39 protein-coding genes are annotated in these 55,518 nt (G+C 71.0%); 15 read left to right on the forward strand and 24 right to left on the reverse strand.

The annotated features are described in order from the left end of the window. Positions 1-30 precede the first annotated feature (30 nt). Positions 31-5,877 (forward strand): MG2 domain-containing protein, encoded by a 5,847-nt coding sequence (locus HG543_RS10970; protein ID WP_169344667.1) that lies wholly within the window; start codon positions 31-33, stop codon positions 5,875-5,877. Beyond that, entirely contained in the window at positions 5,874-8,186 is a 2,313-nt protein-coding gene (pbpC, locus tag HG543_RS10975) for a penicillin-binding protein 1C (protein ID WP_211193853.1), read from the forward strand. Before HG543_RS10970 ends, pbpC begins: the two co-directional genes overlap by 4 nt. A 165-nt stretch (positions 8,187-8,351) precedes the next feature. Here the strand turns inward: pbpC and HG543_RS10980 are convergent, their stop codons facing one another. Together HG543_RS10980 and HG543_RS10985 are read right to left on the reverse strand one after the other, a co-directional pair. Next, complete coding sequence (locus tag HG543_RS10980) at positions 8,352-9,365, reverse strand: SDR family oxidoreductase (protein ID WP_169344668.1); 1,014 nt, start codon at positions 9,363-9,365, stop codon at positions 8,352-8,354. A gap of 29 nt (positions 9,366-9,394) precedes the next feature. Continuing rightward, on the reverse strand, positions 9,395-10,405 hold the full coding sequence (locus HG543_RS10985; protein ID WP_169344669.1) for an SDR family oxidoreductase: 1,011 nt from the start codon (positions 10,403-10,405) through the stop codon (positions 9,395-9,397). 179 nt (positions 10,406-10,584) lie between these two features. Here HG543_RS10985 and HG543_RS10990 point away from each other — a divergent pair, with 179 nt between their 5' ends. Together HG543_RS10990 and HG543_RS10995 are read left to right on the forward strand one after the other, a co-directional pair. Next, on the forward strand, positions 10,585-11,169 hold the full coding sequence (locus HG543_RS10990) for a TetR/AcrR family transcriptional regulator (protein WP_169344670.1): 585 nt from the start codon (positions 10,585-10,587) through the stop codon (positions 11,167-11,169). An 88-nt stretch (positions 11,170-11,257) separates the two neighbouring features. Then, positions 11,258-12,253 (forward strand): hypothetical protein, encoded by a 996-nt coding sequence (locus HG543_RS10995; RefSeq protein WP_169344671.1) that lies wholly within the window; start codon positions 11,258-11,260, stop codon positions 12,251-12,253. Positions 12,254-12,411: 158 nt separating this feature from the next. Here the strand turns inward: HG543_RS10995 and HG543_RS11000 are convergent, their stop codons facing one another. From HG543_RS11000 to HG543_RS11015, 4 genes are all read right to left on the reverse strand, one after another. Further along, entirely contained in the window at positions 12,412-14,556 is a 2,145-nt protein-coding gene (locus HG543_RS11000) for a catalase (RefSeq protein ID WP_169344672.1), read from the reverse strand. A gap of 225 nt (positions 14,557-14,781) precedes the next feature. Further along, positions 14,782-15,447, reverse strand: a complete 666-nt coding sequence (locus tag HG543_RS11005; RefSeq protein ID WP_169344673.1) for an SRPBCC family protein — start codon at positions 15,445-15,447, stop codon at positions 14,782-14,784. A gap of 226 nt (positions 15,448-15,673) precedes the next feature. Further along, positions 15,674-19,069, reverse strand: a complete 3,396-nt coding sequence (locus HG543_RS11010) for a DUF4082 domain-containing protein (RefSeq protein WP_169344674.1) — start codon at positions 19,067-19,069, stop codon at positions 15,674-15,676. A 185-nt stretch (positions 19,070-19,254) separates the two neighbouring features. Further along, positions 19,255-20,667 (reverse strand): L-serine ammonia-lyase, encoded by a 1,413-nt coding sequence (locus HG543_RS11015; RefSeq protein WP_169344675.1) that lies wholly within the window; start codon positions 20,665-20,667, stop codon positions 19,255-19,257. Between the two features lie 175 nt (positions 20,668-20,842). Between HG543_RS11015 and HG543_RS11020 the strand changes: the two genes are divergently transcribed. Next, entirely contained in the window at positions 20,843-22,510 is a 1,668-nt protein-coding gene (locus HG543_RS11020) for a hypothetical protein (RefSeq protein WP_169344676.1), read from the forward strand. Positions 22,511-22,530: 20 nt separating this feature from the next. On the opposite strand, the gene HG543_RS11025 is transcribed toward HG543_RS11020, so the two are convergent. From HG543_RS11025 to HG543_RS11060, 8 genes are all read right to left on the reverse strand, one after another. Next, the gene (locus tag HG543_RS11025; RefSeq protein ID WP_246356914.1) at positions 22,531-23,517 is read right to left on the reverse strand and encodes an SNIPE associated domain-containing protein; all 987 of its coding nucleotides are present in this window, start codon (positions 23,515-23,517) and stop codon (positions 22,531-22,533) included. Positions 23,518-24,041: 524 nt separating this feature from the next. Then, the gene (locus HG543_RS11030) at positions 24,042-26,927 is read right to left on the reverse strand and encodes a heavy metal translocating P-type ATPase (protein WP_281404387.1); all 2,886 of its coding nucleotides are present in this window, start codon (positions 26,925-26,927) and stop codon (positions 24,042-24,044) included. 19 nt (positions 26,928-26,946) lie between these two features. Next, a complete protein-coding gene (locus HG543_RS11035) occupies positions 26,947-27,927 on the reverse strand; it encodes a vWA domain-containing protein (RefSeq protein ID WP_169344677.1) in 981 nt (326 codons plus the stop codon). After that, positions 27,927-28,862 (reverse strand): vWA domain-containing protein, encoded by a 936-nt coding sequence (locus HG543_RS11040; RefSeq protein ID WP_169344678.1) that lies wholly within the window; start codon positions 28,860-28,862, stop codon positions 27,927-27,929. Before HG543_RS11040 ends, HG543_RS11035 begins: the two co-directional genes overlap by 1 nt. Positions 28,863-28,936: 74 nt before the next feature. After that, positions 28,937-30,304, reverse strand: a complete 1,368-nt coding sequence (locus tag HG543_RS11045; RefSeq protein WP_211193854.1) for a hypothetical protein — start codon at positions 30,302-30,304, stop codon at positions 28,937-28,939. Positions 30,305-30,423: 119 nt separating this feature from the next. Further along, positions 30,424-31,254, reverse strand: coding sequence for a hypothetical protein (locus HG543_RS11050; RefSeq protein ID WP_169344679.1), 831 nt, complete (start codon positions 31,252-31,254; stop codon positions 30,424-30,426). A 16-nt stretch (positions 31,255-31,270) separates the two neighbouring features. Then, positions 31,271-32,074, reverse strand: coding sequence for a hypothetical protein (locus HG543_RS11055; protein WP_246356917.1), 804 nt, complete (start codon positions 32,072-32,074; stop codon positions 31,271-31,273). 62 nt (positions 32,075-32,136) lie between these two features. Continuing rightward, positions 32,137-34,185 (reverse strand): serine/threonine-protein kinase, encoded by a 2,049-nt coding sequence (locus tag HG543_RS11060; protein WP_169344681.1) that lies wholly within the window; start codon positions 34,183-34,185, stop codon positions 32,137-32,139. A 250-nt stretch (positions 34,186-34,435) separates the two neighbouring features. Here HG543_RS11060 and HG543_RS11065 point away from each other — a divergent pair, with 250 nt between their 5' ends. Further along, positions 34,436-35,107 (forward strand): GNAT family N-acetyltransferase, encoded by a 672-nt coding sequence (locus HG543_RS11065; protein WP_169344682.1) that lies wholly within the window; start codon positions 34,436-34,438, stop codon positions 35,105-35,107. Between the two features lie 4 nt (positions 35,108-35,111). Here HG543_RS11065 and HG543_RS11070 read toward each other — a convergent pair whose 3' ends face one another. The 4 genes from HG543_RS11070 to HG543_RS11085 form a co-directional block, all read right to left on the reverse strand. Next, positions 35,112-36,113 (reverse strand): alpha/beta hydrolase family protein, encoded by a 1,002-nt coding sequence (locus HG543_RS11070; RefSeq protein WP_169344683.1) that lies wholly within the window; start codon positions 36,111-36,113, stop codon positions 35,112-35,114. Between the two features lie 59 nt (positions 36,114-36,172). Then, the gene (locus HG543_RS11075; RefSeq protein ID WP_169344684.1) at positions 36,173-36,556 is read right to left on the reverse strand and encodes a hypothetical protein; all 384 of its coding nucleotides are present in this window, start codon (positions 36,554-36,556) and stop codon (positions 36,173-36,175) included. A 137-nt stretch (positions 36,557-36,693) separates the two neighbouring features. Further along, a complete protein-coding gene (locus tag HG543_RS11080; RefSeq protein WP_169344685.1) occupies positions 36,694-38,091 on the reverse strand; it encodes an ammonium transporter in 1,398 nt (465 codons plus the stop codon). Between the two features lie 210 nt (positions 38,092-38,301). Further along, on the reverse strand, positions 38,302-38,586 hold the full coding sequence (locus HG543_RS11085) for a hypothetical protein (protein ID WP_169344686.1): 285 nt from the start codon (positions 38,584-38,586) through the stop codon (positions 38,302-38,304). A 157-nt stretch (positions 38,587-38,743) separates the two neighbouring features. Between HG543_RS11085 and HG543_RS11090 the strand changes: the two genes are divergently transcribed. Further along, a complete protein-coding gene (locus tag HG543_RS11090) occupies positions 38,744-39,274 on the forward strand; it encodes a 2'-5' RNA ligase family protein (protein ID WP_169344687.1) in 531 nt (176 codons plus the stop codon). Between the two features lie 12 nt (positions 39,275-39,286). Here the strand turns inward: HG543_RS11090 and HG543_RS11095 are convergent, their stop codons facing one another. Then, positions 39,287-40,378, reverse strand: coding sequence for a UvrB/UvrC motif-containing protein (locus tag HG543_RS11095; protein ID WP_169344688.1), 1,092 nt, complete (start codon positions 40,376-40,378; stop codon positions 39,287-39,289). Between the two features lie 379 nt (positions 40,379-40,757). On the opposite strand from HG543_RS11095, the gene HG543_RS11100 reads away from it, so the two are divergent. Genes HG543_RS11100 through HG543_RS11110 form a run of 3 tightly spaced genes read left to right on the forward strand, consistent with a single transcriptional unit; the run spans position 40,758 to position 45,742 of the window. Beyond that, entirely contained in the window at positions 40,758-41,912 is a 1,155-nt protein-coding gene (locus tag HG543_RS11100) for an efflux RND transporter periplasmic adaptor subunit (protein WP_169344689.1), read from the forward strand. A 39-nt stretch (positions 41,913-41,951) separates the two neighbouring features. Beyond that, a complete protein-coding gene (locus HG543_RS11105) occupies positions 41,952-45,050 on the forward strand; it encodes an efflux RND transporter permease subunit (protein ID WP_169344690.1) in 3,099 nt (1,032 codons plus the stop codon). A gap of 35 nt (positions 45,051-45,085) precedes the next feature. Then, positions 45,086-45,742, forward strand: a complete 657-nt coding sequence (locus HG543_RS11110; protein WP_169344691.1) for a TetR/AcrR family transcriptional regulator — start codon at positions 45,086-45,088, stop codon at positions 45,740-45,742. Here HG543_RS11110 and HG543_RS11115 read toward each other — a convergent pair. Further along, positions 45,726-46,082 (reverse strand): VOC family protein, encoded by a 357-nt coding sequence (locus tag HG543_RS11115; protein WP_169344692.1) that lies wholly within the window; start codon positions 46,080-46,082, stop codon positions 45,726-45,728. The two genes, HG543_RS11110 and HG543_RS11115, sit on opposite strands and share 17 nt — an antisense overlap. Beyond that, the gene (gene gstA, locus HG543_RS11120; protein ID WP_169344693.1) at positions 46,079-46,690 is read right to left on the reverse strand and encodes a glutathione transferase GstA; all 612 of its coding nucleotides are present in this window, start codon (positions 46,688-46,690) and stop codon (positions 46,079-46,081) included. Before gstA ends, HG543_RS11115 begins: the two co-directional genes overlap by 4 nt. A 303-nt stretch (positions 46,691-46,993) precedes the next feature. Between gstA and HG543_RS11125 the strand changes: the two genes are divergently transcribed. Further along, positions 46,994-47,869, forward strand: coding sequence for a hypothetical protein (locus HG543_RS11125; RefSeq protein WP_171818057.1), 876 nt, complete (start codon positions 46,994-46,996; stop codon positions 47,867-47,869). A 129-nt stretch (positions 47,870-47,998) separates the two neighbouring features. Beyond that, the gene (locus HG543_RS11130) at positions 47,999-48,823 is read left to right on the forward strand and encodes a TIGR02452 family protein (protein ID WP_169344694.1); all 825 of its coding nucleotides are present in this window, start codon (positions 47,999-48,001) and stop codon (positions 48,821-48,823) included. 3 nt (positions 48,824-48,826) lie between these two features. Here the strand turns inward: HG543_RS11130 and HG543_RS11135 are convergent, their stop codons facing one another. After that, positions 48,827-49,078 (reverse strand): hypothetical protein, encoded by a 252-nt coding sequence (locus tag HG543_RS11135; protein ID WP_169344695.1) that lies wholly within the window; start codon positions 49,076-49,078, stop codon positions 48,827-48,829. A gap of 183 nt (positions 49,079-49,261) precedes the next feature. On the opposite strand from HG543_RS11135, the gene HG543_RS11140 reads away from it, so the two are divergent. Continuing rightward, entirely contained in the window at positions 49,262-50,116 is an 855-nt protein-coding gene (locus HG543_RS11140; protein ID WP_169344696.1) for a DUF1206 domain-containing protein, read from the forward strand. Positions 50,117-50,182: 66 nt separating this feature from the next. Further along, on the forward strand, positions 50,183-50,668 hold the full coding sequence (locus tag HG543_RS11145) for an OsmC family protein (RefSeq protein WP_169344697.1): 486 nt from the start codon (positions 50,183-50,185) through the stop codon (positions 50,666-50,668). A 9-nt stretch (positions 50,669-50,677) separates the two neighbouring features. Here HG543_RS11145 and HG543_RS11150 read toward each other — a convergent pair whose 3' ends face one another. Further along, on the reverse strand, positions 50,678-51,046 hold the full coding sequence (locus HG543_RS11150) for a hypothetical protein (RefSeq protein ID WP_169344698.1): 369 nt from the start codon (positions 51,044-51,046) through the stop codon (positions 50,678-50,680). A gap of 302 nt (positions 51,047-51,348) precedes the next feature. Between HG543_RS11150 and HG543_RS11155 the strand changes: the two genes are divergently transcribed. Continuing rightward, positions 51,349-53,997, forward strand: coding sequence for an AAA family ATPase (locus HG543_RS11155; RefSeq protein ID WP_169344699.1), 2,649 nt, complete (start codon positions 51,349-51,351; stop codon positions 53,995-53,997). Positions 53,998-54,007: 10 nt separating this feature from the next. Here HG543_RS11155 and HG543_RS11160 read toward each other — a convergent pair whose 3' ends face one another. Then, positions 54,008-55,489, reverse strand: coding sequence for a sensor histidine kinase (locus HG543_RS11160; RefSeq protein WP_246356919.1), 1,482 nt, complete (start codon positions 55,487-55,489; stop codon positions 54,008-54,010). Positions 55,490-55,518 lie beyond the last annotated feature (29 nt).

Below are 55,518 nucleotides of genomic sequence, written 5' to 3' on the forward strand. Positions count from 1 at the left end.
ACCCCGCCCCGACCGCGGCTCCTCACCCGCGTGTTCGGCGAGCTCCGCTGGAACCCGCCCCCCTGGGCCGCCTCGCTGGGACGCGCCATCTCCCGCGCGGCCCGCCGTGGCATCGACTGGGTCCGCCAGCATCCCAAGCAACTGGCGCTCTACGTCGGCGCCCTCGTCCTGCTCGTCGTCGCCGCCGATGCCGGCTACCGCTGGTACGAGAGCCGTCCCAAGCCGGTGACGTACCTGGTCGATTGCGTCAATCCCTCGCTGACGCCCATCGAGGAGGTGCCGCGGCCGGGCCCGGTGTTCGTCCGGTTCGATGGCTCCGTCGCGAAGCTGGAGGCGATTGGCAAGCCCGTCACCGCCGGCATCACCCTGACGCCCGCCATCGCTGGCGACTGGCGCTGGACCGATGACCGGACCCTCACCTTCAACCCCACCGAGGACTGGGCCGTGGGGCAGGAATACAAGGTCGTCCTGGACCGCTCGCTGTTCCCGGACCACATCCTGCTGAAGGGCTACGAGACGACCTTCCGCTCCGCCCCGTTCTCCACCGCCATCACCGACATGCAGTTCTACGAGGACCCGCGCAATCCGAAGGAGAAGCGCGTGGTGGCGACGCTGAACTTCAGCCACCCGGTGGACCCCGCCACCCTCGTGCGCAACCTCTCGCTCTTCATGGGCGAGGAGAAGCGGGGCCTCCTCGGCACCAGCACGGCGGGCACCCCGTTCAACGTCACCTACGACAAGCTGAAGGGGCAGGCCTACATCCAGTCCGACCTCATCTCCATCCCGGACCAGACGCAGCGCATGACGCTGGTGGTGGCGCCCGGAGTCCGCGCGGCGCGAGGCGGGAATGCCACCCAGGAGAAGCTGTCCCGCCAGGTCGACATCCCCGGCATGTACACGTACTTCCACACGGGCGACGTCAACGTGTCGCTCGTGCGCAATGACCGCTACGAGCCGGAGCAGGTGCTGGTGCTCAACTTCTCCACCGGCGTCACCGAGGCGGAGCTGCGCAAGAACCTCCAGGTCTGGTTGCTGCCCAAGGACAAGGCCGCGGCGAACGGCGAGCCCGCGCAGGCCGACTACTCCTGGTCGAGCCAGGGCGCGCAGCACATCGGCGAGGACCTGCTGGCCGTCTCGTCGAAGGTGAAGCTGGACGCCGTGCCGACGGACCGCGAGCACGCCACGCTGCACAGCTTCCGCATCCAGGCGGACGTGGGCCGCCACCTGTACGTGCGCGTCCGCAAGGGCACGAACTCCGCCGGAGGCTACGTGCTGGCCGAGGAGTTCAGCACCGTCATCCAGGTGCCCCGGTTTCCGGAGGAGGTGAGCATCCTGCACGAGGGCGCGCTGCTCAGCCTGACGGGCGAGAAGAAGGTCACCGTGCTGTCGCGCGACGTGAAGGCGCTGCGCTTCAACCTCAGCCGCGTGTTGCCGGACCATATCAACCACCTGGTGACGCAGACCGGGGGCCGCTTCACCCACCCCGAGTTCAACTCGTACGGCTTCAACGCGGACAACATCTCCGAGCACTTCTCCGAGGTGCGCGCGCTGGAGGGCGCCGGCCGTGGCAAGGCGCAGTACGCCGCCTTCGACCTGACGCCCTACCTCACGCCGCAGAACGCTCCGTCCACCCGGCGCGGCCTGTTCCTCTTCAAGGTCCAGAGCTGGAACCCCGAACGCCAGTCGCCGACCGGGCAGGAGGACACCCGGATGCTGCTGGTGACGGACCTGGGCCTGGTGGTGAAGGACAACGCCGACGGCTCGCATGACGTGTTCGTGCAGAGCCTCGGCGCCGGCCAGGCCGCCGAAGGGGTGACGGTGAGCGTGCTGGGCAAGAATGGTGTGCCGGTGGTGAGCGCCACCACGGGCGCGGACGGCCACGTCGCCTTCCCGAAGCTGACGGACTTCGTCCGCGAGCGCGAGCCCGTCGTGTACCTGGCGCGCAAGGGCGACGACTTCGCCTTCCTCCCCGTCGACCGGTACGACCGACGGCTCAACTTCAGCCGCTTCGACGTGGGCGGCGTGGAGAGCGGCTCCACGCCGGACCGGCTCTCCGCCTTCCTCTTCTCCGACCGCGGCCTCTACCGCCCCGGGGACACCTTCCACGTGGGCATGGTGGTGAAGGCGTCCGACTGGAGCCGCCCGCCCACGGGCGTGCCACTGGAGGTGGCCGTCATCGACCCGCGCGGCCTGGAGGTGCACAAGAAGAAGCTGTCCCTCTCCGCCGTGGGGCTGGAGTCGCTCCAGTACACGACGGAGGAGACGTCCCCCACGGGCAACTACCAGGTGAACCTCTACGTGGTGAAGGACGGCCACCGCTCCAGCCTGCTGGGCTCCACCAGCGTGCGCGTGGAGGAGTTCCTGCCGGACCGGATGCGCATCACCACCCGCTTCAACGTGGAGCCCGCCGAGGGCTGGGTGCCCCCCGCGGGCCTCAAGGGGCAGGTGACGCTGAAGAACCTCTTCGGCATCCCCGCCGCGGACCGGCGCGTGACGGCCGAGGTGTCCCTCAGCCCGGCGTACCCGCGCTTCTCCAAGCACTCCGGCTACATCTTCCATGACCCGCTGCGCGCCCCGCGCAGCTTCACCGAGCGGCTGGAGGACACCACCACCAACGAGAACGGCGAGGTGGAGGTGGAGCTGGGGCTGGAGAAGTTCGAGAAGGCGACCTGGCGCGTGTCCTTCCTCGCCGAGGGCTACGAGGCCGAGGGTGGCCGCGGCGTGTCCTCCGAGGCGTCCCTGCTGGTGTCGCCGCTGCCGTACCTCGTGGGCTTCAAGCCGGACGGGGGCCTGAACTACCTGAGCCAGGGCTCCGCGCGCTCGGTGGACTTCATCGCCGTGGACCCGAAGCTGAAGAAGGTGGCGGTGCAGGGCCTCAAGGCGGAGTTGGTGGAGCGGCGCTGGGTGTCCGTGCTCACGCAGCAGTACAACGGTACGTACCGCTACCAGTCCGTGCGCCGTGACATGACGGTGCGCACCCGCGACCTGCCGCTGGGCGAGGGCGGCTTCAAGTACGCGCTGGCCACCGACCAGCCCGGTGACTTCGTGGTGCTGGTGAAGGACGCGGAGGGCACCGAGCTGAGCCGCGTGGAGTACTCCGTGGCGGGCCACGCCAACCTCACGCGCGCGCTGGAGAAGAACGCGGAGCTGGAGGTGAAGCTGGCGCGCGGGGACTACGCGCCGGGCGAGGACATCGAGCTGAGCATCAAGGCGCCGTACACGGGCGCGGGGCTCATCACCATCGAGAGGGATCGCGTCTACGCGTGGAAGTGGTTCAAGACGGACGCCACCAGCTCCGTGCAGACCCTCCGCCTGCCGCCGGGCCTGGAGGGCAACGGCTACGTCAACGTGACCTTCGTCCGCGCCATGGACTCGCAGGAAATCTTCATGAGCCCGCTGAGCTACGGCGTGGTGCCGTTCTCCGTGAGCAAGGACAGCCGCGCGCTGAAGGTGACGCTCACCAGCGCGGAGAAGGCCCGCCCCGGCGAGCCGTACCGCATCCGCTACAGCGGCAACCGCGCGGGCAAGGTGGTGGTGTTCGCGGTGGACGAGGGCATCCTCCAGGTGGCCGGCTACCGCACGCCAGAGCCGCTGGCGCACTTCTTCCAGAAGCGCGCGCTGGAGGTGGGCACCGGGCAGATTCTGGACCTGCTGCTGCCGGAGTTCTCCGTCTCCAAGGCGGTGTCCGCCATGGGCGGCGACGACGAGGGCATGTCCGCCATCGGGAAGAACCTCAACCCCTTCAAGCGCAAGCGCGACAAGCCGGTGGCGTACTGGTCCGGCATCCTCGACATCGACGAGAAGGAGCGGGACCTCGTCTACCAGGTACCGGATTACTTCAATGGCGAGCTGCGGGTGATGGCGGTGGCGGTGGGCACCGAGTCGGTGGGCGCCGCGAGCCGGCGGGCCGTCATCCGCGCTCCCTTCGTCATTACTCCGAGCGTGCCCACCTTCGTCGCGCCCGGGGACGAGTTCAACGTGGGCGTGGCGGTGGCCAACGGCCTGGAGGGCTCCGGCAAGGGCGTGGAGGTGCTGCTGGAGCTGAAGACGTCCGAGCACCTGGAGGTGCTGGACGACGTGAAGCGGCCGCTGAAAATCGACGAGGGCCGCGAGGCGAGCACCACCTACCGCGTGCGGGCGAAGACGGTGCTCGGCTCGGGGACGCTGGCCTTCACGGCGTCCTTGGGCAAGGAGCGTGTGAAGCAGTCGGTGGACCTGAGCGTGCGTCCCCCGGTGCCCTTCCTCACCTCGGTGGCGGGTGGCCACCTCAAGGACGGCAAGGCGGAGCTGGCCGTGCCCCGGAAGCTGCATGGGGCCTACCGGACGCTGGAGGTGAGCGCGTCGCCGCTGCCGCTGGGCCTGGCGCGCGGCCTGTCCACGTACCTGGAGAAGTACCCCTACGGGTGCACGGAGCAGCTCGTCAGCCGCGCGCTCCCGGCGGTGGTGCTGAAGGGTCGCAAGGAACTCTTGGGGCAGGGGCCGCAGGTGGCCGACGAGTCCTTCGCCACCGCGCTCCAGACGCTGCGCACCCGGCAGAACGACGAGGGCGCCTTCGGCCTGTGGGCGGCCAACTCGTACGCGCCCACGCTGCCGAGCATCTACGCGCTGCACTTCCTCACCGAGGCGAAGGAGCGCGGCTTCGCGGTTCCGCAAGACCTGCTGAACCGGGGCCTCACCTGGCTGGGCGTGCTGGCGTTCAACACGCCCTCCAACCTCACCCAGGCGCGCCACATCGCCTATGCGCAGTACGTGCTCACCCGCAACGGCAAGGTGCCCAGCAAGGCGGTGACGGGGTTGCGCCAGTGGCTGGACACGCACGCGGAGGAGCAGTGGCGCAAGGACCTGACGGCCGCGTACCTCGCGGCGTCGTACAAGCTGCTCAAGCAGGACAAGGAGGCGGACGCCGCGCTGAAGGACGTGCGCCTGGGCACGGCCCAGCAGGTGGACTACGCGTCGCTGTATGACGGGCTGGTCTACGACTCGCAGGTGCTCTTCCTGTTGTCGCGCCACTTCCCGGAGCGGCTCAAGTCCGTGTCCGGCGACATGCTGGTGGCCATGGCCCGGCCCATCACCGAGGAGCGCTTCAACACGCTCTCCTCCGCCTACGCCATCCTCGGCCTGGACGCGTACGCGCAGGCGCTGGGCGCGCAGGGCACGCCGTCGCGCGGCGCGGCCGCCGTGCTGGAGAAGGTGGCTGACACGTTCCGTCCGCTCACCCTGCCCGAGGGCCTCTTCCCCCGGGTGGCCTTCTCCCAGGAAGCCAGCGCCGTCCGCGTGGAGGGGTCCACCGACGCGCCGCTCTTCTTCCAGGTGACGCAGGCGGGCTACGACCTGGAGCTGCCCACGCAGCCCATCGTCCAGAAGCTGGAGGTGCAGCGCGAGCTGCGGGCGCTGGACGGCAAGGTCGTCACCGAGGTGCCGCTGGGCGGCGAGGTGGAGGTCCACCTCAAGCTGCGCGCGCTCGAGGGCACCACCTCGCACGTCGCCATCACCGACCTGCTGCCGGGCGGCTTCGAGGTGGTGATGGAGAAGCCCGCCCGGTCCTCCGAGGAGTCCGAGCCGGCCTCCGAGGAGGACCCCTCCGACGAGGGTGAGGGCGCCGAGCGCTACTACCAGGAGCCCGAGCCCGTCGCGGGCGGCTGGGTGTCTCCCGTGGGCGCGGACCGCTCCTCGTTCTCGCCCGAGTACGTGGACATCCGCGAGGACCGGGTGGTGCTCTACGGCCGGGTGGGCTCCAGCGTCACCGAGTACATCTACCGCATCAAGGCCACCAACACGGGCCAGTTCGTGATGCCGCCGGCCTTCGCGGAAGGCATGTACGACCGCGGCGTGCGGGCGCGCTCGGTGGGCTCGAAGGTGACGGTGCTGAAGCCGTGAGCCGCAGGGGGTTGCGCCGATGGCTGATGGCGGTGTTGGGGCTCGCGGTGCTGTACGCCGCGGTGCCCCGGCCACCGGTGCGCGAGGGGCTGGGGTTCTCGCAGGCGGTGTTCGACCGCGAGGGCCGGCTCCTGCGGCTCACCCTGTCGCCGGACGAGAAGTACCGGCTCTGGGTGCCGCTGGAGCGCATCCCCCAGGCGCTCGTGGAGGCCACGCTGCTCCACGAGGACCAGCACTTCCGCCAGCACTTCGGCGTCAACCCCGTGGCGCTCGGCCGCGCCGTGTGGAGCACGTACCTGACGGGCGGGCGTCGCATGGGCGGCTCCACGCTCACCATGCAGCTGGCGCGCATCCGCTATGGCATCGAGTCCCGCACGCCGGCCGGCAAGGTCGTGCAGATGCTGCGGGCGCTCCAACTGGAGTGCACGTACTCCAAGGACGAAATCCTGGAGGCGTACCTCAACCTGGCGCCGTACGGCCGCAACGTGGAGGGCGTGGGCGCGGCGAGCCTCGTCTACTTCGGCCGGGACGTGGAGCAGCTCACGCTGGCCGAGGCGCTCACCCTGGCCGTCGTCCCGCAGAGCCCCGCGCGCAGGGACCCGGGCCGCGACGCGGGAGCGCTGACGGCGGCGCGGCTGCGCCTGTTCGACCGGTGGGTGGTGCTCCATCCGGAGGACGCCGAGCGCCGCGCCGTGCTGGAGCAGCCGCTGCCGGTGCGCGCTCCGGAGGAGCTGCCCTTCCTCGCGCCGCACTTCGTGGGCCGCGCGCTTCGTGCGAGTCCGGCGGGCTCCCGTTTGAGGAGCACGCTCGACCTGCCCCTGCAGAAGCTGCTGGAGCGGCACCTGCGGCAGTACGTGGAGCGGCGGCGCGCGGTGGGCATCCGCAACGCGGCGGCCATGCTGGTGGACTGGCGCTCGCTGGAGGTGCGCGCGGCGGTGGGCTCGGTGGACTTCTTCGACGAGGCCATCGACGGGCAGGTGGACGGTACGCAGGCGAAGCGCTCGCCGGGGTCGGCGCTCAAACCGTTCATCTACGGGCTCGCCTTCGACCAGGGGCTGCTCCACCCGCGCACCATGGTGAAGGACGCGTCCACGGGCTTTCGCGGCTATGACCCGGGGAACTTCGACGGCGAGTTCGTGGGACCCCTGGCCGCCGAGGACGCGCTGGTGCGCAGCCGCAACATCCCGGCGGTGGCGCTGGCGAAGCAGCTGGCCGCGCCCGGCCTGTACGGCTTCCTCAAGCAGGCGGGCATCACCGGGTTGAAGAGCGAGGAGCACTACGGCCTGTCCCTGTCGCTGGGCTCGGCGGGGGTGTCCATGGTGGAACTGGTGGAGCTGTACGCGATGCTCGCCAACGGCGGGCTGCTCCGGCCGCTGCGCGTGGTGACGGACGCGCCCCGCGACGAGGGTGTGCGGCTGTTGAGCGCGGAGGCCAGCTTCATGGTGCTGGACGGGCTGGAGAAGGGGCCCCGGCCCTCGCAGCCCTTCCGGGCGGAGTGGACGCGGGACTCGGTGCCGGTGGCGTGGAAGACGGGCACCTCCACGGGCTTCCGTGACGCGTGGAGCGTGGGCGTGGTGGGGCCGTACGTGGTGGCCGTGTGGGTGGGCAACTTCGACGGGCAGTCCAACCCGGCCTTCGTCGGGCAGACGGCCGCCGCGCCGCTGATGTTCGAGCTGGTGGACTCGGTGCGCTCGCGCGACGGGGACGTGAGCGCGGTGCGACGGACGCCGCCGCCCGGCCTCAGCCGCGTCCACGTGTGCGCGCTGACCGGGGGCATTCCCGGGCCGCACTGCCACCGGAAGACGAGCACGTGGTTCATCCCGGGGACGTCGCCCATCCGCGCGTGCGACGTGCACCGGGAAATCCTCGTGGACACGCGCACGGGCCTGCGGTCCTGCGCGCCGGGGCCCACCACCCGCGCGGAGGTGTTCGAGTTCTGGCCGTCGGACCTGCTGCGCCTGTTCCAGAAGGCGGGCCTGCCCCGGCGCGTGCCGCCGCGAGAGGACGCGAGCTGCGGCCTGGAGCACGGCGCGAGTGAGGGCACGCCTCCGCGAATCACGACGCCGGAGGAGGGCGTGGACTACAACGTGCGCGCGTCCGCCACGGGCCCCCAGACGGTGCCGCTGGTCGTGGTGACGGACGCGGACGTGCGCCGCGTGTTCTGGTTCGTGGACGAGCAGCTCGTGGGCACCGCGCCCCGGGGTGAGCCGCTGCACTGGGCGGCCCGACCCGGGACGTACATCGTGCGCGCCGTGGATGACCGGGGCCGCTCGGACGTGCGAACCCTGCGCGTGCGGCTGGTGGACTGAGCCGCCGCCGGAGAGCGTGTCAGCTGCTTCGGAAGCAGGTGCTCGGCTCCTTCAGGCGTGCCGCCACGAATGCAGAGGCGAGAGCCTCGGGAGCAACCCCGCTCTTCGGCGCGGGACAGGATTGCTTCAGGCGGTCCCGCATGGAGGAGGAGCAGGCGTCGGGGTTCAGCCTCGCCGCTCGACGCGGGTGCCGAACTCCTTCAGGCGCTCCACCACGTAGGCCGGGTCGAGCAGCGACTCGGGGTGGTAGAGTCCGGGCACCGCGGGCGGGCCTCCCGCGAGGCCGAGAATCCGCTCCACCGCGAGCGCCGCGCCCCGGGCGCTCATGCCGGAGTGCACGTCCCCGTCGGTCAGGTCGTAGCGGACGTGTCCCACCGTCCCGTCCTTCCGCTCGCCCTCGAGCTCGATGACGACCTCGTGCGCCGGACCCTGGCCCGGACGGCGGCTCGCGGCGGGCCTCAGCGCGAAGTCGAGCCGGATGTTCTTCGCCGCCGTCGCCGCGGCGAGGCTCACCACGTCGAGGAGCGGGTAGGCCTGTCCCTGCCACTCCGTCCCGTCCGCCCCCTTGAAGGTCCGCTTCGCGTCCTCGCCGCGGGCCCAGAGGAACTTCCCGTCCTTGAGCACCAGCGGGTTCGGCACGGCCCTGGCGACGCGCTCCATGTCACCTTGCGCCGCCGGTCCGCCCACGTCCTCCTCGTCGAAGAGGGCGCTGATGTGGAGGGTGTGGACGCTCCGGAACTCCCGGGCGAAGTGGAGGGCGGCCAGCGTCACCGTGCCCCCCAGGAAGTGGCCGAGCATGAGGATGGGCGCGCTCGTGGGCTCGCGGATGTAGAGCCCCACCGTGGGCGCGATATCGAAGACGAAGTCCGAGAAGGCGATGTAGGGGATGCCCTTCGCCTGCGCGTACTTCTGAGAGTTGAGCGAGGTGTCCTTCAGCAGGGTGAGCACCGCGCTGAACGCCGCGTCCGGAGGCAGGCCGAGGTCCCGCCGCTCCAGGTCGATTCTCGCCGCGTCCGCCCGGCCGAGCTCCCTCGCGAGCGCGTTGGCGCGCTCCTGGTCCCTGGCGCCCAGGGTGATGGGCAGGTCCGGCTGGAGACGGCGAAGGGCGCGGGCCGCGCGGCTGCCGACGACGCCCGTGCCTCCAATGATGAGAACGGATGGCTTCGTGTGCACTGACATGGGAGGTCCTCCTGGAAAATGGGGGTGGTTCACGCGCGCCGGAGCTGGAGGCCCGTCTCTTCCAGTCTCCGGAGCAGGTAGGCGGGGTCGATGAGCACGTCCGGGAGGTAGAGCCCCGGTGCCACGGGAGGCCCGCCCGCGAGGCCCAACAGCCGCTCGGTGGCCACGGCCACGCCCATGGCGGTCGCGGGCGCCTGGCCCGCCGGGTGGACCAACTCATGGCGCACGCGTCCCGTCGTCCCGTCCTGCCTCCGGCCGGTGATTTCGATGATGAGCTCCGTCGAGAAGGGCTCGCCGCGCTTGCGAGAGGCCGACTGGCCCACCGCGAGGTCGAACCGGATGCTCCGGGCGTCGGTCGCCGCCGCGAGGCTCATGACATCGAGCGGGGAGTAGGCCTGGACGCTCAGCTCGCCTCCATCCACGCCTCGGAGCGTGCGCTTCGCCTCGTCTCCATGGGCCCAGAGCCACTTGCCGTCCTTCAGGAGGAGGGTGCCCGCGGCGGACTTCGTCATCCGCTCGAAGTCGGCGTACGCCGCCGGCCCGCCCATGTCCTCCTCGTCGAGGACAGCGGCGATTTCGATGGCGTCGATGGACTGGAACTCCCGGGCGAAGTGGAGGGTCGCCAGGGTGGCCATTCCCACCAGCCAGTGGCTGGCCATGAGGATGGGCGCGCTCGTGGGGTTGTGGATGTAGAGCGCCACCTCGGGGCCCACCTCGAACAGGTTCGTCGAGATGCCGAGGTACGGAATTCCCTTCGCCTGGGCGTACCGCAGGGAGTTGAGGGTGTCGTCCTTCACGAAGATGACGACCGCGCTGTAGGCCGCGCTGGCGGGCAGGCCCAGGTCGGGCCGCTCCAGGTCGATGCGCGCCGTGTCCGCGCCGCCGACTTCCCGGGCGACGGCGTCCGCCCGGGCGAGGTTGCGCCCGCCAATCGTGATGGGCAGGCCCGGGTGGAGCCGCCGGAGCGCCTTCGCGGCCTGGGCCCCCACGAGGCCGGAGCCCCCGATGATGAGGACGGGTTTCTGCGTGTGCGTGGACATGGCGGATGCCTCCCCTGACAGACGGGCCCATCGCGCGGCCGGAAGTGGCCGTGCCCGATGCGGTCCCGATTCGCTACTCTTCGTAAGTTACCAATGGTAGGTTCGCCACGAATTCTTTCTCCGGGAGGAGCGAGAGGCGGCGGTGCGTTACAATTCCCTGACGCGACCCGTCGCATCCCATGAGCGAGACATCCGGCAAGAAGCTGACGAAGGCCCAGAGACGCGAGCAGTTGCTCGACGTCGCCCTGAAGCTCGTGCGGGAGGAGGGCACGGACGCGCTGACGCTCGGCTACCTGGCCGAGCGGGCTGGCGTCAGCAAGCCCATTGCCTACGAGCACTTCAAGACGCGCTCCGGCCTGTTGATTGCCCTCTACGCGGACCTGGACTCGGTGCAGGTGGCCGCGCTCCTGGAGGCATTGAAGCGCACGCCCCGCAAGCTGGAGGACGTGGCTCGCGTGGTGAGCCGCGCGTACATGCACTGCTACACGTCGATGGGGCCCGAGTGGCACGCCATCTCCGCGGCCTTGAAGGGCGACGAGGAGATGGAGGTCTTCCAGCAGGAGCTCGTCGACAGCTATGTGGCCATCTATTGCGAGGCCTTCGCGCCGTTCTGCGACTTGAAGAAGGAGGAGCTGCGCCTGCGGTGCATCGCCATCTGTGGCGCGGCGGAGGCGCTCGCGCGGGAGATGCTGCGTGGGCGTGTGAGCGAGGAGCGGGCCTCGACGAGCCTGGGCTCGCTCATCGTCGCGTGGCTCTCCGTGTAGCTCGCGGGAGTGCCGGGTTCCGGACAGTCAGACGGGAAGTCACGGCGGGACGCGGGTCGGGCTATCCTCGGTGGGACGAGGAGCGGCCATGGCGAACGGACAGAGACGGGGCGGCGGCCCGAGCCGGAACGAGGAGACGCGCATCGCGCCGGAGGAGGACCCGGACGCGACGCGTGACATCCCGCTCGTCACCCGGGCCGAGGAGACGCTGGAGCCGGACCCCCTCGTGACGCGGATGACGCCGCTGGACGCGGGGCCGGACGTGACGCGCATGGGGCCCGTGGAGGACCGGCCGGTCCGGGGCGCCAGGGCGCGGGGTGGCGTTGCACCACCGGCCCGAGACGCTCGCGGCGAGGAGACGGACCCGGGGGAGTTCGCCACGGACATCCGGAGCGAGGCGCCCGCGGCGGTCCGGGGAGGGCCGGCGCCGAAGTCCTCGGGCTGGCTGGCGAAGGGTGCCGGCGAGAAGCGCGCGAGCCCGCCTCCAGCGCAGGTGGGCGTGGTGCGGCTGAGCCCGCTGGAGCCCGCGAAGGGGAAGGCGGCGCTGGAGGACGAGCCCCCCGCGCTGCGGACGATGTTCGCGAACCACTCGGCGCTGCTCGCGGAGCAGTTGCGGGGCGCGATGTCGTCGAAGATGTATGGCCGGGGGCCGCACCGGGTGCTGCGCATCGACGAGCCGGAGGGGCCCAGCACGGCGGGCGGGAAGCTGGCGCGGCAGGCGATTTCGCTGGTGCCCCGGAAGGGCTCCGGACCGTCGCTGATGTGCGGCTGGGTGGACGTGTCGAAGCGCGAGGCGCAGCTGCGCAACTTCGAGGCGGTGGCGAAGCGCTACGAGTCCCACCATGGTGAGCCGCTGGAGATGCAGGCGGAGGAGTACGAGCGCTTCCTGCGCGACGTGGAGGAGGTGCTCACCCAGGCCGTCATCAAGGTGCGCATCATCGTCCCGGAGGAAGGCGCGGGCGCGGTGCGGGTGGCGCCCGTGGCTGGCAAGACGCGGCGCAAGGGCGTCCCGGTACTGCTGACGGTCGCCCTCGCCGTGGTGGCCTTCCTGCTGGGTGTGTTCGTGGGGCGGATGCCGGGCTGAGACGTTGTCCCAAGGCGTAGGCGAGGGTCGGTGTTACCTTCCGCCCATGCCTCGCTGGTTCAACACCTCCAGGCTCAAGCCGGATGGGGCATCGACACCGGGAGCAGGCCCGGACGCTTTCGGGCCGCTCGGTCACCGTCATCCGCGCGTGAGCCCGCCTACGCCGGCGGAGGCGCCTCGCGGGCCCAGTGCCGGTGCGCGGCGATGGCGTCGGCGAAGAGCTGGCTGAAGCCCTTCGTCTCCGTCTTCGCGCTCCGGACGACGCCCATCGCCCCGTCCACCCCCTTCGCCGGAGGAGGCGGCGCGAGCTGGCTGACGCCCGCCGTGTCCAGCAGCGCCGAGGCCTCACCGGAGAGCGCCAGCGGCTTGCAGTGGATGAAGGCCTCCCGCACGAAGTCCACCGCCAGCGGCACCCGCTTCAGCGCCTCCACGCTCTTCGCCCCGCCCGGGACGTAGATGGCGTCGTACATCACCGACGATGCCGTCAGGAACGTCTTGAGCGGCACCTCCTCCTGGCCATCCCCGCTCTTGACGGGGCTCAGCGTGGGCCCCACCACCTCCACCGTGGCCCCCAGTGCCTCCAGCCGCTTGCGCACGTGCGCCAGTTCCTTGCCCGCGAAGCCGTCCGCCACCAGCGCCGCCACCTTGCGCGTCTTGATGGAGTCGCGCGGGCCGTGCTCGATGCTCAGCGCCGGTGACGTGTCCACCATGTTCCTCGACCGCTTGCTCACCTTCGGCGCCTTCAGCGGCTTCGGCGGCGGGACGCCCACCGCCCGCGCCACCCGGGTGGCCACGTCGAAGTCGATGTTCACCAGAACCTGGTGCACCACGCGCTCGCGAATCTCCGCCCGCTCCACCTTGCCAATCTCGAACTCCAGCGCCGCCACCAGGTGCTCCTGCTCCGGCTTCGTCAGGCTCTTGTAGAAGAGCGTGGCCTGGCTGAAGTGGTCGTTGAAGCTCTCGCTCCGCTGGCGAATCTTGTGCCCGTCCACGCGCTCCTGCCGGTGTGTGAAGCCCTGCCGCGGGTTCGCCAGGAACGGACAGCCGCCGCCCAGCGAGTTGGGGTGGTAGTTCGCCCGGCTGGTGGGAATCGTCTGCCGCCCGAAGCCGTCCTGCTGGTGGTTGTGCACCGGCGCCACCGGCTTGTTGATGGGCAGCTCCGCGAAGTTGGGACCGCCCAGCCGCGTCAGCTGTGTGTCCAGGTACGAGAAGAGCCGCGCCTGCAGCAGCGGGTCATTCGTGAAGTCGATGCCGGGCACCACGTTGGCCACGCAGAAGGCCACCTGCTCCGTCTCCGCGAAGAAGTTGTCCGGGTTGCGGTCCAGCGTCAGCTTGCCCACCCGCTGCACCGGCACCAGTTCCTCCGGCAGCACCTTCGTCGCGTCCAGCAGGTCGAAGCCGTACTTCAGCACGTCCTCCTCGGGGATGAGCTGAAGGCCCAGCTCGTACTCGGGGAAGTTCCCCGCCTCGATGGCATCCCACAAGTCCCGGCGGTGGAAGTCCGGGTCGATGCCGGACAGCTTCTGTGCCTCGTCCCAGACGAGCGAGTGCGTGCCGAGCAGCGGCTTCCAGTGGAACTTCACCAGATGCGCCTTGCCCTCCGCGTTGACCAGCCGAAAGGTGTGGACGCCGAAGCCCTCCATCATCCGGTAGCTGCGCGGAATGGCCCGGTCCGACATCAGCCACATCACCATGTGCGCCGTCTCCGGGACGAGCGACACGAAGTCCCACAGCGAGTCGTGCGCGGAGGACGCCTGTGGAATCTCGTTGTGCGGCTCGGGCTTCACCGAGTGCACGAAGTCCGGGAACTTGATGCCGTCCTGGATGAAGAAGACGGGGATGTTGTTGCCCACCAGGTCGAAGTTCCCCTCGGGCGTGTAGAACTTGGTGGCGAAGCCCCGCACGTCCCGCACGGTGTCCGCCGAGCCGCGCGAGCCTCCCACGGTGGAGAAGCGCACGAACACCGGCGTGCGCAGCGACGGGTCCGTGAGGAAGCGCGCCTGGGTGTACTTCTCCAGCGACTTGTAGACCTGGAAATAGCCGTGCGCGCCGGAGCCCCGCGCGTGCACCACCCGCTCCGGGATGCGCTCGTGGTCGAAGCGCATCATCTTCTCCCGGAAGTGGAAGTCCTCCAGGAGCGTGGGTCCACGGACGCCCGCCTTCAGCGAGTTGTCCGTCTCGGAGATGGGGATGCCCTGGTCGGTGGTGAGCGTCTGGCCTTCCGGGTGCATCCGGTAGGGCTCCAGGGCCTGGCTCTTGAGGGACGTGGGCGGATTCTTCGCGGAGGTTTTGCGCAGTCGCATGGGGACCTGTCACCAGCGGGGGAGGTGGGCGTGCCGGTTACGCGGCACTCCAGGTCTGTATGCGTGTCCTGCCCTCCGGTGCCGCTCGGAACCCGTGTGCCGTCATCGAGTGGGCACTTCCGCGCGGAGGCTCTCCGGGGAAGTGTCCACGAGCGCGCGCTGGGACCGGCGCGCTCCCGCGGCGTGAGCGTGCGCACGGGAGCGGGTGAAGGCGTCAGGCGTGCATCACGGCGTGGGCTGGGCGACGCCCGCCGAGCCCTCGACGGCGGGGGCGGCGGCAGCGGCGGCCTCGGCGGCGGCCTTCTCCGCCGCGGCCCGCTCCTCGGCCACGCGCACGGCCTCGGCCTCGGCGCGCTTCTTCGACTCGGCCTCCGCCGCCGTCGTCATGCTGGCCAGGCCCTTCTCGAAGTCCTTCCCCACCATGGCGTCCATGTCCATGAAGACGTCGAACGCCTTGCTCAGGAAGTTGTTGGTGCCGCTCATGGCCCACGTCACCTCGGTGCCGCCCTGGGTGGGCTTGAACGTGAAGGTGGTGGTGTTCGTGGCCGCGAAGGGCCGGATGAACTCCAGCTTGATGCGGACGAGCTCGTTGACCTTGCTCTCCTCGATGGTCATCCGGCCCTCGCCCACGTCGTCGTTGCCGGACCAGGTGTACACCGCGCCCACGCCCGACTCCGCGCCGGAGTACGTGGTCTGCTGATTCGGGTCCAGCTTGCCCCACGGCGACCACTCGCCCCAGTGGCGGAAGTCATTCACCAGCGTGAAGGCGACGTCCGGCGTCACCGACAGCGTGGCGGTGCGCTGCAGCGTGAAGTCAGCCGGACGGGTGGCGATGAAGGCCGCCAGCACCACGAGAGCGAGCGTGAGGCCGCCGAGAATCTTCTTGAGCATGGGGTGTGAGTCCTCTGGACGAAGGCCCTGTGTGAAGAGGGCCGGGCGGGCGTCATAAAGCCGCCGGGCAACCCGACGCAAGGCGCACCCCGGCCCACGGGCCACCCTTCACGTCGGGTCCTCTCTCCTCGGCACCCACGTTGCGGGTCAAAACAGAACGGCCCGGCGCGAGGACTGTCGCGCCGGGCCGCTCGTCGTCACCCCGAAGGGCAGGGTGACCCGCGACTCAGTTGTACGTGGCCGTGTAGGTGCCGGCCTGCGCGCCGTTGATGAACGCGAAGCCCACGCCCTTGATGGTCTGCGGCACCGTCGTCACCGGCGTGCCGTTGCGGCTCACCGAGACGAGCGTGCGGCCCGTCGCCGTGCGCGTGGGGACCATGAGTGACAGGTTGCGCGCCGGGGTGGCCACGGTGAAGGTGAGCGCCGTGCCGCTGAAGGCCACTGAGGACACCTGGGTGGCCTCGCGCGCGTCCAGCCACTCGAGCAGCTGCCGGGCGGTGATGACGGACACGCCCTCGCGCCGGGCCGAGGCGACGATGGCCGCCGAGCCCGAGGCGCCGGCCGACGGGTCCGCGTCCACGTGCATGTTGGCGTTGAAGGCGCCGTAGTACCCCTTGGGGCCGAGCGCGTTGGCCAGCAGCGTGTCGATGTGCAGCGGGTACGTCTGGCCGGACTCGTCCGTCATCTGCGTGGCGAGCTGGTAGACGTCGATGGGCGTGCCGTCCACGTCCGCGAAGCGCATGGCCAGTCCGGAGCCGGTGAACAGGCCCGGGCGGTCCTGCACCCAGTAGTCCGGCCAGTAGTAGTAGTTCGTGTCCATCCGGATGCCGTGGCGCAGGGACACCTTCGGCTGCGTGGCCCAGTCGCTGAAGACGATGCAGTGCGTGCGGTTCGTCGAGGGCGCGGGAACGCCCGGGTACGACGCGGCGAAGCTCGCCAGCTGCGGCGTGAAGAAGTTCGGGTCCAGCGTGGCGGCCGTGTAGTCCGCGCAGCCGGTGTTGACGTGGAGGGCGTACTCGAAGCCCTGGGCCTCGTACGCCGTGGCCTGCGTCGTCGTCAGCCCACCGACGAAGTCATAGACGGTGCCGCGCACGCACTCCCAGTTGGCCACGTTGCAGCCCGCGGGGCTGGCGTTCTGGTACGCCTGCCAGCGCTGCACGGTGGCGCCGCCCGGGTGCCCGTCGCCCGTCATCACCACCACGGCCTTCTTCGCGCTGGGGAAGTACCAGAGGCGCGGCAGCGGGACGGTGCTCGTCTGGTGGAGCATGTTCGCCAGCAGGCGCTGCTGCTCGTCCGCCTGGGGAATCTGCACCTTGCTCATGTTCACCCAGTCCGGCCGCGGGTCGAAGGACGCGTTGCCGTAGAACATGTCGTTGGCGCGCGCCCCGGGGCCAATGTTGGAGCCGTCGCGGTTCTGTCCCTGCCACGCCGGGTTGCCCTGGCGCGTGAGAATGACGGACTTCGCCAGGTCGTACGCGAAGGAGATGGCCGTGCCGCTGCCCACCGCGCGCAGGGTGACGGCCGCGTAGGACGTGGCCGTGGTGGCGTTCGAGTAGAGCGTGGCGACGGCGCGGGTGCCGGCCGCCAGCGTGTGCAGGTCCGCGGCGCCGTGGTACTGCATCGTCTCCGCGGTGAGGCCCGCGCCCGGCGCCTGGGTGGTGTCCAGCAGGAGGTAGCCCTCGGACAGGGTGCCCGTGGACGGGTTGAGGCCCAGCAGCGCGTTGAGGTTGGCGGCGGGGCGCATGGCGATGAGGCTGCCGCCCGCGTTCACCCAGTTGGTGACGAGCGTCACCTGGGCGGCGCTCAGCGTCGTCTCGCCGAGGACGAGCACCCGGTAGTCATTGAGCGACACCGAGGCGCCGATGTTGCCGGCGTCCGTGGTGGCGAACGAGGCGATGCCCTCGGCCTTGAGAATCTCCTTCAGGTAGTCGGTGAAGTGGTTGGCCGGGTCGGTGGCCAGCAGCACCGGGCCGGAGCCGGTGACGCCCGGACGCGGCGGGGGGCCGTTGGACTCGAAGATGACGTCCACCCAGTAGTTGGCGTTCTGGTAGCTGCTCGTGGGGAAGCTGGACACCGGGCCGTAGGCATAGACGCCGTTGCCACCGGAGGTGGTGCTGCCCGGCAGCGCATGCAGGGGCGGGCTGCTCACGCCGTTGGTGAGGCCGCCCAGGTCGGCGGAGTAGCCACCCACCGGCGCGAAGTAGGAAGCGACATACGTGGTGCCGGCGGTGATGGACACCGGCGAGGCGAACAGCACCTGCTGCCAGCCGGTGGCCGTCTCGTTCACGAAGGTGGCGCTGGCCAGTAGCTGCCCGGAGGCGCTCCACAGGTTGCCCACGTGGGTGCCGGTGTTGCCCGCGCCCTTGTAGAAGCGCACGCCCTTCACCTGTCCGTCCATGTCCGAGCGGAACTTCACGCCCACCTCGGTGGCGGCCGTGTCATTGGCCGTGGCGAGGCCCGGCGTCGCGCTCACGGGGAAGAGGGTGAAGGTGTTGCCCGGCGGGGGCGGCGCCGGCGGCAGCGCGCCCGTCGCCTGGAAGAGGACGTCCACCCAGTAGTTGGAGTCCCCGAAGCTGCCGGTGGGGAAGGTGCCGGAAGGGCCGTACGAGTAGACACCATTGCCCCCGTTGGCGGGGCCGGGCAGCGCCGTCACGGGCGGGTTGCTCACGCCGTTGACGAGGCCCGCGTCGTCGAAGGCATAGGCGCCGTTGGGCGCGTGGTACGAGGCCACGTACGTCGCGTTGGCGGCGATGGCCACCGGGGTGGAGAACGTCACCTGCTGCCAGCCGGTGGCCGTCTCGTTGACGAAGGTGGCGGAGGCGAGGAGCTGCCCGTTGGCGCTCCACAGGTGGCCCACGTGGGTGCCGGTGTTGCCCGCGCCCTTGTAGAAGCGCACGCCCACCACGTTGCCCGTGATGGAGGTCCGGAACTTCACGCCCACTTCGACGGGGCGGGAGTCATTCGTCACGGAGGCGATGGCCGGCGTGGCGGTGGCCGGCCAGATGCTCACCGGCGGCGCGGGCCGGAAGACGACGTCCACCCAGTAGTTGGAGTTGCGGAAGCTGCCGGTGGGGAAGGTGCCGGAGGCGCCGTACTGGAAGACGCCGTTGCCGCCGGCGGTGGTGCCGCCCGGCAGCGCGTGCAGGGGCGGGCTGTCCACGCCCACGATGAGGCCCGAGTCCGTGAAGCCATAGGCGCCGTTGGGCGCGTGGTACGAGGCCACGTACGTCGTGTTGGCGGTGATGGACACCGGCGTGGCGAAGTTCACCTGCTGCCAGCCGGTGGCCGTCTCGTTGACGAAGGTGGCGGAGGCGAGCAGCTGCCCCGTGGCGCTCCACAGGTGGCCCACGTGGGTGCCGGTGTTGCCCGCGCCCTTGTAGAAGCGGATGCCGGTGATGTCGCCCGCCACGTCGGACGTGAACTTCACGCCCACTTCCACCGGGGCGGAGTCGTTCGTCACCGAGGGCACGGCGGGCGTGCTGAGGGGAGAGAAGAGGGAGAAGCTCGTCTGCGCGCGCGCGCTTCCGGGAGAGAGGGCGACGAGCGCCAACGCGAGCGCGGTGGCAACGCACCGGAGCAGGTGCTGGACGGCCCGGGGGGGCCGTGAGGGATGTGGGGTCATCGGGACGTTCCTGATGGGGGGAGTCGTGCTGCTTCGCGGCCGGACTGGCCGCGAATCCCCATCTATCCGGGTGTTTGCTCCGTCCACAATGACACAGAGGGGTGACAGGCCCGGACGGCGCCCGTCAGTGCCACCTCATGCAACTTTTGCCACCCCGTTGCGGAGAAGGGGGGGCTTGACGGACGTCAGCACTCCGGCAGGCCGACGCTCAGGTTGGCGACCTCCAGCACGTTGACGGCGAGGCCGCCGCGAGCCGTCTCCTTGTACTTGTCCTTCATGTCGCGGCCGGTGTCGCGCATGGTCTTGATGACCTTGTCGAGGCTGACGAAGTGGCGCCCGTCTCCGGACAGCGCCATGCGCGTGGCGTTGATGGCCTTCACGGAGGCCATGGCGTTGCGCTCGATACAGGGCACCTGCACGAGCCCGCCGATGGGGTCGCACGTGAGGCCCAGGTTGTGCTCCATGGCGATTTCCGCCGCGTTCTCCACCTGGAGCGGCGTGCCGCCCATGACCTCGGTGAGCGCGCCGGCCGCCATGGAGCACGCGCTGCCCACCTCGCCCTGGCAGCCCACCTCGGCGCCGCTGATGGATGCGTTCTCCTTGTAGAGCACGCCGATGGCGCCGGCCGTGAGGAGGAAGCGCACCACGCCGTCCTCGTTCGCGCCCGGTACGAAGCGCCAGTAGTAGTGCAGCACCGCGGGGATGATGCCCGCCGCGCCGTTGGTGGGCGCGGTGACGACGCGACCGCCCGCAGCGTTCTCCTCGTTGACGGCGAGCGCGTAGAGGTTCACCCAGTCCAGCACCGTGAGCGGGTTGGTGAGCCCGGCCTCCGGGCGGCTGAGCAGCCGCTGGTACATGGCGGCCGCGCGCCGCTCCACCTTGAGGCCGCCCGGGAGGATGCCGCCGCTGTTGCAGCCCCGGCGCACGCACGCCTGCATGACCTCCCAGATGCGCAGCAGCCCGGCGCGCACCTCCTCCTCGCTCCGCCAGGCCTTCTCGTTGGCCAGCATGATGGAGCTGATGGACGTGCGCTGGCGCTCACAGTGCTCCAGGAGCTCGGCCGCCGAGTGGAATGGGAAGGGCAGGGGGGTGGACTCCTGGCGCAGCGGGTCCTGCCCCTGCGCCGCCGACTCGTCCACCACGAAGCCGCCGCCCACCGAGTAGTAGACGCGGCAGTCCAGCTCCTTGCCGTCCGCGTCGAAGGCGGAAAAGCGCATGCCGTTGGGGTGGTAGGGCAGCGTGCGGCGGCGGTGCATCACCAGGTGCTCGCCGTCGCGGAAGGTCACCTCGCGGCGGCCCATGATGGAGACGCGGCCCTCGGTGCGCCAGCGCGCCACCACCGCGGGAATGGACTCCACGTCCACGCCCTCGGGCGTCTCGCCGCGCAGGCCGAGCAGCACCGCCTTGTCGCTGCCGTGGCCCTTGCCGGTGGCGCCCAGCGAGCCGAACAGCTCCACCTTCAGCTTGCAGAGCCGCTCCAGCTTGCCGGCCTCCTCCAGCCGGAGGACGAACGTGCGCGCGGCACGCATGGGCCCGACGGTGTGCGAGCTGGAAGGTCCGATACCAATCTTGAAGAGGTCGAAGACGCTGACGGCCATGGGGGGCGGAACATGCCACGTTTCGTATTCCCTCCCAGCGCCGCCGAGCGAACTCCCTGTCGCCGTCCGGACGGTCGTCACTCAATTGGAATCCCAACGAGTCACGCGTGACGTGGACGCGTCGCGTCAGCCGGGGTGTGTCAGGTGAAGGGGGACCCCGGAGTAGGTTGGCCGAATGTCCCGCTACTACTTCGCCTCGGAGTCACACGGGGTCGGCGTCGAGGTCGACCTCTCCTCGCAGGTGCTCGCGCTCGAGGCGGAGGACCCGAGGAGGTCCTGGCGGGTGCGCCCGCTGCCGCACCTGGGCCCGACGCTGCCCGGCCTGCAGGCGCACTGGACGTGGACGCCGGCCATGGCCTTCGTGCTCAAGGCGAAGGCCTTCGATGACGGGCTGTACGCCGCCGTCGAGTTGCTGGCGCAGGAGGGCACGCCCCGGCTGCCGGGCAAGCGGGAGCTCCTCCGGGGGCTGCACCAGGTGCTGCGGCCGCACTGGCGGCCCGAGGCCACGGACCCGTTGAAGTCCGCGCTGGTCCTCATCCAGTCCGCGCTGTCGATGACGGAAGCGGTGGAGGAGTCCGAGCGGAAGCTCCGCCTCCTGACGATGCAGGCCGTGAAGGACTTCGAGTCCCAGGAAGGCGCGTCCAAGCCCCTGGGCTTCTATTCCTGGAGCCCCCGCCTCCAAGGGGTGTTCAAGCAGGACCGCATGCTCCAGGGCGAGCTGTCGCGCGATGTGGCCGAGGCGCTGCTCGGCGCGCTCCAGTCGGATGAGCGCCTGATGACGGCCTGGCGGAAGCATCTGCGGCTGCCGGCGCGGCTGACCAATCCGCTGGCGAAGCCGGCCCTGGACGAGGAGGGCCTCTACCGCTGCTTCCTCCCGCCCTCGGACTCGCACGAGGGGCGGCTCGTGAAGAAGCTGTTCGCGGTGAAGGCGCCACCCGAGGGCTTCCAGCTCGTCGACGAGCTCATCAAGTGGCTTCGCCTGGGCCGGCTCGACAGCACGCCGACGCCCGAGTCCGGTTGGTATGACCATCAATTCCACGCGCTGGTGCCCTTCGTGGTGCCCGAGAAGATGCCGGAGGCGGCGCGGGTGCGCTTCGGGCGCCACTACCGTGCCGAGCTGGAGGCGCAGTTCCGCGCGGGCTTCGCGCTGACGCGGGAGACGCACATCAAGCAACTGGAGACCCCCGCCGCGGGGGCCGGAGGCCCGCCGCCCATCATCATCGAGCCCCGTCTGTCCATCGAGCCGCTCGCCGAGTTCTACCGGCGGCGCGCGGACGCGTACCGCTTCGTACGCGAGGTGCTGGGAGAGCACCTGGGCGAGGAGGCACTGGCCGACGCCCGGCGCGTGCTGCCCGGAGGCGTCTCGGAGGAGCCGCTGCTCGACGAGCTGGTGTGGATGGAGCAGCTCTTCCGCGGGGCGCATGCCATCGTCCGGCAGGAGCTGGGGTTCGGCGAGCCCGGCGCGGGCCTGCTGCCCGCGGCGGGGCTGACGCGGCGCTGGCTCCGCCAGTGGACGAAGGACGCGGACATGTCCCGGGACCCTCGCTGCGTGGTGCCCCTGTTCTTCGACGCCGAGCGCCAGAAGATGAAGGTGCTCGCCGTGCTGGGGTTCCAGCCCGCCATCGTGCAGGCGATGTTCGAGCGACAGCCCCAGGTCACCCTGCATGGGGCGCGCGGGGACATCGGCGCCCACGACATCGACTTCGGCGCTTCGCAGTACCTCACTGTCTGCCCCGTGAGCGCGGAGCTGTATGTGTCCCGCGTGCCGGACCGCGCGGAGTTCCAGGCGCTCTGTGCCGAGCAAGGCACGACACAGGCCATCCTGGAGGCCTTGCAGCGCTGACGGACCGGGGGAGCCGGGGCTCAGGCCACGGCCCGCTTCGGAGCGTCCGCGTCGGGCCTTGCTTCGGGAGCGGCCCCGCGTTCCTCCTCGAGGAGGGCGAGCGTCTTGCGGTACTCAGGGGCCTCGGCCACCTTGGTCAGCTCGAACTCGCCGTGATGCTCGTTCACGGCTCGGGCAATCTCATCGAGCGACACGCGGAAGAACTCCTTCCGCTCGTTGATGCGATTGACGCGGCGGGTGGCGAAGGTGCGGTGCAGGGCCGTCTCCAGCGCCGGTGCGTCCGAGGTCCGGATGATGGCGTGGACGTCGAATTCGAAAGGCACCGACGCATCCCCCAGCTCATCGATGCGGTCCTGGGGGACGAGTCGTCGCGTCATGCCAATCTTGAAGACGTCCTCTCCGAAGGAGCCGATGTTGGAGATGACGTAGACGTGGCCCGTGCGCGTCAGTTGGGCCTGGGAGATGGCCCGGGCGCGCTCCTGGTCCTCGGCCACCCGGCGCTCCAGCTCCGCGATGCGCTCGAGGAGCTTCTCCTGCTCCGTGCCCTTGCTCTTCTCGTACTCGGCGCGGGCCTTGCGGAGGGCCTCTTCATCGCGCCGAGCCTCGCGCTCGGCCTCGAGCTTCGCCCGCTCCAGCTCACGCTGGGCCGTCTCTTCCTCGCGCATCTGCTCACGGATGCGCTTCTGCTCCTCCTTCTCCTCGTGCAGCTTCTCCTCGTACTCGTGAGCCAGGCGCAGTTCTTCCAGCTTCAGGTCCACGTACTCGTCGGAGATGAAGCACTGCTGGATTTCGGTGAGGCCGCTGATGGCCTCCGCCGCCTTCTGGATGCGCGCCTCCATGGCCTTGATGTTCTTGTAGGTCACCTTGGCAACGCAGGCGTCCGCCTCGCCGTTGAAGGCGCGGAGCATCAACTTCAAGGTGCGCTCCGTCTGCTTGCGGCCTTCCGACTTGCTGCCGTTGACCTCCCACTCGATGCGGCAGAAGGCGGCCTTCCGGTCCTTCAGCATGGCCTTCTGCTGATTCCGGATGGACTCCAGGCGGAGCTCGTACTTCTCCCCGCGCTTCGAGCTCGGTCCGCTCGGAGCGTGCCTGCTGGCGCCGGGCCTCCATTTCACGGATGGCCGTGTCGGCCTCTTCCCTGCGGCGGGACAGTTCCTCCGCGACCCGTTTCTGCTCCAGGACGAGCGTCCGCGCGGACTCCTCTTTCGCGCGCTCCAATTCGCCCAGGACGCGCTGGCGCTCCGCCTCGACGTCGAGCACCGGCCGGAAACGCTTCTTCAACGCCTGGAGCCGCGAGAAGGTGGCGGCCAGAAGCCCCGACAGCAAGAGACTCAAGAGTGCCAGCACCACGGTGTCAGGCCGCATCGACTTCCCCCGGGAAGAGCCTGCTCACCGGCGGCGGGCTCGGCCCGAGCCCTTCACCGGCGAGAGGGAAGCCACGGTGAATCGAGGCGAGAGGGACGGCCATACCCCTGGAGGATGAGCCCAGGGGTGTTGACAGCGCGGGGCTGGCTCTTCCAGACGAAGGTGGTCAGCCTGCGACGGGCTTCACGCTCACGGTCGGCTCCGGCGCGGCCTTCATGGCCTGGGGCCGGATGGCGAGCAGGCGCAGGCCGTTGGCGACGACGAGGAGCGTGCTGCCCTCGTGGAGCACCACGGCGTGGCTGATCTGCGTGAGGCCGAAGACGGCGGCGATGATGAGGATGCCGCTGATGCCCAGCGAGATGACCAGGTTCTGCTGCATCACCGCCGTGGCCTGACGCGCCAGCCCCAGCGCGAAGGGGAGCCGGGACAGGTCGTCGCTCATCAGCACCACGTCCGCCGTCTCCAACGCCGCGTCCGAGCCCGCGCCGCCCATGGCCACGCCCACCGCCGCCGCGGCGAGCGCGGGCGCGTCGTTGACGCCGTCGCCCACCATGGCCACCGAGCCCTTGCGGCCCATCTCGCGGACCGCCGTCACCTTGTCGGCGGGCATCAGCGGCGCGCGCGCCTCGTCCAGCCCCACCTGCGCGGCGATGGACTTCGCCACCCGCGCGTTGTCGCCGGAGAGCATCACCGTGCGCTCGATGCCGGAGTCCTTGAGCGTGTGCACGACGTGCCGCGCGCCCGGCCGCAGCGTGTCCGCCATGCCGAGCACCCCGAGGTAGCGCCCCGCCTTGCGCACCACCATCGTCGTCTGGCCCGCCTCCTCCAGCCGGTCCACCTGCGCGGAGATGTCCGCCGGTACCGGCTGCCCCTCGAAGAGGGCGAGGTTGCCCACGTCCACCTGCGCGTCACCCACCTTCGCGCGGATGCCCTTGCCGTGGATGGCCTCCAAATCACTGCCCGCCGGAGCGTGGATGCCGCCCTCGGCCGCCGCCTCCACCACCGCCTTGGCCAGCGGGTGCGCGGAGAGGGCCTCCACGGACGCGGCCGTGCCGAGCAGCTCCTCGCGCGACACTCCCTCCGCCGGAGCGGTGGTGAGCAGCTTGGGACGGCCCACCGTCAGGGTGCCCGTCTTGTCGAAGGCGATGGCGTTCACCTTCGCCAGCAGCTCCAGGTAGATGCCGCCCTTCACCAGCACGCCGCCGCGCGCCGCCGCCGCCACCGCGGAGAGCACCGCCGACGGTGTGGAGATGGCCAGCGCGCACGGCGAGGCCGCCACCAGCAGCGCCACCGCGCGGAGGATGGCCTCCTTCACCGGCGTGCCCAGGAGGATGAGCACCACGGGGAAGACCAGCGCGCCAATCATCACCAGCGGGGCCACGGTGCGCTCCAGCCGCTGCGCGAAGCGCTGGTTGGGGCCCTTCTGGGCCTCGGCCTCCGCCACCATGTCCACCACGCGCGCGAGCACCGACTCGGAGGACAGGCGGGTGACCTCCACCTCCAGCATGCCCTCGCAGTTGATGGTGCCGGAGAACACCTCGTCGCCCGGCTTCTTGGGGACGGGAATGGACTCGCCCGTAATCGCCGCCTGCTCCAGCGAGCTCCTGCCCTCGCGGATGATGCCGTCCAGCGCGACGCGGTCGCCGGGGCGCACGACGATGCGCTCGCCGCGCTGCACCTCGCCCACCGGGACTTCGACGACGTCACCGCCGCGGCGCACGCGTGCCACCTCGGGACGGAGCGCGCCGAGCGACTCGATGGAGCGCCGCGCGCGGTCCATGGCCCGGTGCTCCAGCGCGTGGCCCGCGCCGAAGAGGAAGAGGAGGAAGGCGCCCTCGAACCAGGCGCCCAGCACCGCCGCGCCCAGGGCCGCCACCACCATCATCGTCTCGATGTCGATGCGCAGCTGGAAGAGCGACTTCACCGAGCCGCGGATGGCGAAGAAGCCGCCGGTGGCCATGGACAGGGCCCAGACCAGGGTGGGCACCAGCGCGGGCAGTTGCGTGAAGCGCTCCAGCAGCCAGCCGGCGACGAGCAGCACGCCGGAGACGACCACCAGCGGCATCTCCAGCTTGGGCCCGAGGCCTCCACCGTGCGCGTGGTGCGAGCAGGCGTGCCCCTGCATGGGCACCTCCAGCGCGTACCCGAGCGCCTTCGCCTTGGCCTCCACGTCCTTCAGCGTGATTTCCTCGCTGTCGTACTCCACGACGAGGCGCTCGCTGGCGTACGCCACGCTCGCGGAGAGGACGCCCTTCAGCTTTCCGAGGCCGGTCTCGATGGTGGTCGCCGCGTCGCCGGACTCCATGCCGCGTACGAACCACGTCTGATTCTTGTAGCGCTCGGCGACCTCGGCGCCGGTGCGCTGCGCGGCGGTGAGGAGCTGCGACGCGCTCACCACCTCCGGCTTGTAGTGGATGCAGACCTCCGCGTGGCCCGCGTCGCGGCGGAGGTGCACCTCGGTGACGCCTCGGTGCGCCTCCAGCGCGGCCTCCAGCTTCTGGAAGCGGCCGACGTCGTCCGTCTCGCCGGGCAGCGCGCCCTCCAGGTCGAGCTGGAGCGCCACGCCCCCGCCCTCCGCGGGCCGGTGCCCGGGAGGACGGATGCGCTTGGGCTTCGGGTGATGGTGGTGCCCGTGGTCGTGGTCGTGGTCACACCCGGGACCATGCTCGTGCGCGTGGGCGTGGCCATGACCGTGGTCGTGGTCATGGCCATGGCTACAGCCCGGGCCGTGCACGTGCTTCTCGCCGTGCCCGTGGTCATGCGCATGGTCGTGGCCATGGTCATGACCGTGGTCGTGCTTGCAGCCCGGTCCGTGGACGTGCTTCTCCGCCTTCGCGGGACCGATGATCTTCAGCTCCTTGAAGGACAACTTCCCAGCGGGCTTCACCGCGGCCAGGGTGGGGCCGTGGTCGTGCTTGCAGCCCGGCCCGTGGACGTGGGGCTCGCCATGCCCGTGGCCATGACCATGGTCGTGGTCATGCGCGTGGTCATGCTTGCAGCCCGGCCCATGGACATGGGCTGACTGCTCACCGCTCTTCTTCGGCTCGGACATGGCGTCGTGATTCCTGAGGCTAGTGGCGGTGGCCGCCGTGCTTGCGGGAGGGCGCGGGGGCGGGGGCACGCACCGGCTCGGGCTCGTGCTCTTCCTCCTCCTCGTGGTGGTCCTCGTCCTCGTGCTCCTCGGGGATGGGCTGGGTGAACTTCTGTCCCGCCACCTCCAGGGTGAAGGCCTTGCACGTGGGAGGGACGTCGAACTCGAGCACCGCCGGCAGCCGGCCCTCGTACGACTTCAGGACCTTGCCCTGCTCGTCGTAGATGGTGCCGCCCGCCGCGACGGTCATCGTCTCGTCCACCAGCACCGCCACCAGCTCCGCCATCTCTTCCATGCGGTGGGTGATGCGGTGGCACCACAGGTGGCCCACGCCCGGGTACTTCTCGTGGGAGATCTCCTCCATCTGCTCCTCATCCACCTGGTCGCCCACGCCGACGAGCACGAAGTTCATCCGGGGCAGGCGGCCGGCCGCGATTTCCTTCGCCACCTGGGTGGCGTAGGCGCGCACGTCGTTGCCGTCGGACAGCTGCGAGTCGGTGATGATGACCGCGAGGCCCCGGCGCGCGCCGTGCTGCACCTGCTGCTTCATGTGGGCCACGAAGTCGCGCAGCACCGGCAGCATCACCGTGGCCTTGCCGTAGAAGCGCGGCCCCGGGAAGCGGAAGTCCTTCGCCTGCACGGCGGTGAGGTCCCCCACCTGCTCCAGCTGGCTGCCGTCGCCCGTGGCCCAGTAGGCCACGCGCACCACGCCGTCCCGGTCCTTGGAGGCGAGGTACTCCAGCATCCACCGCATCTCCGGTTCGACCTGGTTCTTCACGGGTGCCAGCTTCGCCAGCACGCCGCGAGGCCCGTACTCGTCCTCCATGCTCGCCGAGCCGTCCATGTAGAGGGCCACGTCCAGCCCCTCCACCGTCGGGTCATGCAGCAGCGTGGCGACGACCTTGTTCCCCATCCGGTGCACGTCCGAGAACGGACGCACGATGACTTCGTGGCCGGCCATCAGTGGTGGTCCTCGTCCTCGTCGTGGTGGTCCTCGTCCGGCAGCGGCTGGGTGTAGCGCTGGCCGTTCACCTCCAGGGTGAAGCTCTCGGCGCCCTCGGGCACGTCGAACTCCAGCACCGCCGGGAGGCGGCCCTCGTAGGTCTTCAGGACCTTGCCCTTGTCGTCGTAGATGGTGCCGCCGGCGGCGACCGTCATGTTCTCGTCCACCAGCACGGCCACCAGCTCCGCCACCTGGGTGATTTCCTTGGCGATGCGGTGGCACCACAGGTGACCCACACCCGGGTACTCGGCGTGGGCGATGCGCTCGAGCTGCTCCTCGTCGATGCCGTCACCGACGCCCACGAGGACGAAGTTGAGGCGCGGCAGCTTCCCGGCGGCGATCTCCTTCGCCACCTGGGCGGAGAACTTCTCCACCTCCTCGGCGTCGTGGAGCTGGCCGTCGGTGACGATGACCGCGCAGCCGCGGCGGGCGCCCTGCGGCACCTGCTCCTTGAGGTAGCGCACGTAGTCCTTCAGCGCGGGGGCCAGGAACGTGTGGTTGCCGAGCTTCTTGGCGCCGGGGAACTTGTACTGCTTCACGTCCACGCCCTTCAGCTCGCCCACCACCTCCACGTCGCGGCCGGAGATGCCGCAGGCCCAGTAGGCCACGCGGAGCTGACCGTTGCGGTCCTTGGTGGCCAGGTACTCGAGCATCCACTGCACCTGGGGCTCCACCTGGTTGGCGGGGTCCTTCAGGGGCGCGCCGCGAATCCACTCCAGGAAGCTGCGCGAGGGGCGCTCATACTTGTACTCATCCTGCATGCTGCCCGACGCATCCATGTAGATGGCGACGTCCAGGCCCTCGACGGTGGGGTCGTGCAGCAGCACCGCGCGCACCTTCCCCTCCTCGACGTGGAGGTCCGAAAACGGCTCTACCGGCTTCTCGTGTCCCATGGTGTCGTTGTTCCCCCTGCGTATTGGAGGGCGACGCTATCGCCCCGCTGGCAGGAGCCGCAACGGCGGGTCACTCAATCCTCGAAGTCGCTCATCCAGTCCGGCTTCTTCGCGGGAGACGCGGAGGAGCCCGAGGGGGACGGCTTCGACGCGGGCGCTTCACGCCGAGTGCTCGCTGGGGGAGCGGCCGGGGCAGCGCCGAAGTCCGCCATCCAGTCGGGACGGCCCGGCTTCGCGGGCGTGGAAGGCGGAGTGAAGGCGGGCTTCGTCCGCGTGAGCTTCGGCTGCGGAGCGCCCGGATGGGACGCGGCGTGCGCGTTCAGGAAGTCCTTCATCCACTCGTCCGGCCGCGGAGGCTTCGGCGGCGCGCGAGGGGGCAGGGGACGCGGCGTCACGGGCGCGGCCACGGCGGGGATGCCGGGGCTGGTGGGAACGGGCGCGCTGCCGCCGGGGCGCACGCGCGCGCGGAGCACGCGCTCCGACTCCGAGGGCCAGCCGGGGAGGGCGGAGAGCGCGGCGCGCGCCACCTCGAGGAACCCGGGAGCGCCGGCCTCGGTGGGCACCTTCACCTTCTCCGCGCGAAGCCACTCCGCCATGCGGGTGAGGAGGCCCGGGTGGTTGCGCCGGAGGATGGCCACGTCGCCCTTCACCTCGTAGCCGCGCATCTCCAGGTCGGCGATGGCCATGGCACGGCTGGGGACGGGCAGTTCCATGCGCGCCAGGGCCGCCGGGCCGCCGTTGGCGTGGGCGTCCTCCTGCAATTGCGTGAGCACGTCATGGAGGATGCGCGCCACCATGGGGCCGTTGGAGGCGTTGCTCACCTGCAGCTCGGGCGGCACCGCGGGCCAGGCGAGCACGAGCCCCCGGCCTTCCGCGAGGCGCTCGGAGCGGTCGCCGGGCAAGAGCGCGTGGTAGCCGCGCGGCGCGGCGGGGCTCTCGGGCGTCTGCACGTAGTGGAAGGCCTCGGCCGCGCCATGCACCAGCCCGGACAGCACGTCCCCGCGCGTCACCGTGAGCTGCCCCGGCACGCGCATGGGCGCGTCTCCCGGCCACGGGCCGGACAGGTGGCCATAGAGGTACACCGGGTCGTTGAAGCCCTCCGCGTCCGAGGGGTGCTCCACCAGCTCCACGGCGAAGAAGTACAGCTCCGCGGCGGCGATGCGCCGGGGCGTGCGGCCGGAGGCGACCTCGTGGTGCGTGAGCTGGGCCCGCGTCTCGACGGGGAGCAGGTCCCGCTGGCTGGCGGGCACCACGTGCACGTTGCCCACCGCGTCGAGGCCGACAATCCACTCCTGCTCCAGGAGGTGTCGGGCGTCGAGGTGGAACACATCCACCACGTGCGCTATCGCGGAGGCGTCCGACGGGACGGGCTCGGCCGCGCTGGCGGCGTGGGGGACGAAGTAGCGGGGATGGCTCACGGCGGAGGGAGAAGGCTGACCCAACCGCGCGAGGCAATCAAGGGCACTCGGGGGCGGCTTGGAAAGAGTACGGGCCGGGAGGAGCGTCGCAGGGAGACGTTCCGCCCGGCCCGCGAAGGCCGACGCCGGGAGGGGCGCGGGGGCTACTGGTCGTCGCAGGGCGTGCCCAGGCGGACGCCCTCGTACACGCCGAGGTCGTTGTAGATGAGCGGCAGGTTCTCCGTGACGGGCACCTGGCGCAGCTCGAACGACTTCTTGTTGTTCTCAATCCACACGGAGGTCTTCTCCTCGTCGAGCACCAGCCGGAGCTCGCCCTTCTTGGTGGAGAAGATCTCACCCTTGGAGTCGGAGACGACGTTGGTCATCTTCTGCTGCTTGAGGGTGCCGCGCGGGCCGATGAAGACGCGGTAGCTCTTCTGGTCGGCCTCGTGGAAGCCGCGGTCCACGAAGTAGTAGTTGCCCTTGGTGTCACGCAGCAGCGCGTGGGGCACGTACTTCTGCGGGCTGGGCTGGTACGTGGCCTTGCGCAGCATCTCCGCCGCCTCCGCGCCGTCCACCAGCGTGAGGGGCGTCTCCTTCTCGCCGCAGCGCAGCTTGCAGGTGTGCTCCTTGGTGTCCAGGAGCACCGCGGAGATGACGCGGTAGTCCAGGCCCCGGAAGTTGGGGTTGGAGTCCTTGTTGAAGAAGCGCGGCTCCAGGAAGGAGTTGCCCGAGGCGTACCGCCCGGGGCTGGGCACGCGGACGAAGGCCTTCCCGTCGCCGTAGTACAGGCGCTTGTCGTTGGAGTCCTCCTCCGCGGCCAGCACCACGTAGTGGCCCTTGCCGTCGGTGCAGACGGAGGTGGCCTCCATCAGCATCTTCTGGCCGAGGTTCTCCTCCTTGCCCCAGGGGGGCTGGACGGGGTCGGGGTCGGCGGCCAGGGAGGCACCACACACGAGAGACAGCGCAACCGCGGTGAATCGCTTGAAGTTCATCTGGGTGGGGCTCCGGCTACAGGTTCGTCTTGAAGAACCGGGTGGCGAACGTCTCCTGGTTGGAGGCGTCCTTGTGGGTCATCCAGATGACCCGGTCCGCCTCCAGCTTCGGCTCCTGGCCGTCGCCGAACCGGCAGCTCACCTGCTTCACCTTCTCGCGCACGGTCTGCTTCGCGATGTTGGAGACGGCGCACAGCCCCTTCAGCGCGCTGAGCGGGGGCTCGCAGTAGCTGGAGATGCTCAGCTCCTTGAGGTGGTCGTCGGTGACGCTGCTCCAGTCGATGGACGCCGCCACGGAGGTGCCGCAGGCGGTGTTCATCTCGTGGAGCACCTCGGCGTAGGCCTTGTCGTGACGCGCCGCCTCGCCCTTGCGGTCGAACGCCATCAGCTTCGCCAGCGTGCCGTCCTTCTGGAGCTTCTGGTACTGCGAGTAGACCTCGTCGGCCTTGAGCGACTGCGTCTTCTTCTCGTCGTAGGTGAGACGGATGGCCTGCTGGCGGCCGGGCACGTACAGCTCATAGCGCTGGTCGCGCACGTGCAGGGCCGTGTAGCCGCGGCCGTGCCACTGCGTCTTGTAGTTGAGCTGCGTGGTGCTGCTGGTGCTCCAGTCGTTCAGCTCGTAGGGGAAGACCAGCCCGTCGAACTCGGAGCCGGTGCCACGCACGCGGATGATGAACTTCTTGTCCGTCCGGGGCGTGAGGGGGACGACCGCGACCTCCTCGCCCTCCGTTCCCGAGTACACCTTGCCCGCCTCCACGGGGGCCCCGGCCAGGGCGGGAGCGGCTCCCAGCGCGACCGCCGCGACAATCACTGCGACCATGGTTCTCAAGCGAATCACCTCGTACCGCCGATGAGGGCCCCCCTTCGCGAAAGGCCCGTGTGTCAGAACTCGATGTCGTGCTTCTGGCAGAACTTCTTGACCCGGGCCTTCTCCGAGCCGGCGACCTTCGGCCACTCGGCCCTGGCGCCGCCCAGGTCGTTGCTCTGACAGTAGGCGCGCGTGAGCAGGGAGTACGCCGCCTTGGACAGCCCCGCGCGCTGGCTGCTCTTGGCGAGCTCGACGGCCCTCCTGGCATCGCCAGCGGCCAGGGCGCGCTCGCCCTCGGCCAGCAGCTCCCGCACGCGCTCGGACAGCTCCTCACGCGGCTCCGGGCGCGTCGGGGTGGTACGAGGCGGGGTCGGCTTGTCGGGAGTGGTGGTGGCCACGGTGGGGGTGTTGGTAGCACCCGGCTCCGACGTGGCCCGAGGCGTGCCGGTGTCGGCGGGCGGCTGCGCCTCCGTGCCGGTGCCGGCGTTGGCCGGAGGCTGGACGGCGGCCGTCTGGGTGCCGGAGTTGGCCGGGGGCTGCACGGCGGCGAGGCCGCTGCCGGAGTTGGGCGAGGGCTGCTGCACCGCCGTCGTCTGGGTTCCGCCCGCTGGCGCGGTGGACGGGGCCTCGGGACGGTTCAGCATCCACACCACGCCACCGCCCGCGACGAAGAGCGCCACGGCCGCGGCGGCGAACAGCGGTCCCCGGCCCTTCGCGGGCGCTGGCTGCGCCGCCTGGGCGGGGGGCATGGCCACGGGCTGAACGGGAACTCCCGCGACGGAGGCTCCGGCCACCGGAGGCGGGAAGGCACCGGACTGTCCGGACGCGGCGCCCTGCTGGGGCATGGCCTGTGCCGGCGGCGTCACCGCGGTGATGGGCTGGGGCGGGCGCTCCGGCGGGAGGGCGGCGACCTGCTTGGAGATGAGCGTGGGCTCCAGTCCCGGCGGATCCATCAGCGGCGCGCCCATGCGGCCCGTGCCGCCATTCGCGAAGGGCTCGGGCTGCACCGCGCCCATGCGGCCCGTGCCGCCGTTGGCGAAGGGCTCGGGCTGCACCGCGCCCATGTGGCCCGTGTTCGGAGCGACCTTGACGCTGCCCGGCGCAATCGTGGCGTCGAAGCCCTCGTCGGTCGCGCTGTCGGGCAGGGCGATGCCGGAGACGGGGCGGGCGATGCCGGAGACGGGACGGGCGCTCGGCGTGGGCGTGGGACGCGGGACGGGCTGGGCCCCGGACTGCGGCGAGAGCGTGTGCAGCGGGCTGCCCGTCAGCGCCTCCACGAAGGAGGTCACGTCGGGGAAGCGGTCCTCGGCGCGCTTGGAGAGCGCCCGCTCCACCGCGGCGATGGCCTGCGCGGGGGCCTCCGGGCAGAGCGGGGCCAGCGGATCCGCCGGCTCGTACACGACGCGGAAGATCATCTGCGCCAGCGTGCCCATGCCGAAGACGGGCTTGCCGGTCATCATCTCGTAGACGATGCACCCGAGCGCGAAGATGTCCGTCCGCGCGTCGATCTCCCGGTTCTTGCCCATCGCCTGCTCGGGCGACATGTACTGCGGCGTGCCGATGATGGTGGCTTCCTGCGTCTGCAGCGTCTGCGAGGTGAGGACCTTGGAGATGCCGAAGTCGAGCAGCTTCACGCGCTGGCCCACCACCCCGCCGGAGTCGGTGGGCACCAGGAACACGTTGGCCGGCTTGAGGTCGCGGTGGACGATGCCCGCCCCGTGCGCCGCCTGAAGCGCCGAGCCCATCTGCCGCGTGTAGGAGAACACCTCGTCCAGCGGAATCCGCCCGCGCTCCAGCCGGGACTGGAGGCTCTCGCCGCGCAGGAACTCCAGCACCAGGAACGGGGTGCCGTCCTCCAGGGTGTCGTAGTCGAGCACCTCGACGATGTTGGGGTGCCCCAGCCGGGAGGCGATCTCCGCCTCGCGGCGGAAGCGGGTGAAGATCTCCTGCGTCACCTGGTCTCCGCCACGGAGCACCTTGACCGCCACCTGCTTGCCGGGGAGCCGCAGGTGCTGGGCCAGGTACACCGCGCCCATGCCTCCCCGTCCCAGCACGGAGACAATCTTGTAGGTGTTACGCAAGACGGTGTCGGTACGGAGGTCACCGTCGGAGGGTCGGGTCATGGGGTCGGGGCTCGTGGGTGTCGCGACTGCTCGGTTGTCCCCATTCCATCCTCCCACCCCACCTACATGCAACCCTCCTGATGTCGTACAGCACCCACTCCCGGGGACTCCGGCGGGGTCGGGGTGGGTTGATTCCGGTGGAACCCGGCGGGGCGGGGGCGCGTCAACCACCTGATTTCCCGACCCGGAAACGCGGCTGGCGCCGGGAAGTGCTGGAGGGTTTCCGCCAGCCTGCTAAGGAAGCGGACGTATGCCGACGGCCAAGCCCACGGACACGCTCGAGGTGCGGGTCCGCCGCATCCACCGCCGTGACCTCAACCGGACGTGGGAGTTCCTCAAGCTGGTCTTCCGCGACGTCAATCGCGAGACGGTGGAGTACCAGCGGCCCCGCTCCAAGCGGCGCTTCATGGAGGTCTACACCTCCGAGTGGATAGAGCAGCTCCTCTACGAGGTGGACGGGGAGATTGTCGGCTACTCGGAGTGCGCCTTCGAGGCCACCGGGGACGACAACTGGGTCAACCCGCGCTGGTTCGAGAAGCGGGGCATGAGGCCGCTCTTCGTGGAGGAGCTGGCCGTGCACCCGGACTACCAGGGGCGCGGGGTGGGCAGCTTCATGATGGATCAGCTCCAGCACCTGGCCCGCACCCGGGGCTGCACCCACCTGGTGCTGGAGGTGGCGGAGAACAACGAGGCCGCCCTGGCGTGGTACCGGGCGCGCAACTTCTACAAGCTCGATGCCGCCATCTTCATGGCGCAGAAGGTGCCCGGCGAGCCGGACCTGCTGCCGCCCCGGCGCCTCAAGCGCAAGCTGAAGGTGGCCCCGGAGGTGGCGGGCAGCCCCAACAACGGCCCCATGCCGGAGGCCGCTCCGGCCCGCGCGGGTGGGCGCAAGGGCCGGGCGGCGACGAAGAAGGGCGGCTGACGGCTCAGGGAGTCGGTGCCGCGGGCGCCAGGGTGCGGGTGAAGAAGCGCTCGGCCTCGGTGGCCAGCTCGCGGTGGAGCTTCTCGCGGTCCACCCCGGGGGCGTCCATGCAGAGCTGCTGGGCCTGCTCCTTCCCCTCCGGCGTGCAGGGGGCCATGAACACGAAGTGCCCCGCGCGCGGGACGAGCGTGTACTCGGGCGGCTTTGGCAGCGAGGCCTTCACGTGGGCCGCGTGGTCCGCCAGCGCGAGCACCTCGTCCTTCGCCGCGGCGTAGAGGCGCACGGGGACCTTCACGTCCTTCATGCCGGCCTTGTCGAAGAAGACGCCGACGGGGGCCATGGAGAAGATGGAGCGGATGCGCGGCTCGGCGGTGTCCTTCTTCAGTTCGGGCCGCGTGACGCGGACCTTCGCCAGCTCGGTACAGATGTAGGCCTGCTTGCGCGTCTTGCAGTGCTTCTCCAGCCGGTCGAAGTCCGGCACCGCGCCGCCCAGCAGCAGCACCGTGTAGCCACCGGCGGAGAACCCCAGGGCGCCGACCCGGGCCGGGTCGACGGAGGCGCCCACCGTCCCGTCCGCCAGCACCGCGTCGAGCAGCGCCCGCATCTGCACCGCGCGCCCGAGCCACACCGCGTCCGTGCCCGCGGCGCTCATGTCCCGGAAGTTGTCGCCCGGGTGGTCGAGCGTCGCGACGACGAAGCCCTTGCGCGCGAGCGCGGTGGCCAGGTCGTGGTGCCCCCAGCGGTTGCCGCCATGGCCGTGGGAGACGACCACCAGCGGGTAGCGGCCGGGGGCGAGTTCCTGCTCCCGGCCCGCGTCGACGCGGTACAGCCCCACGGGGAGTGGCTGGTTGGCTTGCGACGCCGGGTAGAAGACGAGGCCGCCCATGGGGCCGCCGCCGACGGGGTCCTTCATCGCCAGCTCGCGGAAGCCCACGCCCTGGGCGTCCGCGAGGGCCGTGGTGCCCAGCAGGAGGGCGAGGAGGGTGATGGCTCGGTGGATGTGCATACACCTCCATCACGTGTGGAGGGCCGATTGATTGCAAGGCCCGGCCTCCTGAAGACCCGTCAATCCGGTTCGGAGGAGGCCAACTCCGAGGGAAGCGGCGCGGACAAGAACCTCATCCCCCTGCCGGGAAGCCGAACGACCTGGAACCCCTTCCCGGCGATCTTGACGCGTTCACCGTGAATGCCCGTTCCGCTGGCGAGCCAGGCGTCGGCTTCCTCCCGTGTCGCGAACTCGTGGGAGACCTTGATCTGGAACGAGGGGTCGAAGAACTCCTGATAGTACCTGCGGAAATCGTCCAGCTTCCCGGCGTGGCGGACATAGAGCAGCGAGATGGCCGCGAGCTGGATGGCGCCTCGTTCCTTGGAGTCCTCTGGCTGGGTCTTGCTGACGGACTCCAAGGTGGAGAGGACTGCTTCCACATCGAAGTCAGGAATGTAGGTCATGTCGCACCAGGGCTCGTGGGGCTGCTCACAGGGGGGCCAGAAGCAGGGCGCCACCCGCGCCTATCACGACGGCGAAGGCAATGCCGGCCACAACGACGACGGTTCCAAGAGCCACCTCGGACTTGTGCGCATGCGCATCAGGCCGGCAGCGGCACGGAGGTGCCCGGGGGCGCCGCGTCCGGCGTGGCCGTGCTCGCGGCGGCGACAGCGGGAGGCGCCACGGGCGCGGGGGCCACGGGCACCTCGCCCACCGTCTCGCCGTGCTGGCTGAGGTCGAGCCCCTCCTCCTCCTGGGCCGCGGTGACGCGCAGCGGGACGATGCGGTCCACCAGCTTGTAGAGCAGGTACGAGCCCACGAAGGAGAAGACGGACACCAGCCCCAGCGCCAGCATGTGCATCAGGAAGGTGCGCGTCTCGCCGTGGAGGAGGCCCACGTCCTTGGCCAGCACGCCCGTGAGCACCATGCCCACCACGCCGCCCAGGCCGTGGCAGGGGAAGACGTCCAACGTGTCGTCGATGGCCGTGCGGCTCTTGAAGTGCGCCGCCGCGTTGCTCACGAAGCTGGCCACCAGGCCCACCAGGATGCTCTGGCCCACCGTGATGAAGCCCGCCGCTGGAGTCACCGCGACGAGGCCCACCACCGCGCCGATGCAGGCGCCCATGGCGCTCGGCTTGCGGCCGCGCAGCCAGTCGAAGGCCATCCACCCCAGCATCGCCGCCGCCGAGGCCGTGTTGGTGGTGGCGAACGCCAGCGCCGCCAGCGACGAGGCCGACAGCGCCGAGCCCGCGTTGAAGCCGAACCAGCCGAACCACAACATGCCCGTGCCCAGCATCACGAAGGGGATGTTCGCCGGCGTGTGCGTGGCGTTCTCCCGGTGCACCGTCCGGCGCCCCAGCACCAGCGCGCCCGCCAGCGCCGCGAAGCCCGCCGACATGTGCACCACCGTGCCACCCGCGAAGTCCAGCACCCCCCACTTGCGCAGGAAGCCCTCCGGGTGCCACGTCCAGTGCGCCAGCGGCGCGTAGATGACCAGCGTGAAGAGCACCATGAAGAGCACGTACGCCTTGAAGCGCACGCGCTCGGCGAACGCGCCGGTGATGAGCGCCGGGGTGATGATGGCGAACTTGAGCTGGAAGAGCGCGAACAGCAGCAGGGGAATGGTGGGCGCCAGGTCCGGGTGTGTCTCGCCACCCACGCCGCTGAACATGAAGAAGGTGCGCGGGTCGCCGATGAGTCCGTGGAAGCTGTCACCGAAGCTCAGGCTGAAGGCCACCACCACCCACAGCAGGCTGATGACCGCCATGGCGATGAAGCTCTGCAGCAGCGTGGACACCACGTTCTTCAGCCGCACCATGCCGCCGTAGAAGAACGAGAGGCCCGGCGTCATCAGCAGCACCAGCGCCGTCGCGGTGAGCATCCACGCGGTGTCCGCGCCGTTGATGGGCCCGCCCTGCTTCACCTGCGCCGCCGGGTTCACCAGCAGTCCCGCCACACCTACACCCACCAGAAGGGCCACCGCCAACCACTTCTTCATTGCGCCTCCCCACGGAAGACTGACGCAATGCAGTGTGGATCGGCCTTGGAGTAATTTCAATGCCGTCTATACTTAATCGGGGCTCCGGAAGGATAAGTTCGTCCTGATTTGAGCTTCCGGTGTGCTGTTCTGTCGGTTGGAAGTGCCTGGTACGCCCAGCCGGCCGTCCCCTGGCGAGGCAGCCGGGCGCCCGCTTCCGGAGGGCCGGCGCTACTTCACCTGGATCTTCCCATCCTTGATGTCGAGGTCCTCGCCGCCTTTGAGGACCACCTTGCCCGCATCCGTCTGCACGGTGCAGGGGCCGGAGCCCTGGATGGTGACGGAGGCCGTCTGGCTGCGGCCGAAGGTGACGCTCGTCTTCACGCCGCTGCACACCGCCGCCCACGTGTAGTCGCGCGAGTCGCGGTTGTAGTAGCGCACGGTGACGGCCGCCCACGCGGCCGACGACGCGAGCAGCGAGGCGACCAGTGTGAGCGCCGAGAGCTTCGTCTTCATGGCTTCGTTCCCCCTGAGTTGGAAGTGCTGTTGCTGTTGCCGTGGATACACGCGGACGTCATGACATGGGAAGTCATACGCCGCATCCCTGACATCCGGCCGGGTAGGGCGCCACCAGCCGTTGCGGTTTTCCACGACTCCGCGCGGAGTCCTTCGCGTGCGTACCAACTTCACGGCGGACCCAAGCACGGCACCGCTCCTGGTGACGGTGGAATTGGACGCGGAGAGCTTCGCGCGGCTGGACGGCCTGCGCCGCCGCTACTTCCCAGCCGAGCGCAACTTCATCCCCGCCCACGTCTCGCTGTTCCACCACCTGCCGCCCACCGAGCGAGACACCGTCGAGCGTGCCCTCGCCGGAGCCGCCGCGCGTCCCGCGCCAGTGCTGCGCTTCGGGAGGCTGCGCCGGCTGGGACGGGGCATGGCCACGGACGTGGAGGCGCCGGAGCTGGCCTCCGTGCACCGCGAGCTGGCCGCGGCCTTCGCTCCCTGGCTCACGCCCCAGGACCGCCAGCCCTTCCGGCCGCACGTCACGCTGATGAACAAGGCCACCCCCGACGAGGCCGAGCGCGCCTTCGCCGAGCTGGGCGCGTCGTGGATGCACTGGGATGGACGTGGCGAGGCGCTACTGCTGTGGAGGTACCTCGGCGGCCCGTGGGCGCTGCTGGCCCGGCTCCCCTTCGGCGCGTGATGGCGCGGTCCTTCAGGAGAGGGACGGGGCGGCGTCCGGCGGAGCGAGGAGCCGGCTCGCGGGGAGCGTGCGCTCCAGCTCCTCGGGGTGGAGGCGGAACCAGCGGGCGATGAGCATCACCTCCTGCGCCTCGTGCGCGCGCAGGCCGAGCGTCTCCGGCTCCGGGCGCTCGAAGACGGCGCGGGCCCGGGCCTCCAGCGCGTCGCGCTCGCTGGTGGTGGCGGGCGCGGGCAGCTCGTCCCGCACGCTGCCCCGGCGCACCACGTAGGCGCGGTCCTCGCCGCCGTGTCCGGGCACCGTGTACACGAAGGAGAGCTGCTTCAAGAGCTGGCCCAGCTCGACAATCCAGCCGCGCATCTGCTCCAGCCGCTCCGCCCTGTCCCGCAGCTCCGCCGCGTACTCGAACTGGAGGCGCCGCGCCGCCTGGCCCATCCGCTCGCGCAGCAGCAGCAGCGGCGTGTCGGACGTGCCCTCCAGGAAGCCGCGGGCCTGCGTGACGCGGGCGTGGTACTCCGCATGCGTGCAGCCGCCCGCGCACGGTGCGAGGCAGCGCGACAGCTGGCCGCGCATGCACAAGGGCTCCTGCTTCACCGGGAAGAGCTGGAACTGGTCCGCCAGCCGCATCGGCGTGTCCGACGCGCAGTCTCGCAGCTCCAGCAAGTCACTCACCGCGCGCACCACCTCCGTCACGGAGGCGCGGCCGTGGAAGGGGCCGTAGTAGTCGCCGCTCTCGCCGTTGGCGCGGGCGACGACGCGCAGCCGGGGCACGGGCTCGCGCGTGAGATGGATGAAGCAGTGGCCCCGGTCGCGCTTGTGCTCCACGTTGTAGAGCGGCCGGTGGGACTTGATGAGCCGGAACTCGTGCAGCAGGGCGGCGAACTCGCTCGCGGTGTACTCCCAGTCGATGCGGTGCGCGTGGGAGATGATTTCGGCGGCCTTCTCTCCGTCGTCCGCGCGGAAGTACGAGAGCAGCCGCGTGCGCACCCGCACGGACTTGCCCACGTAGAGCAGCTCGCCCGAGGGCCCCAGCATCCGGTAGACCCCGGGGCGGTTCTCGGCGTGCTCGCGGACGTGCGCGAGGAGGGATGCGACGCGGGAGTCCATGCGCGGCGGAAAGGGCGGCACCGAGGGGATTCGGAGCCGGACGCTCCACCGTACACCGGGACGGTGCGCCCGGGCGGAGTGCGTCCGGCGGGCTCTGGTGCCCGGCCGGAGGGCGGGCGGCCCGTCGCGAACGACCTCGAGGGGACCTGGGCGTCATCGGCTCGCGGGCATCCGAGGTACCAGAAGCGCGCGGCCGGCCGTGCCCGGCGGCAAACCTTCAGCGACCCCCGGTTTGTGAAGTTTCGTGAGGTGACTTGCCTCACTCAGTTAACGGCGTTAAGTGAAGGGGCGCCGTTAACACCCGTCCCCGGTGCTCGCGCTCGTGCGCCTGGGGATTCGTCTGCTCGCGCGAGCCGATGCGCGAGAAGGAGCCGTCCTCATGGTCCGCGTCCCTTCGCCGGCCCTCTCCGCCGCCGTGCTGAGCGGCCTCGCCGTGCTGTTCATGGGCGTTCTGTTGTCGGGCTGCTCGGGGCAGGCCTCCGCGGCCTCTCCGAGCGCCGTCTCCGGAGACACGCCGGTGCGGGTGCGGCTGGCGCCCGTGGTGGTCGAGGAGGTGACCCGCCCCATCCGCGCCAGCGGCGCGTTGGCCGGCAAGCAGGAGGTGCGGCTGTCCACCAAGGTGGGGGGCGTGGTCCAGACGGTGGCCATCGACGAGGGCCAGAAGGCGCGGCGCGGCCAGGTGCTGGCGGCGTTGGATTTGTCGGAGATTGGCCCGCAGGTGGCGCAGGCCCGCGAGGCACGGGAGAAGGCGGCGAGGGACCTGGAGCGCGTGAAGAAGCTTCACGCGGACCAGGTGGCCACGCTGGCCCAGCTCCAGGACGCCACCACCGGCTACGAGGTGGCGGACGCCGCGTGGCGGGCGGCCTCGTTCAACCAGCGGCAGGCCACCGTCGTCGCGCCGTCCGACGGACGCATCCTCAAGCGCATGGTGGAGCCCGGTGAAGTCGTGTCCCCGGGGCAGCCCCTCTTCCTCTTCGCGAGCACCGAGGGGGGCTGGGTGGTGCGCGTGGGGCTCGCGGACCGGGACGTGGTGCGCGTGAAGGAGGGAGACGCGGCCGAGGTGACGCTCGATGCGTACCCTGGCCGCGCCTTCCGCGCCCGGGTCAGCGAGGTGGCCAGCGCCGCCACGCCGGGCGTGGGGACCGCCGAGGTGGAGCTCGCGCTGGAGCTGGGGCGGCCCGGGGGCGACGGGCAGGGCGGGAGCGAGGCGCCGCCCCGGCTGCTATCGGGACTCTCCGCGAAGGCCGTGGTGACGCCCTCCGAGCGGCAGTCCGTACGGCTCGTTCCCGTGGAGGCCCTGCTGGAGGGCGACGGCGAGGTGGCCAGCGTCTTCACCCTCGCGGAGGACGGACGCACCGCGCGGCGGCAGCGGGTCCGGGTGGCCTTCCTCTCCGCCGGGGACGGACGCGCGGCGCTCTCCGAGGGCCCCGGAGCGGGCGCGCGCGTCATCACCGAGGGCGTGGCGTTCCTGCGCGATGGCCAGTCGGTGACGGTGGTGGAGGCCTCCTCCGGGGGCGCCACGTCCCGCCGCTGAGTCTCCTCCCGTTCCTTCCTCCTTCCCCCGAGGCGCGCCATGCAGCTGTCCACCGCGGCCGTGAAGAACCCGCAGTTCACCCTCGTCGTGTTCGCCATGCTGGTCGCGCTCGGCGTCTCCAGCGCGCTCTCCATTCCCCGCGCGGAGGACCCGGTGTTCCCCATGCCGGGCTTCACCCTCATCGCCGTCTATCCCGGCGCCAGTCCCCGCGACCTCGAGCAGTTGGTGGTGGACCCGCTGGAGGACGCGTTCGATGAGCTGGAGGACGTGAAGGAGGTGAGCAGCCAGATGGAGGACGGGCTGGCGCTCATCAACATCGAGTTCGACGCGGCCTCGGACCCGGATGACAAGTACGCGGAGGTGCTGCGGCAGGTGAACGCCACGCGCCCGGAGCTGCCCGCGGACCTGCTGCGCCTGGAGGTCGAGCGCTACAGCGCCGCCAACGTCAGCGTGGTGCAACTGGCCCTCGTGGGCCCCAACGCCACCGCGCGGGAGCTGGAGCGCCGGGCGGACGCGTTGGCCGAGCGTCTGTCCAACGTCCCGGGGGTGAAGAAGGCCGAGGTGTTCGCGGTGCCGAAGCAGGAGGTCCGCGTGTCGTTGGACCTGGAGCGGCTGACGCGGGTGGGGGTGCCGCTGTCGCAGGTGCTCCAGGCGCTGAATGGAGCCAACCTCAACGTGCCCGCGGGCAGTGTGGACGTGGGCACCCGGCGCTTCAACGTGCAGACGAGCAGTGAGTTCACCTCGCTGGAGCAGGTGCGCGCCACGGTGGTGGGCGGCGGCGCGCAGGGCGTGGTGCGGCTGGGGGACGTGGCGGACGTGAGCTTCCGCGACCAGGACGCGGTGCACCTGGGACGCTTCAACGGCGAGCGCGCCGCCTTCGTCAGCGTCACCCAGAAGGAAGGGCAGAACGTCTTCGCGGTGCGCGACGCCACCCTGGACGCCGCGAGGGAGTGGGCGAAGGAGCTGCCGGCGGGAATGCGGCTGGAGACGGGGTTCGACCAGTCGCTCCAGGTGGGCCGGCGGCTGGGCGGCTTCGCCAAGGACTTCGCGCTGGCGCTGGCCCTGGTGTTGGTGACGCTCCTGCCCCTGGGCTTCCGCGCCAGCCTCATCGTCATGGTGTCCATTCCGCTGTCCCTGGCGTTGGGGCTCGCGGCGCTGGACTTCGCGGGCTTCACGCTCAACCAGCTCTCCATCGTCGGCTTCGTGATTGCCCTGGGGCTGCTGGTGGATGACAGCATCGTGGTGGTGGAGAACATCGCCCGCTTCCTGCGCCAGGGCCTGGGCCGGGTGCGCGCGGCCATCGAGGGCACGTCGCAGATTGGCCTCGCGGTGCTGGGCTGCACCGCCACGCTGGTGCTGGCCTTCGTGCCGCTCATCTTCCTGCCGGGCACGTCCGGTCAGTTCATCCGCAGCCTGCCCATGGCGGTGGTGTTCACCATCCTCGCGTCCCTGCTGGTGTCGCTCACCGTGATTCCGCTGCTGGCCAGCCTGTTCCTGAAGGAGGAGGGGCACGCCGAGGGCAACCGCGTGATGCGCGCCTTCCACCACTTCATCGAGCGCAGCTACCGCCCGGTGCTGCACCGCGCGCTCGCCCGTCCCCGGCTGACCCTGGTGGTGGCGGTGGCGCTCTTCGTGGGCAGCCTGGCGCTGGTGCCGGTGGTGGGCTTCAGCCTCTTCCCGAAGGCCGGCACGCCCATGTTCCAGGTGCTGGTGGAGACGCCGGACGGCACCAGTCTCGCGGAGACGGACCGGGCGGTGCGCTTCGTGGAGGAGGCCCTGCGCCGGAGGCCAGAAGTGGCCAGCGTGGCGGCCAACACCGGCAAGGGGCACCCGTCCGTCTACTACAACGCGCAGCCCGCCGCGGAGCGGCCCAACGTGGGCGAGGTCTTCGTCCAGCTCCATGCGTACGACGCGGACACCACGCCCGCGCTGCTGGACGCGCTGCGCGCCGAGCTGGACGCGTACCCGGGGGCCCGCATCGAGGTGCGCGAGTTCGAGCAGGGGCCGCCCGTGGACGCGCCGGTGGCCGTGCGGCTGGTGGGGCCGGAGCTGGAGACGCTGCGCGCGCTCGCGGTGGACGTGCAGAAGGTGCTGGAGACGACGCCGGGCACCCTCTACGTGAAGAACCCCGTGCAGACGCGGCGCACGGACCTGGAGGTGGAGGTGGACCGCGAGAAGGCGGGCCTGCTGGGTGTGCCGGCGGCGGAGGTGGCCCGCACGGTGCGCTTCGGACTGGCGGGCCTGCCGGCGGGCACCTTCCGCGACTCGGACGGAGAGGACCACCCCATCCTCGTGCGGCTGCCCCTGGAGCCGGGCGCGTGGCCCTCGCTGGAGGCCCTGGAGCGGCTGCACGTCGCGGGCGTCACCGGGAATCTCGTACCGCTGGGGCAGCTCGCGCGGGTGCGGCTGGAGGCCAGCCCCAACCGCATCAACCACCAGGAGGGTGAGCGCACCGTCACCGTCTCCGCCAGCGTGGCCACCGGCTACAACACCGACAACGTCACCCGGCAGGTGCTGGCGCGGCTGGAGAAGGAGCTGAAGCCGCCCCCGGGCTACCGCTGGGAGGCGGCGGGGGAGCTGGAGAGCCGGCAGGAGAGCTTCAGCGGCGTGTCGGCCGCCGCCATCATCGCGGCGTTCGGCGTGCTGGCCGTGCTGGTGCTGGAGTTCCGCACCTTCAAGAGCACCCTCATCGTGGCGTCGGTGATTCCCCTGGGGCTGGTGGGTGGCATCGCCGCGCTGTTCCTCACCGGCAACACGCTGTCCTTCACCGCCTCCATCGGCTTCATCGCCCTGGTGGGCATCGAGGTGAAGAACAGCATCCTGCTGGTGGACTTCACGAACCAGCTCCGCGCGAGGGGCGTGGGCCTGGACGCCGCCATCGAGCAGGCGGGCGAGACGCGCTTCCTCCCCATCCTGCTCACCACCCTGACGGCCCTGGGAGGCCTGGTGCCGCTGGCGCTGGAGAACAGCAGCCTCTACTCGCCCCTGGCGTGGGTCATCATCGGAGGGCTCATCTCCTCCACCCTCCTCACCCGCGTGGTGACACCGGTGGTGTACAAGCTGCTGGCGCCGGAGGTGGAGCCGGAAGAGGCGCCCACGCCGCCGGTGGCCTCCGCCATGGCGGGCAGCGCGGCATGACGTAGGCTGGGCATGGCGAGGGAACGAAAGGCACCATGGGCATCAAGGAGCGGCGAGAGCGGGAGAAGCAGGCGACGCGGCAGCTCATCCTCGATGCCGCGCGCGAGCTCTTCGTCAACGAGGGCTACGAGGCGGTGACGATGCGGCGCGTGGCCGAGAAGATTGAGTACAGCCCCACCGCCATCTACGTGCACTTCAAGGACAAGGCCGCGCTCATGCGCGAGCTGGTCGCCCATGACTTCCTGCGCTTCGCCGAGTCGCTGAACAAGGTCGCCCGCGTGCAGGACCCGCTGGAGCGGCTGCGGAAGCTGGGGCGGGCCTACCTCGCCTTCGCCCAGGAGCACCCCGCCACCTACAAGCTGCTCTTCATGCAGCGCTACCCGCCGGAGGTCGACGACGACAAGCACGGCATCCAGCAGGGCAACCCGGAGCAGGACGCGTACGCCTTCCTCCAGAAGATGGTGCAGGAGGCGAAGGACGCGGGCTGCTTCAAGCCCGAGCACCAGGACGTGGACCTCATCAGCCAGACACTGTGGGGCGGCCTGCACGGCCTGGTGTCGCTCCACCTGGTGATGAAGGAGGACGCGTGGCTCCCCCTGCGGCCGCTGGGGAAGTCCGCGGACCTGATGCTGGACCTGCTGCTGGGGGGCTTCGCGCGCCCCCCAGGCAGCGGGACTACGCGGGCTCGATGAAGTTGAGCCGGTAGCCGTCCGGGTCGGTGACGATGACCTCCCGGGTGTACCAGGGCTGCACCACCGGGCCTTCGATGGCGGCGCCCTGGGCCTGCGCTCGGAGGAGCAGCTCGTCCAGCCCGCTCGGGCCTTCCGTGCGGAAGCCCACCAGCACACCCAGGCCCCGGCGCCCCTCCAGCTTCACCTGCGGCGGAGGGGTGACGAGGTACACGTCCGTCCCCGCCCACCGCAGCTGCACGAAGGGCGGCTGCGAGCCGACGTGCTCGAAGCCGAGCCCCACGTAGAACGCCCGTGAGCGCTCGGTGTCCGTGACGAGCAGCTTGACGAACGCGGCCGTCACTTCGCCAGGCCTTCGGCCTTCAGCGCGGCCTGCACGCTCGGACGCGCCGCGACGCGCGCCTGGTAGGCCCGCAGCGCGGGGAACGGCTCCAGGTCCACCTTCACGTGGCCGGCCCAGTTCGTCACCGTGAAGAGGTACGCGTCCGCCACGGTGAACTGCTCGCCCATGAGGAACGGGCCCTTCGCCGCCAGCCGCTCCTCGATGAGCTTGTAGCGCTGCGCGAGGCGCTCCTTGTAGATCTTCTTCCCCTCCTCGGGGAACGCGGGGTTGAAGAGCGGGCTGTAGCTCTTGTGCAGCTCGGTGGAGATGTAGTTGAGCAGCTCCTGCAGGCGGTAGCGCTCCACGGTGCCGTTGGCCGGGGCCAGCTTCTTCTCGGGGGCCTTGTCCGCGAGGTACTGGACGATGGCGGGGCCCTCCGTGAGCAGGCCGCCGTCATCGAGCTGGATGGCGGGGACATAGCCCTTCGGGTTGATGGCCCAGTAGTCCGCGCCCGCCTCCGTCTTCTTGGCGCGGATATCGACCTTCACGATTTCGAAGGGGAGGCCGGTCTCCTGAAGGACGATGTGCGGAGACAGGGAGCAGGCACCCGGGGAGTAGAAGAGCTTCATGTGTGTGGAATCCTCACGCCCGACGTTGAACGGCGCGGATTTCTGCACCGCTTTTCACCGGAGCGCCACGGAATCTCTGCGGAGGCAATGCCTGGTCGGCTGCCCTCGCGTGCCGACGGTGCGCGGTGTGCGTACCGGGTCGGCCCTGCCCCGCTGACCCGGGGATGCTCCGGATGATAGGTGTTCAGGAGAGGTCGGCGCCGCCCCGGGGAACCTGCCCGAACTCATGATTCGCAGAGCCAGCCCGACCCCGCGGGCACTCGGAAACACACCGGACCTCCGTGTTCCGGTCGGAAGGACCCTATGCGCTTCAATCGGTTTGTGGTGGTGCCCCTCGCGGTGCTCGCGCTGGGCGTGATGCCCGCGTGCTCGGGTGAGGCCGGCGATGACGAGAACCCCGACTCGGGGACGACCGTGGACGCGGGCACTGGCGGCAACACGGACGCGGGCACTGGCGGCAACAGGGACGCGGGCACCGTCGTCACGTTCCCGGACGCGGGGACGGACCCGGGCACCAGCCCGGCCGGCACGTGCCCGGCCGGTGCCGCCATCTGCGAGACCTTCGACAAGGGCCTCAACGGATGGAATCCCAGCTCGGAGAACGCCACCATCGGCGCGGAGGGCGGCCGGCTGCGCGTCGTCACCGCGGCGGGCCCCAACGAGGATGTCACCCCGAACGTCCAGGCCATCGCGAAGTGGGGCAAGGCCATGCCCACCTTCCAGACGCAGCTCTGGGTGCGCGCGCACGTGTACATGGACTCGCTGCCCAAGGTCTTCGGGATGATGGGGACGTTCTTCGTGGTGTGGAACCTGGAGGACAACGACTTCGGCGGCATCGAGCTGCAGGCGATTTCGGACGGGGCCTTCGCGCTGGACAACTGGACCGGGCGGGGCACGGGCTGGAACCGGCCCGACGCGGTTCCCCCCGCGCGGCTGGTCGCGCGCAAGTGGATGTGCCTGGAGTGGGAGATCCGCCGCGACAGCCCGACGGCCAGCCTGGGCATCGCGCGCGCCTATGTGGACGGCGCCCTGCATTATGAGTTCACCAACGTCGGCATGCGGGGCTTCAAGAACATCTCCGTGGGCTACGGCTACGTCCACCCGAAGGGCGCGTCCGACTCCCTGACGTACTACGACAACCTCGTGGTGAGCAGCAGCGCGCGCATCGGCTGCCAGTAGTCCGTCGCACCCGCCGGGAGCGCGGTGGAGCCACGGCTCCCGCGCCCCGGCGGTTTCTTTTCCACGCATCCCGCGTCAGGCCGCCCTGGCGGTGTTCGTGTGTTCCGGACACCAAGCTGGGAGGGCGCCATGTCGCTCAAGGGAATCGCGCAGGAGACGGTAGAAATCACGGAGCGGGGAGCGTACCTGGCGCCCTCGGGGAAGACGGTGCTCATCCGGGACGCGGTGGAGCGCTCCGTGCAGGGGACGGTGCTCTACCGGCCCGGGGACTTCAGCGGGCTGTCACGGCCCGAGCCCCTCGACGCGGACGCCCGCCCGCGCATCGAGGTGACGTCGGACAAGACGGGCAATGCCGCGCGCCGGCTGGTGGAGGCGGGCGTGGAGGGCGTCGTGGCCCTGAACTTCGCCTCGGCGAAGAACCCGGGCGGCGGCTTCCTGGGCGGGGCGAAGGCGCAGGAGGAGGACCTGGCGCGCTGCTCGGCGCTGTACGCGACGCTGCTCACGCAGCCCGAGTACTACGACGTCAACCGCGCGGAGCGCTCGCCGCTGTACACGGACCACATCATCTACTCGCCGGACGTGCCGTTCTTCCGGAGCGAGTCGCGCGAGCTGCTGGAACAGCCCTTCACCGTGTCCATCATCACCGCGCCCGCACCCAATGCCGGCGCGGTGGCGCGGAATGCGCCGGACCTGCGCTCCCACGTGGCCGGCGTGCTGCGCGCCCGGGCGAAGAAGGTGCTCCAGGTGGCGGCGCACCAGGGGCACCGCACCCTCGTGCTGGGCGCGTGGGGCTGCGGCGTCTTCCGCAACGAGCCGTCGCAGGTGGCGGAGGCCTTCGCGCGGGCGCTGGACGCGTTCCCCGGCGTCTTCGAGCGGGTGGTGTTCGCCGTGTGGGAGCGCGACGGGGACGGGCCCAACCTGCGCGCCTTCCGCGAGTACTTCGGGGCGGCGTGACGTTCAGGCGTCCCGGGCCTGCCGCGAGTGGATGGCCTTCAGCAGGGCCTCGTCGGAGAGTCCCGTCTCCCAGTCACCGGGCAGCTCGACGCGCACGGACTTCGCGCCGCCGCTCGGCGTGCAGACCACGTGGTAGCGGTCGCGCCTGCCATCCACCTTCGCGGCCTCCTCCTTCTCCCGGGACTCGCCCAGTCCGGAGAAGGCCTGGATGCAGCTCCACGTGACTCCGTCGCCGTCCTTCACTTCCCGGGGCATGGGTCTCCTCTCACGCTCATCCGTGAAGCTGTCCACCGGGCCAGGTGAGTCCAAGCCCGCCGCTCCGGCGCGTGGGGTCCTTGGGCGTGCTGCCAGGCGAGCGCTCGTTGGGGGAACGCCTGCTCATGCGCATCGTCTCCGCGGGCCGCCCGGATGGCGGCTCCGGAAAGGACAGGGGGACATATGGCGACCGGAACACTGCGCGGACCCGACATGCGGCGGATGGCGCAATCGGGGCGTGAAGCGAGCAGGGGGGGCGTGGAGCTGGCGGCACGCGTGGGCTACGCCTCGCGCGCGGTCGTCTACGCGGTGATTGGCGTGCTGTCGCTCATGCTCGCCGCGGGCGAGGGTGGCCGCGCGACGGACACCCGGGGCGCGGTGGAGGAGGTGGCGCGCCAGCCCTTCGGCTCCGTCCTCCTGGTGCTGCTGGGCGTGGGCCTGCTGTCCTTCGCCGTCTGGCGCTTCGTGCAGGCGGTGATGGACGTGGAGGGCAAGGGCCACACCGGCAAGGGCATGGTATCGCGCGTCGTGCTGGCCATCAGCGGCGTGATTCACGCCAGCCTCGCCCTGTTCGCCTTCAACCTGCTGCGCGGACGCGGCGGTGGTGGTGGCGGCGGCAACACCCGGGGCATGACGGCGGAGCTGCTGTCGAAGCCCTTTGGCCAGGTGCTGGTGGCCCTGGTGGGCGTGGCCATCATCGGGTTCGCGGTGTACCAGTTCAAGCAGGCGCTCCAGGGGAAGATGCTCGAGAAGCTGAGCCTCACGGGGCTCGCGGCGCGCCAGCGCACGTGGGTGGAGCGCATCTGCAAGGCCGGCGTGGTGGCGCGCTCGGTGGTGTTCCTGCTGGTGGGCACCTTCTTCCTGCAGGCCGCCGTGCAGGCGGACCCGGGCGAGGCGGGCGGCCTCGGCGAGGCGCTGGGCACGCTGGCCTCGCAGCCGTTCGGCCCGTGGCTGCTGGGGCTGGTGGCGCTGGGGCTCGTGGCCTACGCCGTGTACCAGGCGCTGGAGGCGCGCTACCGCCGCATCGCCACGTCCTGAGCCGAAGCGCTTGAACCGGGCGGCCCCGGGGCGTATTCAACCCGGGCCGCACGGCAAGGAGGCGCCATGGCTGGGAAGGAACACCGCTACGCCGTCACCGTGGAGTGGACCGGGAACCGGGGCGAGGGCACCGCGACGTACCGAAGCTACGAGCGCGCGCACGAGCTGCGCGTCGAGGGCAAGCCCCCCATTCCCGGCTCGTCCGACCCGGCCTTCCGCGGAGACCCGGCGCGCTGGAACCCCGAGGAGCTGCTCGTGGCCTCGCTGTCCGCGTGTCACAAGCTCTGGTACCTGCACCTGTGCGCGACGGCGGGCGTGGTGGTGACGGACTACGTCGACGCCGCCGAGGGCGTCATGGCCGAGGACGCGGATGGGAGCGGCCAGTTCGTCCGCGTGGTGCTGCGGCCCCGGGTCACCATCACCGCCGGCTCGGACCCGGAGAAGGCGCGGGCGCTGCACCATGAGGCCCACGCCATGTGCTTCATCGCGCGCTCGGTCAACTTCCCCGTCACCCACGAGCCCACGACGCTCGTCGAGGCTCGGCGCGCGTAGGGAAGGACCTCAGAGCCGCGGCTCGAAGACGGGCATCGCCGGCAGGAGCACCGCGGGCGCCACCGTGGGCTGCGGGCTGACCAGGGCCGGGTAGGTCTCCACGGGCGCGGCGCACCCCACCACGAACTCCGCCGCGTCTCGCAGCTTCATCAGCGCGAGCTCCGTGCAGTGGATGGTGATGATGGGAAGGAAGCCCGGCTCGCTCATCCACTTCACCGCGTCCACGAGTTGGTGGGCGCTCAGGAAGCGGAGCACGGCGTCCCGTAGCGCCCGGCTCTCCTCCGCCGACGACTTGACGAAGCGGCTCCTGTCTCGCTGGGGCGACGGCACGTATGGCTCTGAGTCCTCACGCGGCATGATGATGGTCTCAATCCACATCTGGAGCGCCTCCGCACGGGGTGGCTCGGCGGTGGAAGGTCCGCGTGGGGGCGCGGACCGTGGGGCCGTCGAGCAGTCCAAGCATGATGCGTGATTCGGCCTCGGGCGGTTTCACTTCGGGCGCCAATTCCTTCTCGAAAGGCGTCAGCATGTAAGAAACTGAAGTGTGCGCGGCGCGCACCCCGTTGCCCGCGCGCGCACCTTTGCGGTGAGGCCCTGGGGACGAAACCCCGCATGTATACGGGAGCCAACATCGGACCCTGACGTGAGGGAGTCTTTCTGGCCCTACAATGGGTTCACCAATGCACACGGCGTCTCGTCAGGGGCTGGGGCCCCCCTCGGTCTTCGTGGGCCGCGCCGAGGAGGTGCGGCGCCTGGGGAGCCTGCTGCGGCGCGTGCGGACCGCCGTCGTCTACGGCCTGCCGGGCGTGGGCAAGTCCGCGCTGGTGGCGGCGGTGGCCGCGCGCTACCGGGGGCCCGTCGTGCACCGGCGCGTGCGGCCCGGTGACACGCTGGACACCGTGGTGGACGACGTGCGCCGGCTGCTGCGCGAGGCGCCCGTGGCCCAGGCCCTGTCGGACGCGTCGCGCCTGGAGGACCTGGCGCGCGAGCTGGAGTCGCGCCGCGCGCTGTGCGTCGTGGACGACCTGCACGGATTGAGGCCCGGGGAGCGCGCCGCGCTGCTGGAGGAGCTGGGCGGGAGGCTGCGGCAGGGGGCGCTGCTGGCCACCTCGCGCGAGGCGGTGCCCCGGCACGCCACCAGTCCGGACCGCTTCGAGCTGCGGCTGGACGGCCTGCCCGAGCCCGCGGCGCGCGCCCTCTGGGAGCAGCTCGATTCCCTGTACGGACACCGCGAGGGCTTCGACGCGGCGTGGGCCCGCTCGCGGGGGCTGCCCTTCCTCCTGCGCCGTGCCCATGCCGGCGACACGGGGGACGAGGAGCCCGTGCGCGCGGCCCTGGCGGCGCTGCCCCCGGACGAGCGGCGGCTGGCCGCGGTGCTGGCGCTCTGCGACGTGCCGCTGCCGGCGCGCGCGCTCCAGCACGTGCTGCCCGCGGGCGAGCCGGGCGAGGTGCTGCGGCGGCTGTCCGCGCGGCTGCTGGTGGAGACGGACGCCCAGGGCCGCCACGGCGTCCATGACCTGGTGCGCGAGGCGCTCGCGTCCCTGCTGGGCGTGGAGGAGGCGCGCTCCGCGCACGAGGCGCTGCTGGCGCTGCTCGAGCGCGAGCCGCTGCCGGCGGTGGTGCGGGTGCGCGCGGCATGCCGTCATCTCCAGGCGCTGGGCCGCCACCGGGAGCGCGCGGCCTTCATCATCGCGCAGGCGGAAGCCCTGGTGCGCCACGGCGCCGCCGCGGAGCTGCTGTCGCTGCTGGACTCGCTGCCCCCGGAGCTGCGCACCGCCGAGGTGAGGCTGGCCCGCGCCCGGGCCCTGGTGCGGCTGCTGGACCTGCGCCGCGCCCACGCGGAGCTGCTGGAGCTGCGCGCCGCGCTGGAGGCCTCGCCCCAGGAGGGGGACGCCTGGCGCGAGGGCGCGGACGGCGTGCTGGTGCGCGTGGCCCTCTTCTCCCTGGAGCCGGACACCTGTGAGCGGGCGCTCGGCGCCATGCCCATGCCGCGCGGCCCGGAGGAGTTCCTCCAGCGGCTGCTGGCCTGGGCGGCGCTGCGCTTCTTCCAGGGGCGGCTGGACGAGTCGCTGGACATGCTCGACACCGCCGCCGCCGGGACGGAGGACCGGCACGCGCTGGGCTGGTCCGCCTACGCGCGCGCGCTGATGCTCTGGATTGACGGCCGCGACGGAGAGCTGGCGGAGCCGGTGGAGCGGTGCATGGCGCTGCTGGAGGACGCGCCGCTCGACTCGCGGGGGCCGCTGGTGGCGGCCATGTCCGCGGGCATCCTCAGCCGGCTGGGGCGCTTCGCGGAGGCCGAGGTCGCGATGGCCCGCGCGCGCGAGCGGCTCGGGCTGCTGGGCGCGCCCCGGCTGGCGCTGGAGCTGGACTGCATCACCGCGTGGATGCGCGCGGAGCAGGGCGAGCGCCGCGCCGCGCTCGCGCTGCTGCGGGAGACGGAAGGCCGGGCCGAGCAGGCCGGCTATCTCTTCGTCCGCTACCTCTCGCGCGTCGGCGCGGGGCGCATGTTGCTGGAGCTGGGGCGCCGCGTGGAGGGCCTCGCGCTGCTGGCCGAGGTGGAGGCCGAGGTCGTCTCCCGCGGCGCGAGGGGGCTCGTGCGCGCCGTGGAGATGGCCCGCGCCATGGACGTGCCCGGGCAGCTGTCCGGGCCCGTCGCCGTGGAGCCGCGCGAGACGCGCCCGGGAGTGGCCGCCCGCCAGCGGGCCCTGGCCGCGCTGCACGCCGCGTGGCGGGGCGACAGCGTGCGCGCGGTGGGGCTGCTCGCCTCGCTGGAGCCGCTGACGGGCGGCGAGGACTTCGCGCTGGAGCGCGCGCTGGGACACCTGGCCCGGGCCCGCGTCCACCGGCTGGCGGGCCGGGCCGCCGAGGCGCAAGCGTCGCTGGAGGAGGCCGCGCGCGTCGCGGCCGGAGGCGAGGTGGACCCGGAGCTGATTCCGGAGCTGGTCCGCGCGTTGGACTCGCGGACCGTGGTGTCCGAGCCGGTGCAGGCCCCCGCCGCGCCGGAAGGGGTGGTGCTGGACGCGCGCCAGCACGCGCTGCGCTCCGCGGGGCGCACCGTGTCCCTGGCGAAGCGGGTGCTGCCGCGGCGGCTGCTGTACGCGCTGGCCCGGCAGCCGGGGCGCACGCTGCCGAAGGAGGCGTGCGTGCGCGCCATGTGGGACGCGGACTACGACCCGCGGCTGCACGACAACGCCCTGCGCGTCCACGTCAGCCACGTGCGCGAGATGCTGGAGGGCACCGGCGCGCGCGTGGTGTTCGAGGACCCCGGCTACCGGCTGGAGGTCCCCGAGGGCTTCTCCTTCCAGGACGTGCCCGGCCCCGGCTGAGCCCGGCGGGCTACGACGGCAATTCCACCACGAAGGCCGCGCCGCCGCCGGGTGCCTGCTCCACGCGGATGTGGCCGCCGTGGGCTTCGACAATCTGCCGCACGATGTAGAGCCCCAGCCCCAGGCCGCCCTTCCTGGGCGCGTTGTGGCCCTGGGTGAAGCGCTCGAAGACGCGCTCGCGCTCCGACTCCGGCACGCCCGGGCCGCCGTCCAGGACCGCCAGCCGGGTGGCGCCATCCCGCGACGACAGCGACAGCCGCACCGGGCTGCCACCGCCATAGCGCAGGGCATTGGACAGCAGGTTGCTCACCACCTGCTCCATGCGCAGCCGGTCGAAGCGGCACCGCAAGGGCCCGTCCACCGTCGCGCTCAGCACCACGCCCGCCTGCCGCGCCTCGTCCACGAAGCGCGCCACCACGTCGGACACCACCGCGGCCAGGTCGCCTTCGGCGTAATGGAAGTCCAGCCTGCCGCGCTGGATGCGGCTGACGTCCAGCAGGTTGTCCACCAGCGCCCCCAGCCGGCGAAGCAGGCGGTCCGTGGTCTCCAGCTTCGAGGCGGCCCTCGGCGAGCCGAGGGGCTCGGTGGGGGTCGTCTCCCCGATGCGCCTCAGCATCTGGAGCTGCAGGCTCAGCGAGGTGAGCGGCGTGCGCAGCTCGTGGCTGGCGAGCGACAGGAAGTCGTCGCGCGTGCGCACCGCCTGCTGCAGCGCGGCCTCCGCCTCCTTCAGCGCGGTGACGTCGAGGATGGCGCCGCGCACCACCGCCACCTGACCCGAGGCATCGCGCAGCACCTTCGCGCGGCTGATGAGCCAGTGCCACGAGCCATCCGGCCAGCGCGTGCGGAAGGTGGAGGCATAGGCGTCCACGCCAGCGGTGAGGACGGAGGAGACCTGGGCCTCCACCTCGGGCCGGTCCTCGGGGTGGATGGAGGCGATGAAGCGCTCGTGGGTCCACTCCTCCAGCGGCTGCTCGTAGCCGTAGAGCCGGTCATGCCCCTCGGAGCGGAACACCAGGCCGGTGGCGAGGTTCGTCTCCCAGACGGCCATCTGCGCGGACTCCAGCGCCACCTGGAAGCGCTCGCCGAGCTGGCGGAAGCGCTCCTCGGTGCGGGACACCTCGTCCTCGGCGTGCTGGCGCCGGGTGATGTCGGCCGCCAGCACCCACGTCTCGTCGCCCACGGCGCGGACGTTCACCTCCAGCCAGACGCGCGACGGCAGCTCCGCCAGGAAGCGCCCGCCCTCGCGCGTGGTGAGCGCGGAGATGAGCCGCGCGTGCAGCACGGTGCCCGTCAGCTCGGGCCACGCCCGCCATGGCTCCTCGCCCCGGAGCCGCTCGGCGGGCAGCCCCAGCAGGACGGCGGCGCGCGCGTTCAGCTCGCGGATGCGCCCCTGCGCGTCCAGCGTGAAGAAGGCCTCGTCCATCATCTCCTGGAGCACGCACAGCCGCGCCTCGGGGGACAGGCCCGCCTCGTCCGCCGTCGTCGCGGGCAGGGGGGCGGCCTCGGTGGAGGGGCTCGGCT

The sequence above is a fragment of the Pyxidicoccus fallax genome, from assembly GCF_012933655.1.
In the GTDB taxonomy this organism is placed as follows: domain Bacteria; phylum Myxococcota; class Myxococcia; order Myxococcales; family Myxococcaceae; genus Myxococcus; species Myxococcus fallax.

Coding starts and splice junctions, on each gene's coding strand:
- HG543_RS11020 (WP_169344676.1), top strand. CDS start 20,843: ATGTCCCGCTACTACTTCGCCTCGGAGTCACACGGGGTCGGCGTCGAG.
- HG543_RS11095 (WP_169344688.1), bottom strand. CDS start 40,378: ATGGACTCCCGCGTCGCATCCCTCCTCGCGCACGTCCGCGAGCACGCC.
- HG543_RS11145 (WP_169344697.1), top strand. CDS start 50,183: ATGGCTGGGAAGGAACACCGCTACGCCGTCACCGTGGAGTGGACCGGG.
- HG543_RS11000 (WP_169344672.1), bottom strand. CDS start 14,556: ATGCGACTGCGCAAAACCTCCGCGAAGAATCCGCCCACGTCCCTCAAG.
- gstA (WP_169344693.1), bottom strand. CDS start 46,690: ATGAAGCTCTTCTACTCCCCGGGTGCCTGCTCCCTGTCTCCGCACATC.
- HG543_RS11030 (WP_281404387.1), bottom strand. CDS start 26,927: ATGTCCGAGCCGAAGAAGAGCGGTGAGCAGTCAGCCCATGTCCATGGG.
- HG543_RS11155 (WP_169344699.1), top strand. CDS start 51,349: ATGCACACGGCGTCTCGTCAGGGGCTGGGGCCCCCCTCGGTCTTCGTG.
- HG543_RS11035 (WP_169344677.1), bottom strand. CDS start 27,927: ATGGCCGGCCACGAAGTCATCGTGCGTCCGTTCTCGGACGTGCACCGG.
- HG543_RS11085 (WP_169344686.1), bottom strand. CDS start 38,586: ATGAAGACGAAGCTCTCGGCGCTCACACTGGTCGCCTCGCTGCTCGCG.
- HG543_RS10980 (WP_169344668.1), bottom strand. CDS start 9,365: ATGTCAGTGCACACGAAGCCATCCGTTCTCATCATTGGAGGCACGGGC.
- HG543_RS11040 (WP_169344678.1), bottom strand. CDS start 28,862: ATGGGACACGAGAAGCCGGTAGAGCCGTTTTCGGACCTCCACGTCGAG.
- HG543_RS10990 (WP_169344670.1), top strand. CDS start 10,585: ATGAGCGAGACATCCGGCAAGAAGCTGACGAAGGCCCAGAGACGCGAG.
- HG543_RS11025 (WP_246356914.1), bottom strand. CDS start 23,517: ATGCTGAAGGACCGGAAGGCCGCCTTCTGCCGCATCGAGTGGGAGGTC.
- HG543_RS11100 (WP_169344689.1), top strand. CDS start 40,758: ATGGTCCGCGTCCCTTCGCCGGCCCTCTCCGCCGCCGTGCTGAGCGGC.
- HG543_RS11080 (WP_169344685.1), bottom strand. CDS start 38,091: ATGAAGAAGTGGTTGGCGGTGGCCCTTCTGGTGGGTGTAGGTGTGGCG.
- HG543_RS11110 (WP_169344691.1), top strand. CDS start 45,086: ATGGGCATCAAGGAGCGGCGAGAGCGGGAGAAGCAGGCGACGCGGCAG.
- HG543_RS11010 (WP_169344674.1), bottom strand. CDS start 19,069: ATGACCCCACATCCCTCACGGCCCCCCCGGGCCGTCCAGCACCTGCTC.
- HG543_RS11150 (WP_169344698.1), bottom strand. CDS start 51,046: ATGTGGATTGAGACCATCATCATGCCGCGTGAGGACTCAGAGCCATAC.
- HG543_RS11105 (WP_169344690.1), top strand. CDS start 41,952: ATGCAGCTGTCCACCGCGGCCGTGAAGAACCCGCAGTTCACCCTCGTC.
- HG543_RS11135 (WP_169344695.1), bottom strand. CDS start 49,078: ATGCCCCGGGAAGTGAAGGACGGCGACGGAGTCACGTGGAGCTGCATC.
- HG543_RS11125 (WP_171818057.1), top strand. CDS start 46,994: ATGCGCTTCAATCGGTTTGTGGTGGTGCCCCTCGCGGTGCTCGCGCTG.
- HG543_RS11060 (WP_169344681.1), bottom strand. CDS start 34,185: ATGACCCGACCCTCCGACGGTGACCTCCGTACCGACACCGTCTTGCGT.
- HG543_RS11065 (WP_169344682.1), top strand. CDS start 34,436: ATGCCGACGGCCAAGCCCACGGACACGCTCGAGGTGCGGGTCCGCCGC.
- HG543_RS11050 (WP_169344679.1), bottom strand. CDS start 31,254: ATGAACTTCAAGCGATTCACCGCGGTTGCGCTGTCTCTCGTGTGTGGT.
- HG543_RS11130 (WP_169344694.1), top strand. CDS start 47,999: ATGTCGCTCAAGGGAATCGCGCAGGAGACGGTAGAAATCACGGAGCGG.
- HG543_RS11015 (WP_169344675.1), bottom strand. CDS start 20,667: ATGGCCGTCAGCGTCTTCGACCTCTTCAAGATTGGTATCGGACCTTCC.
- HG543_RS10995 (WP_169344671.1), top strand. CDS start 11,258: ATGGCGAACGGACAGAGACGGGGCGGCGGCCCGAGCCGGAACGAGGAG.
- HG543_RS11070 (WP_169344683.1), bottom strand. CDS start 36,113: ATGCACATCCACCGAGCCATCACCCTCCTCGCCCTCCTGCTGGGCACC.
- HG543_RS11140 (WP_169344696.1), top strand. CDS start 49,262: ATGGCGACCGGAACACTGCGCGGACCCGACATGCGGCGGATGGCGCAA.
- HG543_RS10985 (WP_169344669.1), bottom strand. CDS start 10,405: ATGTCCACGCACACGCAGAAACCCGTCCTCATCATCGGGGGCTCCGGC.
- HG543_RS11005 (WP_169344673.1), bottom strand. CDS start 15,447: ATGCTCAAGAAGATTCTCGGCGGCCTCACGCTCGCTCTCGTGGTGCTG.
- HG543_RS11055 (WP_246356917.1), bottom strand. CDS start 32,074: ATGGTCGCAGTGATTGTCGCGGCGGTCGCGCTGGGAGCCGCTCCCGCC.
- HG543_RS11075 (WP_169344684.1), bottom strand. CDS start 36,556: ATGACCTACATTCCTGACTTCGATGTGGAAGCAGTCCTCTCCACCTTG.